Origin of the sequence: Nocardioides sp. NPDC047086 (assembly GCF_040643685.1) — a bacterium.
GTDB lineage: Bacteria > Actinomycetota > Actinomycetes > Propionibacteriales > Nocardioidaceae > Nocardioides.
In genome coordinates this window covers 78332-131528 of the sequence record NZ_JBEYUV010000012.1, presented here as the reverse complement: position 1 = coordinate 131528, position 53197 = coordinate 78332, and the positions used below count along the sequence as shown (strand labels likewise).

Sequence of the window (53197 nt, the reverse complement as noted above, 5' to 3'; positions counted from 1 at the left end):
GTTGGAGCCGTCCAACGGTATTCCGCGTAAGTACCAGCGTCCGCCGGGTGCCTGGTGCCGCGAGAACGGTGTCACCCCGCCGCCGGGATCGTTCCGGCCTGACGCCGCCATGGCTCCCGGCGGCGTGAAAGCAGACCCCACAGAGGCTCCTTACTGATGTCATCACTGACCGCCGCCAGGGTCCTGAAGCCGATCGGGACCGCTGGCTCGCTCTTCGCGTTCGGTCTGGACGTGGGGCGAGCCGTCTTTCGGCGCCCCTTTCAGTTCCGAGAGTTCATCCAGCAGGCGTGGTTCATCGCGTCGGTGACGATCGTCCCGACCGCGCTGGTCGCGATCCCCTTCGGCGCGGTCATCGCGCTGCAGGTCGGTGGACTCGTCGTTCAGTTCGGTGCGCAGTCCTTCGTCGGATCGGCCGCGGTTCTCGCGGTCGTCCAGCAGGCTGCCCCGATCGCGACCGCGCTGCTGGTCGCGGGTGCCGGTGGGTCGGCGATCGCCGCCGACCTCGGTGCCCGGAAGATCCGTGAAGAGCTCGACGCGATGATGGTTCTGGGCATCGACCCGATCCAGCGTCTGGTGGTCCCGCGCGTACTCGCCGCGATGATGATCGCGGTCTTCCTCAACGGCCTGGTCTCGATCGTCGGGGTCATGGGTGGGTACGTCTTCAACGTCATCATCCAGGGCGGCACCCCGGGTGCCTACCTGGCCAGCTTCACCGCACTGGCCCAGATGGCCGATCTCTGGCAGGGCCTGGCGAAGGCGCTCGTATTCGGTCTGATCGCGGCGATCGTGGCTGCGTACAAGGGCATGAACGCGGGTGGCGGCCCGAAGGGCGTCGGTGACGCCGTGAACGAGTCGGTCGTCATCACCTTCCTGTTGCTGTTCATCGTCAACTTCGTGATGTCTGCGATCTTCCTGCAGATCATCCCGAGCAAGACCTGAGGAGGCGAGACGGATGGCGAACATCAAGGCGATCTACGAGAAGCCTGCCAAGAGCCTCGACCACCTCGGTGACGAGCTCGGCTTCTACCTGCGTGCGCTCGCGTGGTCCCCACGCACCCTGACGCGCTACAAGAAGGAGATCCTCCGGATCCTCGCCGAGGTCACCCTCGGCTCCGGCGCGCTGGCCGTCATCGGCGGCACCGTCGGCGTGATCCTGGCGATGACCTTCTTCACCGGGGCCCAGGTCGGGCTCTCCGGCTACACCGCCCTCGACCAGCTCGGCACCTCGGCGTTCTCGGGCTTCGTCTCGGCTTACTTCAACACCCGCGAGATCGCGCCGCTGGTCGCCGGCATCGCGCTGGCCGCGACAGTCGGCTGCGGCTTCACCGCCCAGCTCGGTGCGATGCGGATCTCGGAGGAGGTCGACGCGCTCGAGGTGATGGCGATCCCGTCGCTGCCGTTCCTGGTGACCACCCGGATCATCGGCGGCCTGATCGCGATCGTGCCGCTCTACGTGGTCGGCCTGCTCTCCTCCTACGTCGCCACCCGGTTCACCGTGACGCTCTTCTACGGGCAGAGCGCCGGGACGTACGACCACTACTTCAACACCTTCCTGCCGCCCGGCGACGTGCTGTGGTCCTTCGGCAAGGTGCTGATCTTCTCGGTCGTGGTGATCCTGATCCACTGCTACCACGGCTACAACGCCTCCGGCGGTCCCGCCGGGGTCGGCGTCGCGGTCGGCAAGGCGGTGCGTACGAGCATCGTCGCCGTGTCCGTGCTCGACCTGATGCTCTCGATGGCGATCTGGGGCAGCACCACGACGGTGAGGTTGGCGGGATGACGCAGACACTCACGCGTGACGAGATCCACCACAACCTGCCCGCGCCCCACAAGCGGAGCGCGGTGGCGCTCGCCTGGGGCAGGCAGAAGGGCAAGATCCTCGGGATCGTCTTCCTCGCGCTGGTCCTGGCTGCGCTCGTCCTGACCTGGGCGCAGTTCACCAACAGGTTCGCCCGGTACGAGGAGATCACCCTCAAGGCCGACCGCATCGGTCTGCAGCTCCCCGAGCGCGCCGACGTCAAGGTCCGTGGCCTGATCGTGGGCGAGGTCCTCGACATGAAGCCGACCGATGAGGGCGCCGAGCTGACCCTGGGGCTGTTCCCCGACGAGATCAGCAAGGTCCACCCGGACGTGACCGGCGCGATCCTCCCCAAGACCCTGTTCGGCCAGAAGTACGTCTCGCTGGTCCCGCCCGACACCGACTTCACCGAGCCGATCAAGGCCGGCGCCGTCATCGAGAAGACCAAGATGGCCACCGAGGTCCAGGCGGTGCTGCGTGACCTCTATCCGCTGCTGCGGACGATCCAGCCGGCCGACCTCAACAACACGCTCAACGCCCTCGCCACGGCGCTCGAGGGCCGCGGCGACAAGCTCGGGGAGTCGCTCGACACCCTCGACTCCTACCTGAAGCGGCTGAACCCCGAGATCCCGGCGCTGATCGAGGATCTCGAGCTCGCCACCGAGGTCTCCGGCACCTACCAGGCCGTGCTTCCCGAGATCGGTCAGATCCTGCGCAACACCATCGTCACCGCGACCACGCTCGAGGACCGCGAGGTGGAGCTCAACAAGATGCTGACCGACGTCACCGCGTTCTCCAACACGGCCGACGACTTCCTCGACGACAACGGCGACACGCTGATCCAGGTCGGCGAGGTCGGCCGGCCGGTCACCCAGACGCTGGCCCGCTACTCCCCGATGTTCCCCTGCCTCATCGGCGGCATGGACATCCTGACCGACGAGTTCACCGAAGTGTTCCGCAACTACACCGTCCACATCACCCTGGAGACGCTGCCGCACCAGTCGCGTCCCTACTCGACCAAGGACAAGCCGCGCTTCGGCGAGGACAGCGGCCCTTACTGCGGTGAGATGCCGAATGCGTCCTGGAGCCAGAAGAAGCCGTTCGCGCCGTTCCCGAACAAGGACGACGGTGTCGACGAGCCCACCGGAAAGGGCGTCATGCGCTCCGCCACCGGGACGACCGGATACTCGGCCCTGTCCTACGTCGGTACGTCGGCCGAGGCCGATGTCATCAACGAGCTGTTCGCCCCGGGTATGGGCATGAGCGCCGACGAGGTCCCCGACCTCGGCGCGCTGATGCTCGGTCCGGCCGCGCGTGGAGCGGAGGTGAGCTACGAATGAGCGCCGTGAAGCTCTTCGACGCCAAGACCTTCCAGGACTTCTGGAAGCTGGTGATCTTCGTGATCGTCACGACCCTGGCCACCGGCCTGCTCGCGATCACCATCGGCAACGTCACCTTCGGGCAGAGTGATGAGTACAAGGCGGTCTTCACCGATGTCACCGGTGTGAACAAGGGCGACGACGTACGCATCTCCGGGGTCAAGGTCGGCTCCGTCAAGGGCATCGAGATCTCCGACGACGCCCGCAGCGCGGTGGTCACCTTCACGGTCGACAGTGCGCAGCAGATCGCGACCACGACCGAGGCGACGATCAAGTACCGCAACCTGATCGGCCAGCGCTACCTCGCGCTGACCAACCAGCTGGTGGGCGACGCCTCGGCGATGCAGGAGGGCCAGACCATCCCGGTCGGGCAGACCCACCCGGCGCTCGACCTGACAGTGCTCTTCAACGGGTTCAAGCCGCTCTTCCAGGCGCTGTCGCCCAACGACGTCAACACCCTGTCCTACGAGATCGTCCAGGTCTTCCAGGGCGAGGGCGGCACGCTGGAGAGCCTGCTCTCCCACACGGCCTCGCTGACCTCGACGCTGGCCGAGAAGGACCAGGTCATCAACGCCCTGATCGACAACCTCACCGAGGTGCTCGAGCACGTGGGTGACCGCGAGAAGGAGCTCTCCAGCCTGATCGTGACCTTCCGCGACTTCGTCGGCGGTCTCAACAACGACCGCGAGGCGATCCTCGGCTCCCTGGACCAGATCTCGGCGCTCTCCGTGGAGACCGCCGACCTGGTGCACGAGGCGAAGGACCCGCTGCTCGAGGACCTGCGACAGGCCCGGAGGTTCTCCGACCAGGTGGCCAAGGACAAGCGCCAGCTCGACGACGCCCTCGAGCTCCAGCCGATCAAGCTGGACAAGATCGGTGCGACGGCCAGCTACGGCGGTTGGTTCAACTTCTACCTGTGCGGCCTTCGGGGCACGATCCGGGACCCTGAGGGCAAGGACCTCGAAATTCCGCTCTACCAGCCCGGTCAAGCGAGGTGCAACCTCGGATGATTCCCTTCCGCGAACGTAACCCAGTCAAGATCGGTGCCGTCTCGATCGCCGTCCTCCTCATGATGTTGGTGATGGCGTTCAAGGCCGACAGCCTGCCGCTGATCGGTGGTGGCACCACCTACTACGCCAACTTCTCCGAGGCCGGTGGCCTGAAGACCGGCGACGAGGTCCGGGTAGCCGGCGTCCGGGTCGGCAAGGTCAACACGATCGAGCTGGACGGCAACGAGGTGAAGGTCGGCTTCAAGATCCGCGAGAAGGTCAACTTCGGTGAGAACTCCGGAGCCGGCGTACGCGTGAAGACGCTGCTCGGCGACATGTTCCTGGAGCTGCAGCCGGCCGGCGAGGGCCAGATGAAGGCGGGAGCCACCATCCCGGTGGACCGCACGGAGTCTCCCTACGACGTGGTCGAGGCCTTCGAGGGCCTGGCCGACACCTCCGCCAACATCGACAAGGACCAGCTCGCCGCTGCGCTCACCACCCTCGCCGACCTGACCCGGTCGACGCCGGAGGAGTTCCAGGCCGCCCTCACCGGGGTCTCCGACCTCTCCCGCAACCTGGCCGCCAAGGACGAGCGCATCGACTCGCTGCTCACCCAGCTCGACCGGGTGACCAAGGTGCTCGACGAGCGCGACGGGGACCTGATCACGCTGATGAACGACGCCAACCAGCTCTTCGCGGCGCTGGTCGAGCGGCGCGAGGCTGTGCACAACCTGCTCATCTCCACCCAGCAGCTCGCCAAGGAGCTCTCCCAGCTGGTCGACGACAGCCGCGCCGACCTCAAGCCGGCGCTGGAGAGCCTCGACGTGATCCTCGACGTCTTCACGAAGAACGAGGAGAACCTCGAGAAGTCCCTGCGGCTGATGGCACCGTTCTACAAGGTCTTCAACAACACCCTGGGCAACGGACCCTGGTGGGACACCTACATCCAGAACATGCCTCCCGTTCCTGCGCTTACTGGGAGGACCCCGTGAACAAGTTCATCGTTCCCGTCATCATCGGTGCTCTCGTCCTCGGGGTCGGCGCCTGGGCGCTGGTCCGCGACACCGGTGAGAAGACGCTCGTGGCGCACTTCCCGCGTACGGTCTCGGTCTACGAGGGCAGCGACCTGCGCGTGCTCGGCGTCGCCGTCGGCAAGGTGACCGCGGTCGAGCCCAACGGCACTGACGTCAAGGTCACCCTGGAGTACAAGGGCGACGTCGACCTGCCCGCGGACGCCAAGGCCGTGATCATCTCGCCGTCGATCGTCGGCGACCGCTACGTCCAGGTCACCCCCGCCTACGACGGTGGCAAGAAGCTGGCCGACGGTGCGGTGCTGAGCACCGACAAGACCTCGGTCCCGGTCGAGCTCGACCAGATCTACTCCAGCGTCGACGACCTCGTGGTCGCGATCGGTCCCGACGGAGCCAACAAGAACGGCGCCCTCACCGACCTGCTGCAGCAGACCGCCAAGAACCTCGGCGGCCAGGGCGAGAAGATCAACTCGACGATCGGCGACCTCGGCAAGCTGACCAAGACGCTCGACAACCGCGACGAGCAGTTCTTCGACTCCGCCGAGCAGCTCGAGGGCTTCATCGGCACGCTCGCCGAGAACGACAAGACCGTACGCGACTTCGCCCAAGCGCTCGCCGAGGTCTCCTCGATGCTGGAGGGTGAGCGCGAAGAGCTCGCCGCGTCGATGAAGAACCTCTCCGTGGCGCTGAACAAGGTGACCCAGTTCGTCCGGGACAACAAGGCGATCCTGCGCGAGGACATCCAGAGCCTCAACCGGATCGGCAAGGTCCTCGTGCGGCAGCGCAAGGCCCTCGACGAGAGCCTCCGGACCGCTCCGCTGGCGCTGAACAACCTGGGCCTGGCGTACAACCCGGAGACCGGCACGCTCGACACCAACGCCAACATCACCATGGTTCTCGACGAGATCATCGAGAACCCGGCCTCGTTCCTGTGCAGCCTCGTGGACCAGGCGACCAACGGCAGCAGCGCCGAGATCTGCTCGCAGATCCGGCAGATGCCGGGCCTGAACCGCTCCGCGGCGATCGGCCTCGGCACGGGTTCGTCCTACGGAGTGCCCTATGACATGTCGCTCGGCGGCCTGGTGGAGGTGAAACGATGACCACGATGAAGCGCGCCCTCCAGGCGTTCGTCGGTGTGATCGCCGGCGCTCTGATGCTGACCGGCTGCGGCACCTTCTCCGTCTACGACCTGCCGCTCCCTGGCGGCGTGGATGCCGGTGACGACGCGATCTCGGTCACCGCACAGTTCCAGGACACCCTCGACCTGGTGCCCCAGTCGACCGTGAAGCTCGAGGACATCGACGTCGGCAAGATCGACAAGATCTGGCTCGACGACGGCGTCGCCACGGTCGAGATGCTGCTGAAGAAGGATGTCAGCCTGCCGAGCAACGCCCGGGCGTCGATCCAGCAGACCTCCCTGCTGGGCGAGAAGTTCGTCGCGCTGGAGCGGCCTGCCGAGCCTGAGTCGACCAAGCTCGCCGACGGCTCGACGATCCCGCTGTCGCAGACCGGCCGCAACCCGGAGATCGAAGAGGTCTTCAGCGCGCTGAGCCTGCTGCTCAACGGTGGTGGGGTCGCCCAGCTGAAGACGATCTCGACCGAGCTCAACAAGGCGCTGGCCGGCCGTGAGGACTCCGCCCGCTCCGTACTCCACCAGGTGGAGAAGTTGGCGCGCGACCTCGACAACAACAAGGAGAAGATCGTCGCGGCCATCGAGGCGCTCGATGCGCTGGCGAAGGCCACCAACGCGCAGATGGGCTCCATCGACGCCGCGCTCGACGAGCTGCCCTCGGCGATCTCCAGCATCGACAAGCAGCGCGGCGATCTGGTCAAGATGCTCAAGGCCCTGGAGCGGCTCGGAGACACCGGCGTACGCGTCATCCGGGCGTCCAAGGACAACACCCTCGGCATCGTCAAGGACCTCAAGCCGCTCCTGACGAACCTGGCCGACTCCGGCGACGACTTCGTCAGGGCGATGAACACGATCCTGACCTACCCGTTCGTCGACCAGGCGGTCGGCGGCTCGCCCCAGGCCGCGCGCAACCTGCACATGGGTGACTTCGTCAACCTCGACGTCACCGTCGACCTCAATCTCGACACCTTGCTCCAGAACGCGCCTCGAGTCGGCGACACCGTCTGCTGGGGTCTCGAGGAGATCAACCGGAAGCTCAAGACCTATCCCGACGAGAAGACGGCTCTCGACTGGCTCAACAACCTCACCAACGTCTGCAAGGACGGCGGGCTGGCCAGCGCCATCGACACCTGCCAGGAGGTGCTGACCGGACAGTCCTCCAAGGCGCCCGAGGCCTGCGTGACGGGTGTGCTGGGTTCGATCGGGAAGACCCTCGACGGCCTGCTCGGGCTCGGGGCGCCCTCCACCAGCGGCGGGAGCACCACCGACGACGGCTCCGGGTGCGTGCTGCTCCTGTTCTGTCGTGCCGGCGCGACTCCAGGAACACATGCGGTGACGTACGACGAGCTGAGCAAGGAGCTCGACCCGGGTCTGACCTCGCTGATGATCCCCGCGCTGAGCACCTCGGGCAACACTCACCAGGAGGGCGTCTCATGATCACCCGCCGTACGAAGATGCAGTTGATGATCTTCTTGCTGATCACCCTCGTCGGGGTCAGCTTCGTCGGTGCGCGCTACGCCCGTCTGGGGTCCCTGTTCATCAAGGACCACTACGTCGTGATGGCCCACTTCGCGCAGTCCGGTGGCATCTACGAGGACGCCGAGGTCGACTACCGCGGCGTCAAGATCGGCCAGGTCGGTGAGCTGATCCTCAACCGCAGCGGTGTCGACGTGACCCTGAAGATCGACAAGGACTGGAAGGACAAGATCCCGGCCGACAGCCTCGCCGTGGTCGGCAACCGCTCCGCCGTCGGTGAGCAGTACGTCGAGCTGCAGCCGCAGTCCAAGGGCGGGCCCTACCTCGAGGAGGGCTCCGAGATCGCCCGCGCCGCGACGACCACGCCGCTGCCGACCGAGAAGCTCCTCGAGGACGTCACGACGACGGTGAACTCGGTCGACCAGAAGGCGCTCACGACGACCATCGACGAGCTCGGCAAAGGATTCGCCGGCACCGGTCAGGACCTGCAGACCATCATCGACACCGGCACCGCCTTCGTGGAGACCGCCGACCAGAACTTCGCCCTCACCACCCAGCTGATCCGGGACAGCAACACGGTCCTCCAGGGCCAGCTGGACAGCAGCTCGGCGATCAAGTCGTTCGCGACCGACCTGGAGCTGTTCACCGGCACCCTGGCCGGCTCCAACAAGGACCTGATCAGGTTGATCGAGAGCGGCTCGGCCAGCTCGATCGAGCTGCGGCAGTTCCTGGAGCAGAACGGCGTGGAGATCGGTGAGCTCCTCAACGAGGTGCTGGTGACCGGCAAGGTCGTCCGGAAGAACCTGCCCGGCGTCCGGCACCTGCTCTCGATCTTCCCGGTCGTCGTCGAAGGCAGCTTCGCGGTCGTCGACGTCGGCCACCCCGGCCTGGCGCAGGCCCACTTCGGGTTGGCGCTGACCAGCCAGGCACCGTGCAAGCAGGGCTATGAGAGCACGAAGAAGCGCAGCCCGCTGGACCTGCAGAGCCGTCCGTTCAACACGGAGGTCTCCTGCACCGAGGACCCGAGCAAGTCGAACCCTCGTGGCTCCAGCCAGGTGCCGCGTGCGGCCGTCGGTGACGCCGGCTCGATCGCCAGCTTCGACCCGGACACCGGCGAGCTCACCTGGGGCGAGGCCGAGGACACCACGGTGTCGACCGCGGCTCCCTCCTCCTACGGCGAGGACGCCTGGAAGTGGCTCTACCTCCAGCCGATGGAGACCGAGTAGCCGCACCCTGACCACCATGCAGCCGACCGGGGTCGGGGCCCCGGAGTGCTGCCGCATCGACCGATCCGCCCGCGGCGTACGGTGTTGATGCTTGGAAATGGCTCCTGGAGCCGCTGACCACAGAGAGTGATCCGTCTTGAGCACCACGACCGACCCCGGCCCCGACACGGAGACCGGCTCAGAGACCGACCAGACGACCACGAAGCGGGGCGCGCTGCTCCGCTGGGGCGTCCTGGCCCTGCTGATCGCCGTCATCCTGGCTGCCGTCGGCTACGTCGGCTGGCAGCTGACCCGCGGCGCCGACGAGTCGGTGGTGAGCCAGCGAGAGCAGGTGATGGCCGCGGCCGACAAGTTCGTCGGGCGGGTCAACACCTACGGTCCCGATGACGTCGGCAGCGACAAGAAGACGATGCCGAAGTATCGCGAGCAGGTGGGCGAGCTGCTGACCCCGAAGTTCGAGAAGAGCTTCCTGGGCAACGTCGCCTTCGCCGAGGCCACCGTCGTCCAGCAGGGCGTCGGTCGCACCACGAGCGTGCACAGCACCGGCGTCGCGGGCCTCGACGAGGACAGCGCGACCGTGCTCGTGGTCGCCGAGCTCGCGATCAGCTACCCGAAGGCCGAAGGCTCCGAGGAGCGCGTCGAGGCGGCGCGTCAGCTCGCCCGGACGGAGGTGGAGCTCATCAAGCAGAACGGGAAGTGGCTGGTCGACGACTGGTACCCGGCCGAGGAAGCTCCTACTTCGGAAAGCAGCGAAGGGGTGACACCATGAGTTCCACGATGACTAGTCCGACCTGGTACGACCTGCTCGACGTCGAGCCCGACGCAGCCACCGACGACGTCCGCGCGGCGTGGAAGTCAGCGATCGCCGACCTGGACCCGACCGACCGCCGCTTCCGCACCCTCAACGAAGCCGCCGCGGTTCTGCTGGACGAGGAGAAGCGGGCTGCGTACGACGCGGAGCTGGCCGCTCTGGAGGAGGCTGCGGTCGAGGAGGCCGACGAGGCCGAGGAGTCCGACGTCGAGGTCGAGGCGGCAGCCGAGGCTTCTGACGACGAGGAGCCGGCCGACGAGGAGCCGGCCGACGAGGAGCCGGACGCCGAGGCGACGCCGTCCCCCGGCCGTACGCTGCCGGTGCTCCCGACCTGGGGGCTGGTCGCCGCCGGCGCCCTGGCCCTCGCCGCGGTCGTCGCGGCCGGCGTGGTCTTCTTCGGGCAGGAGAAGGTCGCCACCGTCGCCAACAACAACGTCACGACCAGCACCGTCGAGGGTGCGGTGGGCAAGCAGATCACCCGCAACCACAAGCTCCTCGTCGAGGAACAGGGCGCCGACGCGCTCGAGGCGGCCAAGAAGGCCGTCGTCCCGCTGCTCTCCTACGACTACAGCAAGATGGATGAGTCGAAGAGCAAGGCTCATGAGGTGATGACGAAGGACTACCGCGAGGACTACGACCGGCTCTTCGCGGTGCTCGTCGACAACGTGCCCGAGACGAAGACCGTGGTGAAGACGCTCGCCCCGGTCGACGCCGGCGTCATCCGGGTCTCCGAGGACACCGTCCAGATCCTCGTGCTGGTCGACCGTCAGGTCACCAACGCCCAGCGGAGCACGCCGATCGGCTACCAGGAGTACGCGATGCTCACGATGGCCAAGGTCGACGACGAGTGGCTGGTGGACAAGGTCGAGACCCAGCCCAGCCAGGACTAGGGCCCGGACGAGCCTGCCGCCCAGCCCTTTGCGCTACCTGTCAAGTGATTGGAATAACTTTTCCGTGGGTCGGACCGATTGGCGCGGATGCTTGACCCGGGGTGCCGATGGGGCGCATGATCATCCGCGATGCTCGACATTGGCACTGCACGAACAACGCTGACGGTCGGGCACCGCAGGTGTGAATGAAGGTACGCCGGACTTTAATGAGGCCCGGTGTTGTGAAGTGCGCTTTTGTGCCGTACTATGGCGCTTTGCGCATGCCTTCATATGCCCCTCAGCCTGCCCGGTGGCTGTTCGGTGGTCGGCAGCGCGAATCCACCTGCGAACCTTGTCGAAGGATTCCTCTTGGCCGCGCGCACCTCGTCGGGTGACTCCACCCCTCGCCGCATCTCTTTCGCTAAGATCTCAGAGCCTCTCGAGCTTCCCAAGCTCCTCGCCCTCCAGACCGACAGCTTCGACTGGCTGATCGGTAACGAGCGCTGGCAGGAGCAGGTCGCCGCCCGCGAAGCAGCGGGCGAGGACGTGTCTCACAAGTCCGGTCTACAGGAGATCTTCGAGGAGATCTCCCCGATCGAGGACTTCTCGGAGACGATGTCCCTCTCGTTCGAGAGTCCTGTCTTCTACGACCCCAAGTACACCGTCGAGGAGTGCAAGGAGAAGGACTTCACCTACTCCGCGCCTCTCTATGTCTCGGCGGAGTTCACCAACAACGACACCGGTGAGATCAAGGGCCAGACGGTCTTCATGGGCGACTTCCCGCTCATGACCGACCAGGGCACCTTCGTCATCAACGGCACCGAGCGTGTTGTCGTCTCGCAGCTCGTCCGGTCCCCGGGCGTCTACTTCGAGCGCACCGCCGACAAGACGTCCGACAAGGACATCTACACCGCCAAGCTGATCCCGAGCCGCGGCGCCTGGCTCGAGTTCGAGATCGACAAGCGCGACCTGGTCGGCGTCCGCCTCGACCGCAAGCGCAAGCAGAACGTCACGGTGCTGCTCAAGGCCCTCGGCTGGACCAACGAGCAGATCCGCGAGGAGTTCGGCGAGTACGAGTCGATGATGCTGACCCTCGAGAAGGACAGCACCACCGCTCAGGACGACGCGCTGCTGGACATCTACCGCAAGCTGCGCCCGGGCGAGCCCCCGACGCGTGAGGCCGCGCAGACGCTGCTGAACAACTACTACTTCAACCCGAAGCGCTACGACACCGCCAAGGTCGGTCGCTACAAGGTCAACAAGAAGCTCGGTCTGACCGAGGCCTTCGACCAGCAGACCCTGACCGTCGACGACATCGTCGCGACGATCAAGTACGTCGTGGCGCTCCACGACGGGCGTACGCAGCTCGACATGCCGCAGGGCACGATCGACATCGCCGCCGACGACATCGACCACTTCGGCAACCGCCGGATGCGGACGGTCGGCGAGCTGATCCAGAACCAGCTGCGTACGGGCCTGGCTCGTATGGAGCGCGTGGTGCGCGAGCGGATGACGACCCAGGACGTCGAGGCGATCACGCCGCAGTCCCTGATCAACATCCGTCCCGTGGTCGCTGCGCTGAAGGAGTTCTTCGGCACCTCGCAGCTGTCGCAGTTCATGGACCAGAACAACCCGCTCGCGGGCCTGACGCACAAGCGGCGTCTGTCGGCTCTCGGCCCGGGTGGTCTCTCCCGTGACCGCGCCGGCATGGAGGTCCGAGACGTCCACCCGTCGCACTACGGCCGGATGTGCCCGATCGAGACCCCTGAAGGTCCCAACATCGGCCTGATCGGTTCGCTGGCCTCCTTCGGCCGGATCAACCCGTTCGGCTTCGTCGAGACGCCCTACCGCAAGGTCGAGAACGGTGTCGTCACCGACCGGATCGACTACCTGACCGCCGACGACGAGGACCGTTACGTCATCGCGCAGGCGAACGCGGCCGTCGACGAGAACATGAAGTTCGCGACCGAGCGCGTGCTGGTCCGCCAGCGTGACGGTGAGGTCTCCGAGCTCCTGGCCGACGAGGTCGACTACATCGACGTCTCGCCGCGCCAGATGGTGTCGGTCGCGACCGCGCTGATCCCGTTCCTCGAGCACGACGACGCCAACCGTGCGCTCATGGGCGCCAACATGCAGCGTCAGGCGGTGCCGCTGGTCCGCAGCGACTCGCCGCTGGTCGGCACGGGCATCGAGTACCGCGCGGCGGTCGACGCCGGTGACGTGCTCGTCGCGAAGAAGGCCGGTGTGGTCAAGGAGGTCTCCTCCGACCTGATCGAGACCCTCAACGACGACGGCACCTACACCTCCTACAAGCTCGCCAAGTTCGAGCGCTCCAACCAGGGCAACTGCGTCAACCAGCAGCCGCTGGTCGACGAGGGCGCCCGGGTCGAGGTCGGCTCCCCGCTGGCCGACGGTCCGGCGACCCAGGGTGCCGAGATGGCGCTGGGTGCCAACCTCCTGGTCGCCTTCCAGTCGTGGCAGGGCCACAACTACGAGGACGCGATCATCCTCTCCCAGCGTCTGGTGCAGCAGGACTACCTCACCTCGATCCACATCGAGGAGCACGAGGTCGACGCCCGCGACACCAAGCTGGGTCCGGAGGAGATCACCCGGGACATCCCGAACGTCTCCGAGGAGATGCTGGCCGACCTCGACGAGCGCGGCATCATCCGCATCGGCGCCGAGGTCACCACCGGTGACATCCTGGTCGGCAAGGTCACCCCGAAGGGCGAGACCGAGCTGACCCCGGAGGAGCGCCTGCTCCGCGCGATCTTCGGTGAGAAGGCGCGCGAGGTCCGCGACACCTCGATGAAGGTTCCGCACGGCGAGGAGGGCACCGTCATCGGTGTCCGCGTCTTCGACCGTGAGGAGGGCGACGAGCTGCCCCCGGGCGTGAACCAGCTGGTTCGGGTCTACGTGGCGCAGAAGCGCAAGATCTCCGTGGGTGACAAGCTCGCCGGCCGTCACGGCAACAAGGGCGTCATCGCGAAGATCCTGCCGGTCGAGGACATGCCGTTCATGGAGGACGGCACCCCGGTCGACGTGCTGCTCAACCCGCTCGGTGTTCCGCGTCGTATGAACATCGGACAGGTCCTGGAGCTCCACCTCGGCTGGCTCGCCAAGCAGGGTTGGGACCTCAACCTCTCCGAGGACCCCGAGGACAGCGCCTGGAAGCAGCGCCTCATCAAGATCCACGCCGACAAGGCCGACCCGGGCACCAAGGTGGCCACCCCGGTCTTCGACGGTGCGCGTGAGGACGAGATCACCGGTCTGCTCAGCGCGACCCTCCCCAACCGGGACGGTCGGCGTGTGGTCGGCACCGACGGCAAGGCCCGCCTCTTCGACGGTCGCTCCGGCGAGCCGTTCCCGGAGCCGGTGGCCGTGGGCTACATGTACATCCTCAAGCTGCACCACCTGGTCGACGACAAGATCCACGCGCGTTCGACCGGTCCGTACTCGATGATCACCCAGCAGCCGCTCGGCGGTAAGGCCCAGTTCGGTGGCCAGCGCTTCGGTGAGATGGAGGTCTGGGCGATGGAGGCGTACGGCGCCGCCTACGCCCTGCAGGAGCTCCTGACCATCAAGTCGGACGACGTGCCCGGCCGTGTGAAGGTGTACGAGGCGATCGTCAAGGGCGAGAACATCCCCGACTCGGGTATCCCGGAGTCGTTCAAGGTTCTCGTCAAGGAGATGCAGTCGCTGTGCCTGAACGTCGAGGTGCTGAGCCAGGACGGTTCGGCGATCGAGCTCCGTGACGCGGAGGAAGACGTCTTCCGCGCCGCCGAGGAGCTCGGCATCGACCTCTCCCGTCGCGAGCCCTCTTCCGTAGAGGAAGTCTGACGAGCGGGAGGTACGCCTCCGGGCGTACCTCCCACCCTCAGTCCCCTTTAACTTTCCAAGAACTAACGAAGGAACTGGAAGCCACCGTGCTCGACGTCAACTTCTTCGATCAGCTCAAGATCGGCCTGGCCACCGCGGACGAGATCCGCGCGTGGAGCCACGGCGAGGTCAAGAAGCCTGAGACCATCAACTACCGCACGCTCAAGCCCGAGCGTGACGGCCTCTTCTGCGAGAAGATCTTCGGTCCCACCCGGGACTGGGAGTGCTACTGCGGCAAGTACAAGCGCGTGCGCTTCAAGGGCATCATCTGCGAGCGCTGTGGCGTCGAGGTCACCCGCTCGAAGGTACGCCGCGAGCGCATGGGCCACATCGAGCTCGCCGCTCCGGTGACCCACATCTGGTACTTCAAGGGCGTTCCGTCGCGGCTGGGCTACCTGCTCGACCTCGCTCCGAAGGACCTGGAGAAGGTCATCTACTTCGCTGCGTACATGATCACCTCGGTCGACGAGGACGCGCGTCACCGCGACCTGTCCTCGCTCGAGGCCAAGGTCGACCAGCAGCGCAAGATGCTGACCGGCCGGCTCGACGTGGCGATCAACGACCGCGCCAAGAAGCTCGAGACCGACCTGGCCGCGCTCGAGGCCGAGGGCGCCAAGTCCGACGCCAAGCGCAAGGTCAAGGACGGCGCCGAGCGCGAGATGAAGCAGCTGCGCGACCGCACCGAGCGTGAGGTCAACCGTCTCGACGAGGTCTGGGACACCTTCAAGAACCTGAAGGTCCAGGACCTCATGGGCGACGAGCTGCTCTACCGCGAGATGAAGACCTGGTTCGGCAAGTACTTCGAGGGCCACATGGGCGCCACGGCGATCCAGAAGCGCCTCGAGAACTTCGACATCGAGGCCGAGGTCGAGAACCTGCGCGAGACCATCGCCACCGGCAAGGGTCAGCGCAAGGTCCGCGCGCTCAAGCGCCTCAAGGTCGTCGACGCCTTCCGCAAGACCGGCAACCAGCCGACCGGCATGGTGCTCGACGCCGTCCCGGTCATCCCGCCGGACCTGCGCCCGATGGTGCAGCTCGACGGTGGCCGCTTCGCGACCTCCGACCTCAACGACCTCTACCGTCGCGTGATCAACCGCAACAACCGCCTCAAGCGTCTCCTCGACCTCGGTGCCCCCGAGATCATCGTGAACAACGAGAAGCGGATGCTGCAGGAGGCCGTCGACTCGCTCTTCGACAACGGTCGTCGTGGCCGCCCGGTCACCGGGCCGGGCAACCGTCCGCTGAAGTCGCTCTCCGACATGCTCAAGGGCAAGCAGGGCCGCTTCCGTCAGAACCTGCTCGGTAAGCGCGTCGACTACTCCGGCCGTTCGGTCATCGTGTCGGGTCCGCAGCTCAAGCTGCACCAGTGCGGTCTGCCGAAGCAGATGGCCCTGGAGCTGTTCAAGCCGTTCGTGATGAAGCGCCTGGTGGACCTGAGCCACGCTCAGAACATCAAGTCCGCCAAGCGGATGGTCGAGCGTGCTCGCCCGGTCGTGTGGGACGTCCTCGAAGAGGTCATCACCGAGCACCCGGTTCTGCTGAACCGTGCGCCCACCCTGCACCGCCTCGGCATCCAGGCCTTCGAGCCCCAGCTGATCGAGGGTAAGGCCATCCAGCTGCACCCGCTCGTCTGCACCGCGTTCAACGCGGACTTCGACGGCGACCAGATGGCTGTCCACCTGCCGCTGTCGGCGGAGGCCCAGGCCGAGGCTCGCATCCTGATGCTCTCGACCAACAACATCCTCAAGCCGTCCGACGGTCGTCCGGTCACCATGCCGACCCAGGACATGATCATCGGTCTCTACTTCATCACCTCCGACCGCGAGGGTGAGGTCGGCGAGGGTCGTGCCTTCTCGTCCCCGGCCGAGGCCATCATGGCCTTCGACCACCTCGAGATCACGCTGCAGTCGAAGATCAAGATTCGCCTCGACGACATCGTCCCGCCGATCGGCTACGACGTGCCGGAGGGCTGGACCGAGGGCGAGCCGCTCGTCCTCGAGACCACGCTGGGCCGGGTGATCTTCAACGACACCCTCCCCGCCGACTACCCCTTCGTGAACTACGAGGTCGGTAAGAAGCAGCTCGGCGCGATCATCAACGACCTGGCCGAGCGTTACACCAAGGTCGAGGTCGCGGCGTCGCTGGACGCGCTCAAGGACAACGGCTTCCACTGGGCCACCCGTTCGGGTGTCACGGTCTCGATCGACGACGTCACCACGCCGCCGAACAAGGCCGAGATCCTGGAGACGTTCGAGACCCAGGCTGCCAAGGTGCAGAAGCAGTTCGAGCGTGGTCTGGTCACCGACGAGGAGCGCCGTCAGGAGCTCGTCGAGATCTGGACCGAGGCCGCCAAGGTCGTCGGTGCTGCGATGGAGGCGGCGTTCGACCGCAAGAACCCGATCTTCATGCAGGTCACCTCGGGTGCCTCGGGTAACTTCAACCAGATCCGCCAGGTCGGCGCCATGCGAGGCCTGGTGGCCAACCCGAAGGGCGAGATCATCCCGCGGCCGATCAAGTCGAACTTCCGCGAGGGTCTCTCCGTCCTGGAGTACTTCATCTCCACCCACGGTGCTCGTAAGGGTCTGGCCGACACCGCGCTGCGTACCGCCGACTCGGGTTACCTGACCCGTCGTCTGGTGGACGTCTCGCAGGACGTCATCATCCGTGAGGACGACTGCGGCACCGAGCGCGGCCTGCCGAAGGTCATCGGTGTCGACCAGGGTGGCGTCGTCGTCAAGGACGACAACGCCGAGACCGCTGCGTACGCTCGCACGGCTGCCGTCGACATCGAGCACCCGTCGACCGGCGAGGTTCTCGCGGTCGCCGGTGAGGACCTGGGCGACGTCAAGATCGAGGAGCTGGTTCGCGCCGGCATCACCGAGGTCAAGGTCCGTTCGGTCCTCACCTGTGAGGCCCGCACGGGTACGTGTGCCAAGTGCTACGGCCGCTCGCTGGCCACCGGCAAGCTCGTCGACATCGGTGAGGCGGTCGGCATCATCGCCGCCCAGTCCATCGGTGAGCCCGGCACCCAGCTGACCATGCGTACGTTCCACACCGGTGGTGTGGCCTCGGCCGACGACATCACGCAGGGTCTGCCGCGTGTCGTCGAGCTCTTCGAGGCGCGTACGCCGAAGGGTGTCACGCCGATCTCCGAGGTCGCCGGTCGCGTCGAGATCGAGGAGACCGACAAGGCCCGCAAGGTCCTGGTCACCCCGGACGACGGCTCCGAGGTCAAGGAGTACGTCGTGTCGCGCCGCTCGCGTCTGCGGGTTGCCGACGGCGACCACATCGAGGTCGGCCAGGCGCTGACCATCGGTACGCCGGACCCCAAGGAGGTCCTCCGTATCCTCGGTGTCCGCAAGACGCAGCAGCACCTCGTCGACGAGGTCCAGCAGGTCTACCGGAGCCAGGGTGTGTCGATCCACGACAAGCACATCGAGATCATCGTGCGGCAGATGCTGCGCCGGATCACGGTGCTCGAGTCCGGTGACACCAACCTGCTGCCGTCCGACCTGGCCGACCGTATCGACTTCGAGTCGGAGAACCGGCGCGTGGTCTCCGAGGGCGGCAAGCCGGCCTCGGGTCGTCCGGAGCTGATGGGCATCACCAAGGCCTCGCTGGCCACCGAGTCCTGGCTGTCGGCGGCCTCCTTCCAGGAGACCACCCGCGTCCTCACCGACGCTGCCATCAACGGCCGCTCCGACTCGCTGCGCGGTCTGAAGGAGAACGTCATCATCGGTAAGCTCATCCCGGCCGGCACCGGCCTGGAGCGCTACCGCAACATCAAGGTCGAGCCGACCGATGAGGCTCGTGCCGCGGCGTACTCCGTGACCGGTTACGACAACTACGACTACGAGTTCGGCAACACCGGCGGCCAGGCCGTCGCGCTGGACGACTTCGACTTCGGCTCCTACCAGAGCTGAACCGCGTGGTCCTGAAGGCCCCGTCTCCTCCGGGAGGCGGGGCCTTCGCCTTTGTTTCAGGGGATCAGCAGCCAGCGGCCGTCAGAGCCGGGTGCGGCCGTCGCCTCCTGGTAGGCCTCGGCGGCTTTGCTCAGGGGGCGGGTCGCGGCGATCCGCGTCGGCACCGTGCCATCTGCCGCCAACGGGAGTAGGTCGGCGAGCACCCCGCCGTCGGGCTGGTTCAGCGCGGTCGAGACCTCGATACCGCGCTCAGGCGCTGGCGCGCGGCCTGGCTTGACGCTGACGTAGCGGCCCCCGTCGCGTACGCCGGCCAGGGCCGGTTCGTCGAGCGCCGCCAGATCGAGGACGGCGTCGTGCGCGTGCGGCTCGATCTCGGTGACGGCGTGGTCGGCGCCGGTGGCGAGGTGCTCGGTGCCGGGGCGTACCAGGGCGTCGACCGTCCAACCGTCGGCTTTCGCCAGCCCCAGCGCCCACAGACCGACGCCGCCGGCGGCACCGGTGACGAGGAGGCTGCCGCGCTCGATGCCGAGCAGGTCGAGCGCCTGGCGGGCGGTGAGCGCGTTGAGCGGAGCCGCGGCGGCCGCCTCGAGGGTGAGCCCGTCGGGTACGGCCGCTGCGGCGGAAGCGGGGACCACCACCTCGGTCGCGTGGGCGCGGGCGCCTGCGGCGGGATTGCCGTGGAGACCGGCAACCCGGTCGCCGACGGCGAACCCGGAGACGGCCTCGCCGACCTCGGTGACCACGCCGCTGAAGTCGAAGCCGAGGCCGATCACGTCGGGGAGCCCGATGGCCGCGTGGTCGCCGGCGACGAAGGCGTCGAAGAGGGTGAACCCGGCGGCGGCCACCTCGACACGGACGTCTTCGGGGCCGAGCGGCTGAGCCGGGAGCTCCTCGAGGCGCGGGGTCGGGTCGCCGGCGCGGGAGATGAGTGCGTACATGGTGTTCGTCCTTTGCGGTCGTTGGTTGGTTGCGTGTACTACTTTCGGTGCCCTACTCTCCTTTGGGAAGAAGGCACTTTGAAGTGGCGTACGCACCTGGAGGTTTGCCATGGGGACGACGACGGCCGAGCGGCCCAGCGGATTCGAGCGCGGCGGATTCGAGCGCGGCGGATTCGACGCGTTCTCGGCGCTGTGTCCGAGCCGGCGGCTGCTGGACACGATCGGTGACAAGTGGGTGAGCCTGGCGATCGTGGCCCTGGGACTCCGTGGGCCGCTGAGGTATTCGGAGCTGGCCTCGCAGATCGAGGGGGTGAGCCAGAAGATGCTGACGCAGTCGCTGCGGAAGATGGAGCGCGACGGCCTGCTGATCCGCACGGTGACCCCGTCGGTGCCGGTGCGGACCGACTACGAGCTCACCCCGCTCGGACAGACGCTGCTGCCGGTCATCGGCCACCTCAAGGCCTGGGCCGAGGAGCACATGCCCGAGGTGGACGAGGCGCGGAAGGCGTACGACAGCAGGGTCTGAGATTTCTCGGAGTTCGACGCAACGAAGCGGGCCGGCCGCGCGTCTCAGGGTTGGGACGATGAAACTGGCTGGATGTATCTGGCTGGCATCTGCTACTCGAGGAGCGAAGATGCGGCACCTACGACTGATGGTGGTCGGAATCGGGATCCTCGGCGTGCTCGCGGTGGGAGGTTGTGGGTCGACGACGGACGGGGCGGTCGACTCGTCACCATCTGCCTCCGGGACCGCGGATCCCGCCCAAGCGAGCAGCACACCATCGTCCCCGACTCAGTCCTCACCGGCGGCCACGGGGGGTTCGCCGGTGAGGACTGAGTCCTCTTCTCCTTCGGGTCCTGCGTCGGCGGATCCGAAGACGCCGAAGTGCGCCGACGCCGACCTGAAGGCGGGCTACCGCGCGACCGACGCGGGCGCGGGATCACGGTTCGGCGAGATCACGCTGACCAACGTCTCCGACCGTGCGTGTGCCCTCGGTGGCTTCGGCGGGCTGTCGTACGTCGGGGGTGGCGACGGCACCCAGATCGGCGCCCCGGCGGCCCGCGAGGGCAAGTGGCGCACGGTGATCATGAAGCCGGGCCAGGTGGCGGTGAGCGAGGTCTCCGAGTCGACGGCGGAGAACTATCCGGACTCGGCCTGCAAGCCGACCAAGGTGGACGGGTTCCGGGTCTTCGTTCCGGACTCCTACGACTCCCAGTTCGTACGTCACGAGACCACGGGGTGTGCGGACAAGGACGTGTCGCTCCTGTCCCACCACGCGTTCCACTAGTACGCCGACAACTGCCAGGCATATAGGCCGGTCACCGGCGATAAAGTCGTTTACCCTCTGGGGCATGGCAGCTGATCTGGACAGACACGTCCGCGGGATCGTCGACGGCGTCGCCTACCTGGTGCTGGCGACCACGGATCCCGACGGGCGGCCGCGCACCTCGCCGGTCTACTTCTCCCACGACGGGTACCGGGATCTCTACTGGGTCTCGGCGCCCGACGCGCAGCACTCGCGCAACATCGTCCGGGACCCCCGCGTCGCCGGGGTCATCTTCGACTCCTCGGTGCCGCCGGGGTCGGGTGCGAGCGCTGCGTACGTCACCGGGATGGCGCGTCAGGTGCCCGACTTCGAGCTCGAGAAGCGCTGCGAGGTGGCGTTCCACCGGCTGATCGGGACGGCCCGGGCGTTCAAGCCCGCCGAGCTGCGTGGCGAGGCGTCGCTGCGGCTCTATGTGATGGAGGTCGAGCTCTGGGAAGCGCACCTGCCCGGTGTCGACCCGGACGACGAGGCGGCGCCGGAGACTCGCGTCGAGGCGGCACCGGAGCTCTGAGGCCTGCCTCAGGTCACCGGGCGGAAGAGGAGATGGATCTCCTCGCGCAGCTCGAGCCGCTCGATGCCGATGTCGTAGACCGGCTCCAGGATCTCTGGACGCAGGACCTCGTCGACCGTGCCGCGCGCCGCGACGTGGCGCCGGTCGAGCAGCACCAGGTCGTCGCAGTAGCGGGCCGCCAGGTTGAGGTCGTGGAGCACGATGATCGCGGTCGTCCCGAGCTTCCGCACCAGGGAAAGGATCTCGTGCTGGTAGCGGATGTCGAGGTGGTTGGTCGGCTCGTCGAGGAGCAGGTGGGTCGCCTCCTGCGCCAGCGCCCGGGCGATGAGCACCCGCTGCCGCTCGCCGCCGGAAAGAGCGGCGAAGGAGCGGGGACCGAGGTGGGTGCCACCCACGCGCTCGAGGCAGTCCGCGGCGACCTCCAGGTCGTGCTCGCCGGCCCTGGCGAAGGCGGACAGGTGCGGCGTACGTCCCAGCAACACCATCTCGCCGGCGGTCAGAGACGTGTCCGTGCCGGACTCCTGGACGACGACGGCCAGGCGCCGGGCCACCTGCTTGGCCGGCAGTCCGGCGAGTTCGTCGCCGTCGATCTCGACGGTGCCACTGCCGCGCAGGGCGCCGTACAGCAGCCGGAGCAGGGTCGTCTTGCCGCTGCCGTTCGGGCCGATCAGACCCAGCACCCGGCCCTCGTGGGAGGCGACGTCGACGTCCTCGAGGATGGTCGTCGTGCCGTACGTCCAGGACAGGCCAGCGGCCTCGATCACTGCGCGAACCTGTCGATGATCCGCTCCAGGCCGTCGACGGAGAGCGCCGAGGGCGGCTCGGTGAAGTTGAACAGCTGGGCCATGACGTCGCCGTTCCTGACCGCGGTGAGATCCTCGGCGCCGGCGAGCTGGGTGATCGACTCCTCGACCTTCTTCGGGTCGCCGGCGTTGTGGAGCAGGATGATCACGTCGGGGTCGCGCTCGAGGAGATCCTCGGTCGAGACCTCGAAGACGCGCTCGTCGACGTCGGCGAAGACGTCCTCGAACCCGGCCGCCTCCAGCTGCGGATGGGCCATCGACCTGGTGCCGTAGGCGTAGGTCACACCGCCGCCGATGGTCGGGTAGAGCACCGCCGCCGTACGTCCTTCGCCGACCTTCTTCGTCTCCAGCTCTGTCACGCGTTTGCGCAGGTCAGCGACAGCCTGGGCGGCTTCGTCCTCGCGGTCGAAGACCTGGCCGTAGGTCTCCAGCTGGCTGTAGACGTCGTCGAAGCCGGGGTCGTCGACACCCTCGGGGCACATCGCCGGCTCCTCTAGGAGATCGATGTCGACGGCGTCGAGGGTGTACCGGGAGAGGTTGTCGACCTCGCCGAGGACCAGGTCGGGCTCCTCGGCGATCACGATCTCCTTGGAGATCTGCAGGTGGCCGCTGGTGTCCATCTCGTCGGTGAGCAGCGGGATGTCGTCGAGCTCGGCCTGCGTCTCGGCGTTGTAGTAGTCGGCGGGGTACTCGCCGGCCCTGGCCACGACCTGGTCCATCACGCCGAGGGCGTGCAGGTAGGGCACTGCGGAGCTCTTCAGCATCACCACGCGCTCCGGCGGGGCGTCGAACGTGACCTCTGCCCCGCAGTTCTCGACGGTGACCGGGAAGCCTTCCGCGGTCGCGCCGGTGCCGGCGGCGTCGGTGCCGCAGCCGGTGGTCGTGGCGAGTACGAGGGCGGCGGTGGCGATCGTGGGGCGGATCATTCGTGGCTCCTGAGGGGTCAGACGTCGCGCGCGGAGAAGCGCCGGATGAGGACGATGAGGAACGGGGCGCCGAGGAGCGCGGTGACGATCCCGATCGGGATCTCCTGGGGCTGGAGGAGCACCCGGGCGAGCACGTCGGCCCAGACCAGCAGGATCGCGCCCATGAGGGCGGCGGCCGGGACCGCCACGGAGTGGGCGGAGCCGACGGCCCGCCGGGCCAGGTGTGGCACGACCAGGCCGACGAAGCCGATGCTGCCGGCGGCCGAGACGACCACGCCCACGGTCAGCGCCACGACGATCAGCAGCAGGGTGCGGAAGCGGTCGGGGGAGATGCCGAGGGTGTGGGCGGTCTCGTCGCCGATCGCGAGCGCGTCGAGACCGCGACCGGAGAGGGTCAGCAGGGTGACGGTGGCGAGTACGGCGACGGCGACGACGGCCAGCAGGCCGTCCCACTGGGCCAGGCCGAGCGAGCCGAGCAGCCAGAACATCACCGACCGGGCGCCCTCGGCCGAACCCGAGGCGAAGATCAGGAAGCTGGTCAGGCCGTAGAGCAGGTAGCCGACCGCGACGCCGGAGAGCAGCAGCCGCAGCGAGGTGACCCGACCGCCGCTGCGGGCGAGGGCGAAGACCAGGAACGACGCCGCCAGGGCGCCGAGGAAGGCGGAGCCGGGCAGGGCGTACGCCCCCAGGCCCGTGCCTGCGCCGAAGAGGATCGCTGCCGCCGCGCCGCTGGAGGCGCCGGAGTTGATCCCGAGCAGGTAGGGGTCGGCGAGCATGTTGCGGACCATCGCTTGCAGCGCCATGCCGGTGACGGCCAGGCCCGCGCCGACCAGGGCGCCGAGAAGGACGCGGGGGAGGCGTACCTTCCACACGATCGCCTCCTCGGTGGCCTTCCAGCCGGCCTCGGGCAGGCCGAGGAGGTGGTGGCCGAGGATCTGGGCGACCGTCCCCGGGGTGACGTACGCAGCGCCCAGCCCGACCGCGACGACGACCGTCGCCACGGCGGCCGCGAGGAGGCCCAGGAGCCAGCCGACGGCGCGCCGGCGGCGGCGCCGTACGCCGAGAGGGTCGTGCACGTGGGGGCCTTCCGAGGCTGCAGCGAGACTAATGCGAAGAACTTGCAATAACCTAGCAGAGGCCGGTTTCGGTCGGAGGTGAGGGTTCTTTCGCGGGCCGCTGGCCGGTTCTGGGAAGATATGCGCATGACCTCGTCCCTTCCGCAGTCAGCTGACGTGCTCGTCGTGGGGGCAGGGCCCGCGGGCTCGGCCGCGGCGGCCTGGCTGGCGCGTGCCGGGGTCGATGTCCTGCTGACCGACGCGGCCGTCTTCCCGCGTGACAAGACCTGTGGCGACGGGCTGACCCCGCGCGCGACCCACGAGCTGGTCCGGCTCGGGCTGGAGGACTGGCTGCGCGCGCACCCGGTTTCGAAGGGCCTGCGGGCGCACGGCTTCGGGCAGACGCTGCACCTGCCGTGGCCGGGAGGAACCCTGCCGTCGTGGGGGTCCGCGGTGCCGCGCACCGAGCTCGACGACCATCTGCGCACCGTGGCGATCAAGTCCGGCGCGACGGCCGTCGATGGCGTGCGTGCGGTCGATGTGCGATGGGACGGCGATCGGATCGCCGCGGTCGTCTTCGCGGGCGGCCAGGAGGTCGCCTGCCGGTCGGTCGTGGTGGCCGACGGCGTGCGCTCGCCGCTGGGCAAGGTGCTGGGGCGGGAGTGGCACCGCGACACCGTCTACGGCGTCGCCGGACGGGCCTACATCGCCTCCGACCAGGCCGACGACGAGTGGATCTCCTCCCACCTCGAGCTGCGCGACGAGTCCGGCGAGGCGCTGCCGGGGTATGGCTGGATCTTCCCGCTGGGATCGGGCGAGGTGAACATCGGCGCCGGTGCGCTGGCGACCTCGAAGCGGCCTGCCGACATCGCGATCAAGCCGCTAATGAGGCACTACACCGAGCAGTGCCGTGAGGAGTTCGGCCTCAAGGGTGAGCTGCGGGCGGAGAAGTCCGCCCTGCTGCCGATGGGTGGTGCGGTCTCCGGGGTCGCGGGCGCAAACTGGGCACTGATCGGCGATGCCGCCGGGTGCGTGAACCCGCTCAACGGCGAGGGGATCGACTACGGCTTGGAGACCGGGCGGATGGTCGCCGACGCGCTGGTCGCGGGCGAGGATCTGGCCACGGCATGGCCGGCTACCCTGCGCGAGCACTACGGCGAGGCGTTCTCCGTCGCCCGCCGCCTGGCCGGGATCGCGACCCGCCCCCGTCTGGTATCCACCCTTGGACCTGCGGGAATGCGTTCCGACTGGCTGATGACGCTGGCGCTGCGGTGGATGGGCAACCTGGTCACCGAGGAGGACCGCGACCGGGCCGCCAAGGTGTGGCGCTGGGCCGGTCGCCGCTCGTTGGCTCTCGACTCCCGACCCCCGTTCAGCTGATGGCGACGCGGAATCGGGGCCGCGGCGGGCGGCGACGCAAGCTTCCGAAGGTGCAGCGGGTGGGGGCGTACGCCGTCATCATCCGGGCCGGTGCGGCCGCCGAGCCGGAGATCCTACTCAGCCGGCTCTCGGAGAAGGTCACGCCGGAGGAGCGGTGGACGCTGCCCGGTGGCGGGATCGACCACGGCGAGGACCCGCGCGACGCGGTCGTGCGTGAGGTCTACGAGGAGGCCGGGGTGCCGGTCGAGGTCGGCGTCGAGGCACGGGTCTACTCCGTCCACCAGGCCAAGGCCTGGCGGCTGGGCCGGCGGGTCAACTCCCACGCGATCCGGATCGTCTACGACGGCTGGGTGCCCCACGACGCTCCCGAACCGCAGACGATGGAGGTCGACGGGTCCACCGCGGAGGCGGCCTGGCTGCCTCTGGCCGCGGTGACGAGCGGCGAGATCCCGACGTCTCCGCTGGTCACCGACGCCCTCGAGGTGCACAAGCCGGCGCGGATGCAGCGCTTGGCTGCGTACGCCTTCATCACCCGCCCCTCCGACGACGCGATCCTGCTCACCCGGATCTCGCCGCTCGGCTACCACTCGGGCTCGTGGACGTTGCCCGGTGGCGGGGTCGACTTCGGTGAGCAGCCGCGCGAGGCGCTGGTCCGTGAGGTCGCCGAGGAGTGCGGCCTCACCTGCGAGGTCGGCGCCGTGCTCGACGTGCACGACGTGAACATCACCGGCACGGCCCCCAGCGGTCGTCACGAGGAGTTCCACGGCGTCCATCTCATCTTTGCGGCGACCGTCCCCGACGACGCGGAGCCACGAGTGGTCGAGCAGGACGGCACCACCGACGCCGTACGTTGGGTGACCCGCGACGAGCTGGCGACCCTGCCGCTCCTCGACGTGGTCACCGCGGCCCTCGACGCCGAGAAGAGGGCCGCCTCCTAGTCGGGCGCGCTGCGGCGAACGGCGCCGGGAACGCATGCGGGCGAGCGGCGGTCGCTTCGCGAGCCGCCCGGATCGGGGCGGGGGTGTATCTCTGGCGGGTCAGGTGCGTCCCGGTTGAAGGAATGTTCGTTCGCGTGTCGGGGGTGAAGGAATGTTCGTTCGCGTGTCGGGGGTGAAGGAATGTTCGTTCGCGTGTCGGGGGTGAAGGAATGTTCGTTCACATGTCGGGGGTGAAAGAAGATTCGTTCACGCTCCCAGGGTGAAAGAAGATTTGTTCGCCCAGGGTCGGGGCCCGGCGTGGTCGCCCTCATCACTTCGTGACCTGCCAGCGACAACCAGCCCGCCCCTTGACTTCGGGGCATTGCTCCTAGCCCAGGTCGGCTTGGGCGCCGACGTCGTGCGCCTCGGCCGCGGTCAGGATCACCGCCGCCGCGGCGGCGTCCTGGACACCGACGCCCACGGAAAGGTAGGTGACGACGTCGGAGGTGGCGGTCGAGGGTGGCCACACCGGTCAGGAGGGCGCCGAGGTCGGCGATCTGGTCGGGGTCGACCGAGCCTGAGCCGATGGCTTCGACGACGGGGCCGGAGTCGGTGAGCGCGGAAGCGCGGTAGTCGACCACGACCGTGGAGCGGGCCAGCAGCGACGGCGGCAGCTCGACACGGTCGGGGGCGAAGGAGCCGACGCTGGCGACCGTGGTGCCGTCGGTGACCCAGGCATCCTCGATCACCGGGGTGAGGGACGAGGTGCAGAGGACGATGATGTCGGCGTGGCGTACGGCCTGTTCCAGGTCGGCCTTCGCGGTGGCACCGTGCTCGGCGGCGAGGTCGGTGGCGGCGGCCGGGTTCCGGCCGAAGACCTGGAGCTCGGCGTCGGGGTGGGTCACGGCGAAGGCGTCGAGGTGGGCGCGGGCCTGGGCGCCGGTCCCGACGACGAGCACGGTCCGGGCGTCGGGGGCGAGATGCTGCATGGCGAGCGTGGTCGCTGCCGAGGTGCGCAGACCGGTGACGCTGTCGCCGTTGATGATCGCGCGCGGTGCGCCGGTATCGGCGTCGAGGACCGTGATGACCGAGTGCACGGCGCCGAGACCACGAGCGGCATTCGAAGGGTTCACGCTTCCGAACTTGCTCACCGCGGGAGCGTCGGGGGCGATCCGCGAGGAGTAGCAGAAGGAGACCGATGAGTCAGGCCCCGGAACGAGCAGCCGGGGAGGCTGGACGGCCTCCCCGGCGCCGAGGCGGGTGAACGCCTCGCGTTGGGACTCCAGCGCGAGCTGGGGCGTGAAGATGCTGCGTACGTCGGTGGCGGAGAGAATCCTGACGGTCACTCCGCCACCGTAGACGTTCAGACGGTGGTCGTCTCCGGGGTCTCCTCGAGCGCCACGTCCTTGGTCTCCTTGCCGATCAGCAGCGAGATCAAGGTGATCACGGCCATCACGGAGAGGTAGACGCCGACCAGGACCGGCGAGCCGTCGCCCTGCTTCCACAGCGCGACCGCGATGAACGGCGCCACCGCGGCGCCGAGGATCGAGGAGACGTTGTAGGAGATGCCGGAGCCGGTGTAGCGCACGCTGGTCGGGAACAGCTCCGGCAGCAGCGCACCCATCGGGCCGAAGGTGAGGCCCATCAGGGAGAAGCCGAGAACCAGCCAGAGGATCACACCGACGGTGCCGGCGTTGACCAGCGGCACCCAGGCCAGGCCGAAGACGATGATCCCGAGGGTGACCGCGATCAGCAGCCGCCGGCGGCCGAAGCGCTCAGCCAGCGGCCCGGAGACCATGGTGAAGATGCCGAAGAAGATCACGCCGAAGATCAGCATCAGCACGAAGTTCGTGTAGCCGTAGCCCAGTCCGGGCACGGGGAGGTCCTTGGCGGCGGTGCCGAACGACAGCGAGAACGCGGTCATCAGGTAGAAGAGGACGTAGGTCGCCAGCATGAAGAAGGTGCCGAGGATCAGCTGCTTGCCCTGGTTGCGCACGACCGAGGCCAGCGGGACCTTGCGGACCAGGCCGGCGTCCTGGCTCTTGGTGAACACGTCGCTCTCGACCAGGCGCAGCCGGACCCACAGACCGACGATGACCATGATCGCGGAGAAGAGGAACGGCACCCGCCAGCCCCAGGCCAGGAAGGCGTCGGAGGGCTTGGTCGGGTCGGCGCCCTCGGCGGAGAGCAGCGCCGCGATGGCCAGGAACAGGCCGTTGGAGAGGATGAAGCCCAGCGGCGCGCCGAGCTGCGGGAACGTACCGAAGATCGCGCGCTTGCCCTCGGGGGCGTTCTCGGTCGCGACCAGCGCGGCACCGCTCCACTCGCCGCCGAGCGCGAAGCCCTGGGCCAGGCGCATCAGCACGAGCAGCGCGGTGGCGACCCAGCCAACGGTCTCGTACGTCGGGAGCGCACCGATCAGGAAGGTCGCGATGCCCATGGTGAGCAGCGAGATGACCAGGGTCGTCTTGCGGCCGAGCCGGTCGCCGAGGTGGCCGAAGAAGATCGCGCCGATCGGGCGGGCGACCATCGCGGCGCCGAAGACCGCGAAGCTCGCCAGGAGCGCTGTGGTCGGGTCGCCGGCCGGGAAGAAGAGGGCGGGGAAGACGAGGACGGCTGCGGTCGCGTACGCGTAGAAGTCGTAGAACTCGATCGTCGTCCCGATGAGACTGGCGACGAGCACGCGCGAGCGCGGGTTGGCCGGTGCGGGGGTGGCGGACATGGGTCTCTCTCCGAGGTCTGGAAGGGCCCGCCTCTGGCGGGTCGTCCCATTATATGAGAGTCGCATATCGCTCACTGAGACGGGTTCGCGTTGTGGCCGTCGACGGTGGGCGCTGGCCGGTGACGCCGCCGGGGTCTGTGACAATGAGCGGGTGAATGCGACTGCCTCGGATCTGGTGAATGAGCTGCGCAACCAGGGGATCAGCCGGGTCGACGACTCGCCGCTGGCCCGGGCGCTCTACTCCAGCGACGCCAGCCTCTACCGGGTGGTGCCGTCGGTGGTCGTTCGGGTGCGGTCGCGCGACGAGCTGCTCGCCGTGCACGCGGTGTCCCGTACGACCGGGGTGCCGGTGACGATGCGAGGTGCGGGCACCTCGATCGCCGGCAACGCCGTCGGGTCCGGGATCGTCGTGGACACCCGCGACCTGCGGACCATCTACGAGATCGACCCCGAGGCCCGGACCGCGCGGATCGACCCGGGCGTCGTGCACGCCGACCTGCAGCGCGCGGCCGCTCCCCATGGTCTGCGGTTCGGACCGGACCCGTCCACCCACACCCGCTGCACCATCGGCGGGATGATCGGCAACAACGCCTGCGGCAACCGTGCACTGGGCTACGGCCGCACCGTCGACAACATCGAGGCGCTGAGCGTGCTCTTCGGCAACGGCGAGCAGGCGACCTACACGGACGGCGTCTCGACCGGGGAGACGGCCGAGCGGCTCCAGGCGCTCGTCGGCGCCAACCTCGGCCACGTCCGGACCGAGTTCGGCCGGTTCGGGCGTCAGGTCTCGGGCTATTCGCTCGAGCACCTGCTGCCCGAGAAGGGCGGCCGGGTCGACCGGTTCCTGGCCGGCACCGAGGGCACCCTGGCGACCATCCTGGAGACGACCGTCCGGCTCGTCGAGGACTCGCCCGGGAGGCTGCTGCTGGTGCTCGGCTACCCGACGATGGCGGACGCCGCCGACGCGGTGCCCTCGCTCCTGCAGGTGGCGCCGGGCCGGCTGATCGCGTGCGAGGGAATGGACGCCCGGATCGCCGATCTCGTGCGCGCCAAGGGCCGGGCTGTGCCTGACCTGCCCAAGGGCGCCGGCTGGCTGATGGTCGAGGTCGCCGGCCAGGATGCGCCTGACCTGGTGAAACGTCTTGCCGCCGAGTCGGGGGCGCTCGAGTCGCGGGTGGTCATCGACCCCCTCGAGGCGGCCGCGCTGTGGCGGATCCGCGAGGACGGTGCCGGGCTGGCCGGGGTCTCGTTGCCCACGCCTGCCCACTCCGGCTGGGAGGACGCCGCGGTCCCGCCGGAGCATCTCGGCGCGTGGCTGCGCGACTTCGAGGGGATCCTGGAGTCGTTCGGCCTGCACGGCTATCCCTACGGCCACTTCGGCGACGGCTGCATCCACTGCCGCATCGACTTCCCGTTCGCCCCGGACTCGCCGGAGTCGGCGCAGGTCTTCCGAGAGTTCATGACCGCGTGCGCCACGCAGCTGGTCACCTACGGCGGCTCGCTGTCGGGCGAGCACGGAGACGGGCGGGTGCGCTCGGAGCTGCTGCCGATCATGTACGACTCGACCTCCATCGACCTGTTCGAGCAGGTCAAGGGCATCTGTGACCCGTCCGAGCTGCTGAACCCGGGCAACATCGTGCGGCCCGCCTCGATCACCGACGACCTGCGTCCGGTGCGGCCCCGTGCCCTTCCCCGGACCGGCCTGCGGCTGATCCACGACTCCGGTGACCTGGGTGCCGCCGTGCACCGCTGCACCGGCGTCGGCAAGTGCGTGGCGCCGAAGACCGCGGGAGTCATGTGCCCCTCCTACCTCGCCACTCGCGAGGAGAAGGACGCCACTCGTGGGCGCGCGCGGGTGCTGCAGGAGGCGCTGGACGGCTCGCTCGTCGGTGGGCTCGGTGACCCTGCGGTGGGCGAGGCGCTCGACCTGTGCCTGGCCTGCAAGGGGTGTGCCTCCGACTGCCCCACGGGCATCGACATGGCGACCTACAAGTCCGAGGCGCTCTACCAGAAGCACGACGTCCTCGGGGAGCGCCGGCCGCGTTCGCACGCACTCCTCGGCCAACTGCCGAAGTGGGCACGGCTCGCGGCGCCGTTCACCCAGGTGGCCAACGCGTCGCTGAAGATCTCGCCGCTCGCCAAGATCGCCAAGAAGACCGCGGGCATCGACCAGCGGCGCTCGATCCCCTCTTTCGCGCCGAAGACGCTGAAGCGCTCGGCACCGACCGCGAAGCTCCCCGAGACCCCTGACGTGTGGATCTGGGCCGACTCCTTCACCGACCACTTCTTCGCCCAGTCCGGTCATGGCGCGATCGCGTGGCTCGAGTCGCAGGGCCTGACCGTCCGCGTGATCGGCGAGAAGGCCTGCTGCGGGCTCACCTGGATCACCACCGGCCAGCTCGACGACGCTCGGAAGATCATGGAGAAGACCGTGCGTACGCTGGCGCCCTATGTCGCCTCCGGCGTCCCCGTCATCGGCCTGGAGCCGTCGTGCACCGCGACGCTGCGGTCGGACTCGGTGGAGCTCTCGGCGCTGCCCGAGGCCGAGGTCGTACGTGACGGGGTGCTCACCTTCGCCGAGCTGGTGAAGCGGCTGGTCGGCGAGGGACGGGCCTCGCTGCCGGATCTGACCGGAGTCGAGGTCGTCGCGCAGCCGCACTGTCACCAGCACGCCGTCCTGGGCTGGGTCGACGACGAGGCGCTGCTGACCCAGGCCGGTGCGAAGGTCACCCGGGTCTCGGGTTGCTGCGGCCTGGCCGGCAACTTCGGGGTCGAGGAAGGGCACTACGAGGTGTCGGTCGCGGTCGCGGAGACCCATCTGCTCCCGGCGGTCCGCTCCCACCCCGATGCCGTCATCCTGGCCGACGGGATGTCGTGTCGCGTCCAGCTCGACGACCTCGCCTCGGTGCCCACCATGCACCTCGCCGAGCTCTTCGCCTCGCGCGTCTGATCTGCGGCGGGGTCGCGGATGGGGTCGGGGATGGGTGTTGGGGCCCGGCCCGCGCCTAGACTGAAGCGGTGAACCCGCGTTACCGCCGAATGATCATTCCCGGCGCGCTGGTCGCCCTTCTGCTGGTGGTCGTCATTGCCGGGGTGCTGAGTTGAGCAGGGAGTCCGAGCCGCTGCTGCGGGCGCTGAACCGGATGCGATCGGTGATCCTCGATCCCGAACAGCTGGTCAAGGCGGTTGCCTCCGGCAAGCAGCGTGGCAGCGCACCGAAGTGGCGTCGCGCCGAGATCCGCTACGTCGACCTCAAGGCCGGACGACATCTGCAGATCACGACGTACGACGCGACCCAGGCGTTCACCGCGAACCATCCCGTAGGAGATAGTTCGTCACTGGACGATCTTCTCGACGAACCGTTCGCCAACTGGATCGTCACGACCGCGACCGAGCAGACCCAGATCCAGGCTAAGACGCCCACGACGGCGCTCGTCTCGACCACGGAGCTGACCGCGCCGGTCGAGGTCGAACGTGGCCATGACCAGGCCAAGGAGCGACTGCTGCCGGAGTCCGACCCGGTCTTCCGGGTGCTCGGCCTCTCGGACAAGGACGGGAAGCTGAAGCCGTCGCGCCAGGCGAAGTACCGCCAGGTCGAGGAGTTCCTGCGCCAGCTCGATGCCGCCCTGACCGACGCGATGAAGTCCGGGAAGGTGCGCCGGCCGACCGCCGAGGAGCCGCTGCGGATCATCGACCTGGGGGCCGGCAACGGCTACCTGACCTTCGCCGCCCAGCGCTACCTCACCGAGGTCCGCGAGCTGCCCGTCGTCGTCACCGGTGTCGACGTCAAGGAGCAGTCGCGGGAGCACAACTCGAAGATCGCGGACGAGCTCGCCAAGGAATTCGGATACAGCAAGGCCGAGTTCGTGGCCGGGACGATCGACGGGGTTCAGCTCGACGAGAAGCCCGACGTCGTCCTCGCCCTGCACGCTTGCGACACCGCCACCGACGACGCCCTCGCCCGTGCGATCGAGTGGGAGGCGCCGCTGGTGCTGGCCGCGCCGTGCTGCCACCACGACATCGCCGCCCAGCTGCGCAAGGCCCCGACCCCGGCGCCCTACTCCATGCTCACCCGCCACGGCATCCTCCGTGAGCGCTTCGCCGACACGTTGACAGACGCCCTGCGCGCGTCGCTGCTGCGCCTCGCGGGCTACCGCGTGGAGGTCGTGCAGTTCGTGGAGAGCCAGCACACCCCGCGCAACACCATGCTCCGCGCGATCCGCACCGGCTCGCCGGTCAAGGGCGGTTCGGTGAAGAAGGAGTACGACGAGCTCGTGGCCGAGTGGGGCGTACGTCCGAAGCTCGGCGAGCTGCTCTCCGAGCGATGAAGGCGATCGTCGCCGCCGCGGGCGCACTCGGGCTGGTGTTGATCTCCTCCGTGCCCGCGACCGCCGCCGGCGACGACGTCTTCTTCGCCTTCTCCGACCCGACGATCAGCGAGGCCAGCGCGCTGACGCCGCTCGGCAAGGGTCTGTACGCCACCACCAACGACTCCGGGGACAGCGGACGCGTCTTCACTGTCGACTCCCGCGGTGACACGGTCGGAGTGACCCACTGGGCCGCGGACCCGGTCGACGTCGAGGGCCTCGCGCCGGCAGGCCGCAACCACGTCTGGGTCGGCGACATCGGCGACAACAACGGCGTCTGGGACTCGATCAAGATCGCGAAGGTGCGGGTCGGGCGCGGCGAGCGCACGGTCTCGCCGACCGTCTACGAGCTCGTCTACCCCGACGGGCCGCACAACGCCGAGTCCTTGCTGGCTCATCCCGACGGCCGCATCTTCGTCGCCACGAAGGACTGGGGAGGCGGCCGGCTCTACGCCGTGCCCGAACGCCTCGACCCCGACGGCCCCAACCGGTTGAAGGAGGTCGCCCCGGTCATCCCGATGGCCACCGACGGCGCCTTCTTCCCCGACGGCAAGCACGTGGTCGTGCGCGGCTACTACTCCGCCACGATCTACGACTGGCCGTCCATGGACCGGGTGGGCTCGTTCCGGACCCCCGACCAGGAGCAGGGCGAGGCCATCGGCGTCACCGCGAAGGGTGAGGTCGTCGTGACCAGCGAAGGCATCCGCGCCGAGGTGATCCGCGTCGACCCCGAGCTGGTGACTGAGGTGCTCGGCGAGGAGCCGTCCCCGACCGCCGACCCGACACCGGACGCGACCGAACCGGCGGGCGATGAGACCGGCGCCAAGGACGGTGACTCCGGAAGCGACTCGGACAGCGGTGGGTCGCTGGGCCCGGCCGCGCTGGTGGTGCTCGCCGTCGCTGCGTACTTCCTCTTCCGCAAACGCACCTGACGCCGAGTCGGCTCGTCTTGACCGAGATTCCCGCCGAGTCGGCTCGTCATAACGAGCCGACTCGGCATCGGATTTCGTCAGGACGAGCCGACTCGGCGGGTCAGAGGCGGTCGACGACCCAGTCGATGCAGGCGGTGAGGGCCTCGATGTCGGCGGCGTCGACGGAGGGGTACATCGCGATCCGGAGCTGGTTGGTGCCGATCCCGCGGTAGGCGTCGAGGTCGACGATGCCGTTCTCGGCGAGTACGCGGCGCAGCTCGTCCTTGTCGATGCCGGCGTCGAGCTCGACGGTGCCGACGACGAGGGAGCGGTGGGCGGGGTCCTCGACGAACGGATGGACGTACGGCGCCTTCTCGGCCCACGCGTAGAGCGCGTCGGAGGAGGCGGTGGTGCGGGCGACCATCGCCTCCAGCCCGCCGGAGGAGTTCATCCAGTCGAGCTGCTCGGCCATCAGGAAGAGCGTCGCCACCGACGGGGTGTTGACGGTCTGCGCGCTGCGGGACTGCTTGATCGCCTCGGTCAGCGAGAAGAACGACGGGATGTGCCGGCCGCTCGCCGCGATCTCCTCGGCGCGTGCGACCGCGGCGGGGGAGAGCAGCGCCAGCCACAGGCCGCCGTCGGAGGCGAACGACTTCTGCGGCGCGAAGTAGTAGACGTCGCTCTGGGTCACCTCGAGCGGGAGCCCACCGGCGGCCGAGGTCGCATCGACGATGGTGAGCTGGTCCGCCCCTGCGCCAGCCGGACGGACGACGGGAGCCATCACGCCCGTCGAGGTCTCGTTATGTGTCCAGGCGTAAACATCGACGTCGTCCTCGTGCGCCGGCACCGCCAGCGACCCCGGCTCGGCCGAGATCACCGAGGGGTCGGCCAGCCACGGCGCCGCCTTCGCCGCGGAGAGGAACTTCTTGCCGAACGCACCGAAGACAGCGTGCTGGCTGCGCTCGCGCACCAGGGCGTACGTCACCAGGTCGAAGAACGCCACCGAGCCGCCGTTGCCGATGACGACCTCGTAGCCCTCCGGAAGGGAGAAGAGGTCGGCCAGGCCGGTTTGGACGCGGCGGACGAGATCCTTCACCGGCTGCTGCCGGTGAGAGGTCCCCATCACCGACACCCCGGTCGCGGCGAGCGCCTCCAGGCGGCCGGTGGGCACCTTGGACGGCCCGGAGCCGAAACGTCCGTCGGCGGGCAGGAGGTCGGCGGGGATCTGCAGCGTCATAAACCCATTCTCGCAAGTCGCGGCCATCGGCCAGAATACCGACGTGTCTGTTGAGATTCGCCGGGTCGCGTACGACCACCCGGATGCCCAGAAGCTGGTCGATCGGGTCCAGGAGTTCTACGTCGAGCGCTACGGCGAACCCGACTACGACCCGACGCTGCCGGAGATGTTCGAGCCGCCCACGGGCGCCTACTTCCTGGGTTACCTCGACGACGTCCCGGTCGCCTCCGGCGCCTGGCGACGCTCCGGCGAGCCCGCCCTCGACACCGTGGTGACCGCCGAGATCAAGCGGATGTACGTCGTCCCGGAGGCCCAGGGCCGAGGCCTCGCCAAGCGCATGCTCGCCCACGTCGAGGCCTCGGCGAGCAGTGCCGGGTTCGAGGCCATGGTCCTCACCACCGGCGGTCTCCAGCACGAGGCCATCGGGCTCTACGTAGCCAACGGCTATGTCGACGTCGAGCCGTTCGGCTACTACAAGGACGACGACCTCGTGGTCTGCATGGCCAAGCGCCTCGTCTGAAGGCGTACGCTCCTTGCCATGGCAGATGCTGAGCAGATCGTGATCACACTGTCGGGGCCTGAGCTCGAGACGATCCGTGAGCTCGTCGCCGATGGCGCCGTCCACAGCGTGACTGACTTCGTCCAGCGCGCCGTGGAAGCCTTGGTCAGTGACGTCGAAGCCGGCGGCGAGATGTCCGCTGACGTACTCGAGACCGGCGAGATCTCGGACGAACTGGCGAAAGCGCTCGACGAGATCACCACGCTCTTCCAGCGGAACCGAGGCTGAGTCGAGCCGCTCGGCCGGCCGCCGCAGACGCAGGAACCGACCGGCCAGAGCCGGTCGGTTCCTCGGGTCAGCGGGTGATTACTTCGCCCAGTCGGCGTTCCAGCCCTCGACCGCGTCGGCGGGGCGGGGGGAGGGGCCGGTGTAGATGGCGCTCGGGCGGATCAGCCGCCCGGTCTTCTTCTGCTCCAGGATGTGGGCGGACCAGCCGCCGGTGCGGGCGCAGGTGAACATCGAGGTGAACATGTTGGCCGGGATCTGGGCGAAGTCGAGCACGATGGCGGCCCAGAACTCGACGTTGGTCTCCAGGACGCGGTCGGGACGGCGGGCGCGAAGCTCTGCGAGCGCTGCCTTCTCCAGGGCCTCGGCGACCTCGTAGCGGGGCGCGTTGAGCTCGCGGGCGGTTCGGCGCAGGACGCGCGCACGGGGGTCCTCGGCGCGGTAGACGCGGTGGCCGAAGCCCATCAGCCGCTCGCCGGAGTCGAGCAGCCCCTTCACATAGGCGTCGGCGTCGCCGGTCTTCTCGACGTCCTCGATCATGCCGAGCACGCGCGAGGGTGCGCCGCCGTGCAGCGGGCCGCTCATCGCGCCGATCGCGCCGGAGAACGCCGCGGCCACGTCGGCGCCGGTGGAGGTGATCACCCGGGCGGTGAAGGTGGACGCGTTCATGCCGTGCTCGGCGGCCGAGGACCAGTAGGCGTCGATCGCGTGCGCGTGAGCCGGGTCGGCCTCGCCCCGCCAGCGGATCAGGAACTTCTCGGCCAGGGTGCTGCCCTTGTCGACCTCGCGCTGCGGCACCACCGGGAGGTGGATGGAGCGCGCCGACTGACCGGCGTACGAGAGGACCATGACGGCCACGCGGGCGAGGTCCTCGCGGGCCTGCTCGTCGGAGATGTCATACGTCTGCCCGAACCCGAAGGCGGGGGCGAGCATGGGGATGGCGGCCTGGACGTCGACGCGCACGTCACCGGTGTGCACCGGCAGGTTGTAGGCCTCGGCGGGCGGCAGCCCGGGGCCGTACGAGCCGTCGATCAGCAGACCCCAGACGTTCTCGAACGGCACCCGCCCGACGATGTCCTCGATGTCGACCCCGCGGTAGCGAAGGGCCGAACCCTCTTTGTCTGGCTCTGCGATCTCGGTCTCGAAGGCCACGACGCCCTCGAGGCCGTGCTGTACCTGGCTCACTACCTTCTCCGTTCTCTGTTGTCATGGGCATTGTGCCGCATCCTGGCTCTGACCCGGGCGTGGGGCGCGGTCGTGGTACGGGTCGCGACGCTAGTGTCAGCGACCATGGACCTGGGGAAACTCGTCGGCGGCCTCAATGCCAAGGACATCGACAAGGTGATCACGTTGATCACCGAGAACAAGGACGTGCTGGCATCGGTCGAGCGGCTGCCGAAGCTGTTCGACTCCTTCGGCGAGGGCCTCGAGGCGGCCGGTGGGCGAGCCCGTGAGGCCGGCGCCGTGCTGATCGGGGACGGCACCGCCGGGATCAAGGGAACGCTGGGCGACGTCGCCACCTCGCTGGGCGGTATCTCCGCCGCGATCTCCAAGAGCGTCGACCGGCTCGCCGACGTGGCCGAGGGGCTCGGTCGAGTGCCGATGGCCGACGGTCCGGCCAAGTCGATCGCGAGCGCTGCGAAGGAGATCGGCGGCGCCGGCTCGGCGCTCGACGATCTCTCCGGATCCCTCGAGACGATCGCCGAGCTCCTGGAGAAGGTCGGCTCGGCGCTGGAGCAGCTGGGCGACAAGCTCGACGAGTCGGGCACGCAGGTCAAGGCCTTCATGGGCTGACTCCGCATGGGCTGACCCCGCATGGGCTGAGTCCGGTGGCACCGGCGGCGCCACGAAGTCGTAGGTTGAGAGCATGGATCTCTCAGCTGAGCTGGCGGCCGCGCGCGAGTCCTACACTCGCAGCGGTCTGACCGAGGGTGACCTCGCGGCGGACCCGTTCGAGCAGTTCGAGAAGTGGTACGCCGAGGCCCGTGACGCGGGCATCGTCGAGCCCAACGCGATGGTGGTCTCGACCGTCTCGGCCGACGGCGCACCCTCCTCGCGCACCGTGCTCCTGAAGGGCTTCTCGACCGAGGGCTTCACCTTCTTCACCAACACCGCCTCCCGCAAGGGCTCCGATCTCGAGGGCAACCCGCGCTGCGCGGTGCTCTTCCCGTGGCACCCGCTGGAGCGGCAGGTACGCATCGACGGCGTCGCGCACGAGCTTCCCCCCGAAGACGTCGAGGCCTACTTCTCCCAGCGTCCGCGCGGTTCCCAGCTCGGCGCCCACGCCTCCCACCAGAGCCGCGTCGTCGCCGGCCGCGAGGAGCTGGAAGAGGCGTACGCAAGGGTCGAGGCGCAGTTCGAGGGGCAACCGGTCCCGGTGCCCGAGGAGTGGGGCGGCTACCGGGTCGAGCCGGAGCGGGTGGAGTTCTGGCAGGGGCGGCCGGGGCGGATGCACGACCGGCTCGTCTACCGCCGTGAGGGCGAGCGGTGGTGCACGGAGAGGCTGGCCCCTTGAGGGGGATGGAGCAGGTCACCCGGGCGCTGGGCGGGCGGATCGCCTACGGCGCCGACTACAACCCGGAGCAGTGGCCGCAGGAGGTCTGGGACGAGGACGTACGCCTCATGCGGGAGGCCGGGGTCAACCTGGTCAGCGTGGGGATCTTCTCCTGGGCGCTGCTGGAGCCTGAGCCGGGGACCTACGACTTCGGCTGGCTCGACCGGGTGCTCGACAAGCTGCACGAGGGTGGGATCGCCGTGGATCTGGCGACCGCGACCGCGAGCCCGCCGCCCTGGTTCCTCGAGCGTCACCCGGAGGCGACGCTCGTCGACCAGATCGGCCATCCGCGCGCGTTCGGTGCGCGCCAGGCGTACTGTCCCTCGTCGTTCGCCTACCGCGATGCCGCCACGACCCTCATCACCGAGCTGGTCAAGCGCTACGACGACCACCCGGCGGTCGTGATGTGGCACGTCAACAACGAGTACGGCTGCCACAACGACCACTGCTTCTGTGATGCCAGCGCGGTGGCCTTCCGGCGCTGGCTGCAGGAGCGTCATGGCTCGGTCGAGAGGCTCAACGAGGCGTGGGCGACGGCCTTCTGGAGCCAGTGCTACACCAGCTGGGACCAGATCGGGCCGCCGCGGCAGGTCTCCTACGGCAACTTCGCCAACCCCGGTCAGCAGCTGGACTGGTGGCGGTTCTGCTCCGACGAGATCCGCGACATCTTCCGGGTCGAGGCGGCGGCGGTGCGGGCGCACTCCGACAAGCCGCTGACCACCAACTTCATGGGCTTTCGCAAGTCCCTCGACTACCGGAGCTGGGTCGAGGTCGAGGACCTCGTCTCCAACGACCACTACCTCACCGCCGCCGACGAGGACCGCACCCCGCAGCTCGCGATGACGGCCGACCTGACCCGGTCCTGGGCCCACGGTGAGCCGTGGCTGCTGATGGAGCACTCCACGTCCGCGGTCAACTGGCAGCCGCGCAACATCGCCAAGACCGCCGGCGAGATGCGCCGCAATTCCTTCCAGCACGTCGCGCGCGGCGCGGACGGCGCCCTGTTCTTCCAGTGGCGTGCCTCGCGCGGGGGCGCGGAGAAGTTCCACTCGGCGATGGTCCCGCACGCCGGCACCGAGAGCCGGCTTTGGCGGGATGTCGTACGCCTCGGGGCGGATCTCTCCGCGATCGCCGAGGTCGCCGGCACCCGGGTGGAGCAGGCCGGCGTCGCGATCTGTTTCGACTGGGACTCGTGGTGGGCGGCGACCTTCGACTCGCACCCGTCGCTCGACGTCGACCCGATGGCGACCGCCCGGGCATGGCACAAGGCCTGCTGGGCCCGCAACCTCGGCGTCGACGTCATTGGTGTCACCGACCCGCTCGACGGCTACGACGTCGTCGTGCTGCCCGTGCAATACCTGCTCTCGGATGAGACCGTCGACCGGCTCGCCACCTTCGTCGAGGCCGGCGGCACCCTGGTCGCCACCTACTTCACCGGGATCGTCGACGAGCATGACCACATCCGGCTGGGCGCCTACCCGGGGGCGCTGTCCGACCTTCTCGGGGTGAGGATCGAGGAGTTCTGCCCGCTTCCCGAGGGCGAGGAGATCCCGCTGACCGCCTACGGCTCCGGCACGATCTGGAGCGAGCGCGGCCGCGCCGTCGGGGCCGATGTGGTCGCTGCGTACGCCACCGGCGACTGCGCCGGCGACCCGGCCGTGACGCGCAGGCGCGTCGGCAAGGGCACCGCCTGGTACGTCGGCACCGAGCTCACGCCCGAGGCCATGGACACCCTGGCCACCCAGATCTTCACCACGACCAAGCCTGTCGTCGGGGGCCTCCCTGAGGGCGTCGAGGCGATCCGCCGGGTCGGTGAGCAGGGGACGTACGTCTTCGTCATCAACCACACCCACGAGGCGGTCATCGTCCCCGTCCACGGCACCGACCTGCTCTCCGACAGCGAGGGCGGCCCTCATCTGGTCCGCGCGGGGCAGGTCGCGGTCATCCGGGAGGGGTGAGGGTGACCCTTGGTTCCTTTCCCTACGTACCTAGACGAAGGGACCGGTAGCGGCGGGGCTTGCCGTCGCCCAGGTCGGCGAGGGTCGCGACCCGGCGGACGGTGACGTCGCGGGCGAGCATGGCGCCGAGGCGGGCGCCGACCGCGGCGGCGTCGCCACCGGCGATCGTCGCGACGACGCTGCCGTCGGTGGCCTGCTCGACGGACCAGCCGCGCGCGCCCGCGTCCTGGAGGTGCTGGGTGAGGTCGACGCAGGGGACGAGGGCGCCGGTGGGCGTGGTGAAGACCGTCGCCTCACGTCCCTCGAGGGCATCGATCGCGGGGCGACCATCGACGCGAACCAAGCGACCGGTGTCGCCGGTGCGGTAGCGGACCAGCGGCAGGAAGCCGTTCTCACCTGCGGTGACGACGATCTCGCCGATCTCGCCGTCGGGGAGCGCGGAGCCGTCGGGCCCGAGGATCTCGACGTGCACCCGGCGGTCGGCGACGACGAACGGACCGCCGTCGGTGCTGACCGCCACCGGACGGGTCTCGTGCAGCCCGTAGACGTCGATCACCGGGCACTCGAAGGTCCGCTCCAGCTCCGCGCGCAGCGTCGTGCTCAACGCCATCGCGGAGGAGATGATCGCGATCGGGCGTACGACGTCCCGGAGGCCGAGGAGATGCTCCAGCGACGTGGGATGGCCGGAGACCACCTGCGGGTCGGCGTCCCGCAGGAACGCCCGCTGGTCCTGCGTCGCCCACTCGCCGGGGTGCAGGTTCACCCGGGCGACGAGGCTCTCGCCGAAGCCGGGAGCGACCGAGACGTACGTGAACGCCTGACGCTGCCACACGACCTGCACCACGGCGAAGCGAGCCGGATCGGGCGTCCAGTCGCCGGTCAGGCCGGCGACCAGGTCGCGGAGCCAGTGGAACCCGCGGGCCAGCTCGTCGGGGTCGTCCGGCATGACCAGCGCCGCCCCGGTGCTCCCCGAGGAGGTGCCGTGCAGCATCCGCCTGTAGTCGGCGTCCAGCGGCACGAACCCGCCGATGTCGTCGACCAGGTTCTGCCGGCTGATCAGCGGAAACTCGCCGATCGTGGCCAGCTTTCCCCGATGACGGCGGTACGCCGGGAGCGCCCTCGCCACGGCCAGGTGCTGCTCCAGCCAGCCGTCGACCGGGAGCTGTGAACGGGCCGCCTCCTGCTCGGCGCGGGTGAGTCGGTGGCCGACCCGGTGTCGCCAGACGGGCGCCGCGGGATGGCCGTCCGCCGCGGCGAGCCGAGCTTCGCCGTCCTCCGACAGACCGGGCCAGCGCTCGGCGTCGGTGAGGGCGGCCGAGGCCATCGGGGTGTATTCGGCCAGGTCAAGCGGGTCCTTCGGAGAATCGCTCAACGATCACTCCGGGCTGTAGCGGCTGGCGGCCTCACGCGCTCGCGCGTCCTCCAGGCGCCGCCGGATCTCGGAGCGGTGCTCCCGGTCGCGCCGGGCCCGCTCGAGCGCCTCGGCACGAGCCGCGGAGTCGAGGCGGGACAGCAGGGCCCGGGCGTTGCGTTCGTCCTCACGCGCCGGCAGCTGCCCGTTCCACAGCAGGAAGGTCCGCGCTGCCTCCTCGCGCCGCTCGGCCTCCTCGACCCAGAGGGACGGGTCGACGACCGCGGGCAGGCGCATCGACAGGGTCACGAGCGCTCGGTCGAGCCGGTCCTCGCGCAGCGCCGTCGAGAACGGTCCAGCCAGCTCCTGCGAGGCGACCAGCCACAGGACGACCCCGGCTCCCTGGCGCGCCGCCGCCTTCCCGGTCGCGGCCACCCTCCGGGCGGCCGCGAGGAAGCGTCCGTCGGAGGCGTCGAGCACGTCGCCGGCCAGCGCCACGATGTCGACGGCGTGGTCGAGGAACCACGAGGGGGTGGTCGAGATCCGGGCCATCACCTCGTCGACAGACGGCCCGGGCGTCAGTCCGCTCCAGGCGTCGTCGAGCTCCTCGTCGAGCCAGGCCTCGAACAGCTCCTCGTCAGCCACGGGTTGCTCCTTCCGGGGTGTAGGCCGCGATCCGGGCGGCGAGCGCCGCGCACGCCGCGGGCGCCTGCGTCACGTCCGGGATCTCGGCGACGTCGTAGCCGAGCCGCTCGGCCTCCTCGCGTGACTGCCCGCGCCAGTGTCCGATGATCATCAGAGAGCCGGTGTCGATCACGCGCCGCACGGCGGGGGCGACGCCGGCGTACTCCTCCTGGCCTCGGCCCAGGAACGTGTCGAGCCCGGCGTCGGAGAGGACGACGAGGTGGCGCTGCCCGTCGTTCGGCCGTGGGAGATCGGGGTAGCGGGCACGCAGGAGGTCCAGGGGAAAGGTCGTGCCGCCGCCGAAGAAGGTGGTCAGCTGGCGCATGATCTCGACCCGGTCGCGGGTGTAGGCGCTGTCGCCGGCGACCTGGCCGGCAGAGCTCCACGAGGTGACCCGCACCCGTCCGCCGCCGCGCAGCACCGAGAGCGACAGGATCGTCCCGGCGACGATCGCGGCCGAGCCGCGCTGCGGGTGCGTCATCGACCCCGAGGAGTCGAGGTAGAGGTCGAGCAGCACCGGCTCGCTGTCGATCTCGGGCTCGTCCGCGATGAACGTACGCCGCCGGGTGGTCACCCCGGGGACGAACACCGCACCCGTGGTCAGCGTGGCCGGCCAGTCCAGCTCGGCCAGGTCGTCGCCGAGCTCCCACTCCTCCAGGGGCCCGGGGATCGTGGGCCCGACGGGAGCGAGCCCGCGCTGCACCAGGGGTGCGACGTGCGGGCGGGCCTCGGCCTCGTACCAGGCCGCCATCACCGCGTCAGGGTCGGCGCCGGCCATCAGTTCCAGCGTCCGAGCCAACCCGAGCGCCTGCCCGCCGCCGTCGGCGGAGGCCGCGGCGCCGTCGGCGAGGACGACCTCGGTGTCGTCGGGGTGCACCAAGGGCTGCTGCAGGCGTGGGTCGCCGATCGCTCCGGCGAGCTCGGCCGCGCTGGGTGCGCCCGGCGAGTCCTCGTGGCAACCGGTGCTCCTGAATCCCAACAAGAGGTAGGGCGCCATCACCATCGCCCAGGGCACCGCGCCGCTGACCGGGTCGGCGGCGAGCGTACGCACGACATCGGCCACCGTCGTCGCGTCGTGAGCCGGGTCGAGGCCTGCACGCGGGTCGTACTCGAGCTCGTCGACCTCCCGTTGGGCCAGGTAGGTCTCGTGCCGCTGCTTCGACTTCGAGCCGCGCAGGCGGCGCCGGGCACTGCGGAACTGTTGCTCGTAGTCCGTTCGCCAGCGCGTCGGCGGCTCGGGCCAGGCGAGGGATCCCTCGGGGAGCCGCCAGAGGAGCTCGTAGGCCCGCTGCACCACCCACCACAGCTCGTTGTCGTCGGCGCCGCGCGGCCCCTTGGCGAGCGCGGGCGCGGCGAGGGCCCGGCTGAGCTGCACCATCTCGGGGGTCTCGTCCGGGGCGATCCGGGAGCGCTGCAGCTGCATCACCCGGTCGTTGATGATCATGTCGGACCACAGGTTGGCGCAGAACCCGCTCGCCGCGGCCAGGTCGAGGCGGTGCTGCCGGTCGTAGAGGTCGATCACCCGCGCCATCTGCTGACGGATCTTCAGCGAGTCGACCCGCGTGCTCGGGGAGAGCACGTGATGGCCGATCTCGTGAGCGAAGACGCTGGTCAGGTGGCCCTCTCCGCCATGGCGGGCGAGCTCGCCGGGATCGACGTTGACCTCCGGCGGGAACCCGAACCAGGCGAAGCTGGCCTCGTCGGAACGGGTGTGCACGACCGGGTCGTGGAGGTCGACGCCCCACAGGTCCAGGGCCGTGTCCCACGCCTCGCGCTCAGCCGCGGTCGGTGCCCTCATGCGGCTTCCCGCACGACCTCGAGCAGGTAGGACGTGGGCACGCTGACCACCCGGACCCCGGTGGTTCCAGCGGCGTCGGACGTGTCCGAGGGCTCCTCGCCCGCCAGGGAGACCGAATGTCCGAACAGGTCGGCGTCGACCTGCCACAGCTCCTCGCCGACCTCCACCAGCCACCGGCCCTCGCCCGCCGCGATGACGTCTCCGGGGTGCGCCAGCCAGGGCCCGCCGAGCCCCGCGAACCCACCGATCCTCGCCAGGAGATAGGCGCGGTCGAGGTTCCGCCAGGCCGGCCAGAAGAACCGGTCCGTACGCTGCCCCTCGGCGAATCCGGCCACGTCGGTGCCGAGCATCCCGAGCATCGCGCCGACGGCGTCTGCCAGCCCGGCATCCGACAGCACGGAGACTGCGCGGAGCGCGTCCGTGCGCAGCCCGATGACGCCGGCCCGCCAGGCAGCGACCGCGGCGAGATCCTGGACGAGCGCTGGATCGCTCACCGAGTTACCCTTCGACAAGCTCAGGACATCGCCTCGGTGAGCATTCGCCGACGGGACCGCCAGCGCCGCGCTCAGGAACGCGACGTACAGAGCCCGATCTCCGCCCCAGCGGAAGACATTGTCGGCGGCGAGATCGAGGTCGAGACCAGCCACCGCAGGCAACGACGCCGCACCGAGCCGGAGCGAGGCGTTCACCGAGTGCCCGGGACGCCGGATCATGACCCCTCCAGCCAGTGGAGGTAGTTGGAGTAGCGCTGGTGGAGATACTTCAGTGCGACCAGGTCGTCGTAGTCGCGGCCGTAGATCTTGCCGACCTTCGAGATCCTGCCGACCTCCGACTCGATCCGGGTCAGCCGCTGCGAGACGGTCAGCCGGTCGAGCCCGTCCAGGCCGCCGCCGAGCTCGGCGAGCAGGTCGCCGACCGGGTCGTTGCCTTCGAGGCCGAGCGCGACGAACTGCTTCATCGCGGTGTCGAAGAGGTCGACGAGCCAGGAGGCCGGGTCGTGGGCGAGCTCCTTGTCGCCGGCCTCGAAGCGAGGATGCTGCGGGTTGGGCAGCAGCTTGCCGCGGAGCACGAACGGCACCATGGCACGCACGTCGTCGAGCCCGACGGAGGCAGCACCGCGGAACCACGCCGACGCCTTGGCGTACAGGATCAGGGTCTGCAGCGCCCGCACGGAGAGGCCGTTGAGGGTCTGGGCGCCCAGGTCGACGACCAGGTCGGCGCCGGAGTTGGCGTCGATGACCGCGCTCACGTCACCACCGGCGGTCGCGACGACGTCCTTGGTGCGGTACTCGAAGCGTCGCCCACCGTGCTGGACGAACTCGAACTGCCCCGTGAAGTACTCCAGCCTCCGGCGTACGTCCGCGGGCAGCGGCACCGCCCGGATCGCGGCCAGCATCGTGGTCTGCTCGTCGGCGGAGAAGACCAGCGAGGCCGGCACGTGCTCCTCCGGCCGCTCGCCGGCCTCGACCCGGGTGACCAGCTCGTCGAAGAAGCGGCCGTTGAAGCCGAACGCCTGCACGGTGACGTCGAGCCGGTCCTTGAGGGCCTGGATGACCTGGAAGGTGCCGCCGCCGGAGTCGTCGTTGGCGGTGAAGAACCAGCTCTCGACGCCCTGCTCGGGAGCCGTCCGGCGCAGCTGGTCGTGACTCTCCACATAGCCCTCGGCGACCATCGTGAGCAGGGCCGACTGGGTCTTGGTGGGGATGCGGTTGTACTCGTCGACGATCTTGACGCCTCGGGTCAGCCAGGACTTCCAGGCGATCGTGATCTCCGCCAGCGAGCCCGCGGCGACGAGGTCGCGCGGCAGCGGCAGCCCGACCAGGTCCGACACGGTCAGCTGCGGCTGCCCCTGCTGCAGGTGGCGGCGTACGTCCTGCGGGGTCTCCCCGGACAGCACCCCCATCAGCACCGCGAGCGTGGTCTTGCCGCGGCCCGGCCCGCCGACCATCAGGCACTTCCCGCCGACCGCGAAGGTGAGCAGCGGCAGCAGCACGTTGGAGGAGTAGGCCGGCTGGGTCGGCAGGGTGATCTCCGCGCCGGCGTCGCCGAGCGGGAACCGGTTGGCCTTCGCGGCGTCGAACTCGACGTCGTAGAACGGCGAGATCACCGCCTTGTTGACCAGCCAGAAGTACGTACGCCGCAGCTTCTCGTCCAGCTCCACGGTCTCGTCCGGGGACCGGAAGAGGTCGGCGGCGGTCAACCCGTCGCGCGGCCCGCCGTGCTGGACGTGGGGGACGGTCGGCGAGGCCGAGGTCTTCTGCCATCTGTCGCTCATCTACCCAGCTCCTCCAACGACGGGCCGATCCGGTTGCTTCGCCCGAGCAGCGGCTCGAGGAACTCCTTGGTCGCGGCGAGCCGCTCCGCCACGCTGCCGCGGACCTCGACCCACGGCACCGGCTGCTCGGCCAGCACCTCGCGGAACCGCTCCTGCATCCCGTGTCGGACGTGCTCGCCGTCGCGCATCCCATCCTGCACGAACGGGATCTCGTCGCCGGTCAGGACATACGCGACCGGCCGATGCTGCGCGGCGTGGTCGATCAGGTGGGCCGGCGTCGGGCCGACGTAGCGCTCGTGCCACAGCGTCGTCGCCAGCACGTCGGTGTCGCAGACCAGGACGGGCCTCGGCACCCGGCGCCGGGCGGCGTCCTCCCAACCGATCTGCCGGTCCACGATCAGGTCGAACTCGTCGCTGCGCCAGGGGGTGAACAGGCCGCCAAGGCGGACCTCCGACCAGAGTCGGCCGTACTCCGGGACGCAGTGCGTGCCCAGGTCGAGCGCCAGCTCCGTGGCGAGCGTCGTGGTGCCGGTCGACTCCGCGCCGAGCACCACGACCCGCTCGGTGAGCCAGGCGCGGACCGGAGCGGGCAGCTCGGCCCAGTGCGCGGTCGGGTCGAGCCGGATCGCGGTGCCGGAGACGGGGTTGACCACCCGCCCGGGATCGACCTGGACCCAGGTCGCGTCCAGCCGCCGGGCGAGCTCCTCGCCGTAGGCGTCGGAGGAGAAGACCGCGTCGACCGGGGCTGTCAGCAGCTCGGAGATGACGACCATGTGCTCGTCCCAGGCCGCAGGGTCGTCGAAGTCGACCCTGGCCTCGTCCATCGCGGCGACCACGTGGGCGGTCGGGTGCTCCTCGCGCAGCCACTCCGCACGCACCTCGAGCGGGATGGTCTCCACCTGCGAGCCGAGGAGCTCGACCGTGACCCGGTCGCAGGCCCGCAGGGCCGCGCGGATGAGCGCCTGGTGGCCGGCGTGGAACGGGTAGAACTTCCCGAGCACCAGCCCGTGCCCGTAGTCAGACACTCGCGACCTCCGGCTCGCGCGGGGCGACCAGCACCCGGCGCCAGTCCCGCAGCGCGACCAGGACGATCCCGCAGAAGCCCAGGTAGAGCACCGCGGTCGGCCACAGCCCCTTGTAGGCGTACAGGCCGACCGAGACGACGTCGACGGCCAGCCAGACCAGCCAGCACTGCCACCAGCGCCGGTTGAGCATGATCTGCGCGATCACGCTCCCCGCGGTCACCGAGGCATCGGGGAGCTCGGTCGTGGAGTCGGTGAAGGCGTGCAGGACGTACGCGATCGCCGCCAGCGCCACCACGAACCCCAGCGCCAGGAGCAGCAGCGTACGGGCCGAGGCGGTCCCGACGAACGCCTCGTCACGGCGCAGAAGTGCCTCCGACTCCCGTCGCCGGGCCAGCGACCAGTCGACCCAGCCGGTCACCGAGAGCACCATGAACATGATCTGCAGCGCCGCGTCGGCGTAGAGCGCGCTCTCGGCGAAGACGACCAGATAGAGCGCGGTGTTGGCGATCCCGACCGGATAGGTCCACATGCTCCGCCGCGCGGCCAGGATCACGCACGCCGCCCCGGTGACGACCCCGGCGATCTCGACCCAGTGCGCCACCCACCAACTCTGCATGGCCGAACCTTAAAGGACGGGAAGGGCCCGGATGCTCGGGTTGAGCATCCGGGCCCTTCGCAGGTGGGACGAGGTCAGCGACCGACCGCCGCCTTGGCGTTCACGATGCCGCTGCCGTAGAAGCCGTTCGGCGCCTCGCCACCCTCACAGGTGTGGGTCGAGGTGGCCGTCGTGCCGTTGGGCAGGTGGCGTACGTAGGTGAAGTCGGCCGGCACCGGGCAGGCCTTGTCGGTGGCCGACTTGCGCAGGATCTTCTCGACCGTGGCGGGCGAGAGGGTCTTGCCGGAGCGGTCGTGCTTGCCGTACTCGCCGACGATCAGCGCGGCCACACCGGCAGCGTGCGGGGAGGCCATCGAGGTGCCCTGCAGGTACTGGTAGTACGAGCACTCACCGCTGGAGCAGTCCGCGACCGCCCACGGCACCAGGACCTCGCCGGTCGCCGGGTCGATCGCACCCTCGGCCACGCCCAGGTCGTAGGGGTAGGCGGCCAGGATGGTGGCGGCGTAGTCGCGGGTCCCGTCGGCCGTGTCGTACGCATCCCCACCAGGCGCCGCGACGTCGACGAAGCCGTTGCCGTAGCTGGAGTAGTAGGACTTGCGCTCGGACGGGCCGGTGGCGCTGACCGCGATGACCCCGTTGCCCTCGGTGGGCATCGAGACGCACGACTCCGGGTCGAGCAGGTCGCGGACGTAGGCGGCCTCGCCGGGCTCGCTGGCGTAGTCGGGGCTGCTCGCGTCGGTCTGCGGCTTGGTGTAGTCGATCGCCTGGTTGCCGGCGGCCGCGACGAGGGTGACGCCACGGGCGCGGGCGTAGTCGAGGGCACGCTGCATCGCGGTGATGATCGTGACCTGCTCGGCCTGGTCCGCGGGGGAGTCGGCCGGGTGGTTGGTGCAGTTGAACAGCCACGGGTCGACGTAGTAGCTCATGTTGACCACGTCGATGCCGTTGCGGCCGGCGTAGGTCAGCGCGTCGACCGAGGGCTGCAGGAAGAAGTAGCCGGAGTCCTGGCCGGCGCGCAGGTTGACGATGTCGGCCTGGGGGGCGACCCCGGAGATGCCGATGCCGTTGACCGGAGAGGCGATCGTCGAGGCGACATGGGTGCCGTGGCCGTTCTCGTCGACGTCGGCCGCGTCCTCACAGGAGGCGTCGGGCTCGTCCTCGCACGGACCGTCGACCGTGGCGCCGTTGGCATCGACCGGGATGTCGGTGGTGAAGTTGCGGCTCAGCTTCGCGTCGAAGTTGGGCGCGATGTCGGGGTGCGACCCGTCGACACCGGTGTCCAGGATGCCGACGCGGACACCCTTGCCGCGCTCGGTCTTGTTGGCCGCCGCAGCGTCGATCTGGGCCATGTCCCACTGCAGACCGGAGAGCGGCTCGGTCTTGCCCTGGGGCTTCGGCTTCTTGGGTGCGGTGCCCTTGCCGCCGCGGAACTCGGTCTCGACCTTCGACACCTCCTGCTTGCGGGCCTTGCTCGCCGCGTCCGGGGTCGTGGCGCCCACGATCCTGTCCTGGGCCGCGCCGACGAGGGCGCTCGAGGCGTTGGCCGCCTCGGCGAAGCCCTCACCCGCGGTGACCGTGGCGACTCCGATGGCACTGTTCTCCGAGACGATCTCGCCCCCCGCGGCCTTCACCGCGGCACGGGCGCTGGCGGCCGAGGATCCCTCGGCGTATGCCACGACATAGCGGACCTCCTGGTCGGAGGTGGCGTTTCCCGAGTTCGCCATGACGAGGGTGCCGGTGACCCCCAGCGCGACGGCGGCCGCGCCTGTCAACAACCTACGCATGCTGTCTCCATTCCCGATTCGGTGGTCGAGATTGTCGGGACCACCCCTGCCGTGGCCCTTGTCGGCTCGACAGTGCGCCCCAGCATGCCCTAGTCGGCATCTGGTCGAACAGGGTTTGGGAACAGCATCCACCCATAATTAGGTTGTGAGTGAGTGCTCACTCACTTAGACTCATCGACGTGGACGAACGACGTACCCGGGCCAAGCCGATTCCCGCAGCCGACCGGCGCGCCGCGATCATCGCGGCGACCGAGACGCTGCTGATCGAGCACGGCACGGCGACGACGACCAGGCTCATCGCCGAGGCGGCCGGAGTCGCCGAAGGCACGATCTTCCGGCACTTCCGCGACAAGCGGGAGCTCTACCGTGCCGTGGCCGAGAACGTCTTCGACCCGGCCAGGGGTGGCAACTCGATGGCGGAGGTGGTCGAGGGCAAGGCCGACATCGAGGACAAGCTCCGTGCCGTCATCGACCTGCTCGCCGCGACGTCGCAGCGCGGCCTCCTCGTCATGATGGCAGTGCGCTCGGCCGTGACGGAGGAGCCGGATCCCGAGGGCGTACGTCATCCGCCCGGTCCACCGAAGTTCCTCATCGAGGCCAACAAGGCCCTCATCGACAACCTGACGACGCTCGTCTTCGAGCCGCACGCGGACGAGCTGCGGCTGCCGCCACGAAAGGCCGCGCAGGTGCTGCGCAGCCTCACGATCGGGGCTTGGCTCCCCGGTCTGAACCGAACGAACCAGCCGTTGAGCAGCGAGGACGTCATCGACGTGCTGCTCGGTGGCATCCTGACCAGAGGGAATGACTGATGCTTCTCAGACTGCTGCGGGACTACCTGCTCCCGTACAAGAGGTTCCTGGTCGTCATCGCGATCCTGCAGCTCTTCTCGACCTCGGCCTTCATGCTGCTGCCCAGCCTGAACGCCGACATCATCGACAAGGGCGTGGCCGAGGGCGACACGGGTTACATCCTCCGGATCGGTGCGATCATGCTCGGCGTCGCGCTGGTGCAGATCCTCGCCTCGATCGTCAGTGTGTACTTCGCCGCCCGCAGCTCGATGAGCTTCGGCCGCGACCTGCGGGCGGCGATCTTCGCGAAGGTCGGCTCCTTCAGCGCTCGCGAGGTCGGCCGCTTCGGCGCCCCTTCGCTGATCACCCGGACCACGAACGACGTCCAGCAGGTCCAGATGCTCGCCGTGCTCACCTGCACCCTCGCGGTGATGGTGCCGATGATGATGGTCGGCGGCGTCGTGATGGCCATCCAGGTGGATGCCGGGCTCTCCTGGCTGCTCGCGGTCGTCATCCCCGCGCTGCTCATCTCCATGACCGTCGTCGTGCGCGGCATGGTCCCCAACTTCCGAAAGGCGCAGGAGCGCATCGACGCGGTCAACCGCATCCTGCGCGAGCAGATCACCGGCATCCGGGTGATCCGCGCGTTCGTCCGTGAGCGTCAGGAGACCGAGCGCTTCGCGCAGGCCAACGACGAGCTCACCGACGTCGCGCTGCGGGCCGGGCGTTGGATGTCGACGATGTTCCCGTTGATGATGTTGGTCATCAACGTCGCCAGCGTCGCGGTGATCTGGTTCGGCGGCATCCGGGTCGACGACGGGTTGATGCAGGTCGGCCCGCTGACCGCCTTCCTGCAGTACCTGATGCAGATCCTGATGTCGATCATGATGGGCACCTTCATGCTCATGCAGGTGCCGCGCGCGGCTGTCTGCGCCGACCGGATCGCCGAGGTCCTCGACACCGAGACCAGCGTGACCCCGCCGACAGCGGGGGTCACCGCGATCTCCCGGCACGGGTACGTCGACCTGACCGGAGCCGGCTTCACCTACCCCGGTGCGGACCACCCGGTCCTCCACGACCTCACCTTCGAGGCCCGGCCCGGGCAGACCGTCGCGATCATCGGTTCCACCGGCGCCGGCAAGACGACCCTCCTGGGCCTCGTCCCGCGGCTCTTCGACGCGACAGCGGGCGTCGTCCGCGTGGGTGGGATCGACGTACGCGACCTCGACCCCGCCACCCTGCGCAGCTCCCTCGGGCTGGTCCCGCAGAAGGCCTTCCTCTTCACCGGCACCATCCGCTCCAACCTGCTCCACGGCAAGCCGGACGCCACCGACGAGGAGCTCTGGCACGCGCTGGACGTCGCCCAGGCGAGGGACTTCGTGGAGCGGATGGCCCCCGAGGACGGCACCGGCCTCGACGCCGAGATCGACCAGGGCGGCACCAACGTCTCCGGTGGCCAGCGGCAACGCCTGGCGATCGCCCGCGCGCTGGTGCGTCGTCCCGACATCTACCTGTTCGACGACTCCTTCTCGGCGCTCGACGTCGCCACCGACGCCCGGCTCCGTGCCGCGCTCGCCCCCGAGACCCGCAACGCCACGGTCATCGTGGTCGCCCAGCGGGTCTCCACCATCCGCGACGCCGACAAGATCCTCGTGCTCGAGGACGGCGCCATCGTCGGCGAGGGCACTCACGAGGAGCTCCTCGCCGGCAACGCCACCTACCAGGAGATCGTCTCCTCCCAGCTCAGTGCAGAGGAGGCCGCGGCATGAGCGAGTTGCGGAATGCTCACCGAGGTAACTCGGTCGGCGGTCACCTCCTTCGTGGAACTCCGCGAGGGAACTGCATCCACACCGAGGTAACTCGGTCAGCGCCACCCGAGGAGGCCGCGGCATGAGCGAGTTGCGGAATGCTCACCGAGGTAACTCGGTCGGCGGTCACCTCCTTCGTGGAACTCCGCGAGGGAACTGCATCC

General features: G+C 69.1%; 43 protein-coding genes. 27 read left to right on the top strand and 16 right to left on the bottom strand.

Annotated features, from left to right (window positions below; all coding sequences use genetic code 11):
* The first annotated feature begins 156 nt into the window (after nucleotides 1-156).
* From ABZ796_RS11645 to ABZ796_RS11590, 12 genes are all read left to right on the top strand, one after another.
* Complete coding sequence (locus tag ABZ796_RS11645; RefSeq protein ID WP_357337041.1) at nucleotides 157-939, top strand: ABC transporter permease; 783 nt, start codon at nucleotides 157-159, stop codon at nucleotides 937-939.
* 13 nt (nucleotides 940-952) lie between these two features.
* Nucleotides 953-1780: an ABC transporter permease gene (locus ABZ796_RS11640; protein ID WP_357337040.1), complete on the top strand. Its 828-nt coding sequence runs from the start codon at nucleotides 953-955 to the stop codon at nucleotides 1778-1780.
* Nucleotides 1777-3138: an MCE family protein gene (locus ABZ796_RS11635; protein ID WP_357337039.1), complete on the top strand. Its 1362-nt coding sequence runs from the start codon at nucleotides 1777-1779 to the stop codon at nucleotides 3136-3138. Before ABZ796_RS11640 ends, ABZ796_RS11635 begins: the two co-directional genes overlap by 4 nt.
* Nucleotides 3135-4187, top strand: a complete 1053-nt coding sequence (locus tag ABZ796_RS11630) for an MlaD family protein (RefSeq protein WP_357337037.1) — start codon at nucleotides 3135-3137, stop codon at nucleotides 4185-4187. Before ABZ796_RS11635 ends, ABZ796_RS11630 begins: the two co-directional genes overlap by 4 nt.
* Nucleotides 4184-5158: an MCE family protein gene (locus ABZ796_RS11625; protein ID WP_357337036.1), complete on the top strand. Its 975-nt coding sequence runs from the start codon at nucleotides 4184-4186 to the stop codon at nucleotides 5156-5158. The genes ABZ796_RS11630 and ABZ796_RS11625 overlap by 4 nt, the downstream gene beginning before the upstream one ends.
* Entirely contained in the window at nucleotides 5155-6297 is a 1143-nt protein-coding gene (locus ABZ796_RS11620; protein ID WP_357337035.1) for an MCE family protein, read from the top strand. Before ABZ796_RS11625 ends, ABZ796_RS11620 begins: the two co-directional genes overlap by 4 nt.
* Nucleotides 6294-7766: an MCE family protein gene (locus ABZ796_RS11615; protein WP_357337034.1), complete on the top strand. Its 1473-nt coding sequence runs from the start codon at nucleotides 6294-6296 to the stop codon at nucleotides 7764-7766. Before ABZ796_RS11620 ends, ABZ796_RS11615 begins: the two co-directional genes overlap by 4 nt.
* Nucleotides 7763-9031 (top strand): MlaD family protein, encoded by a 1269-nt coding sequence (locus tag ABZ796_RS11610; RefSeq protein ID WP_357337032.1) that lies wholly within the window; start codon nucleotides 7763-7765, stop codon nucleotides 9029-9031. The genes ABZ796_RS11615 and ABZ796_RS11610 overlap by 4 nt, the downstream gene beginning before the upstream one ends.
* 136 nt (nucleotides 9032-9167) lie before the next feature.
* Complete coding sequence (locus tag ABZ796_RS11605) at nucleotides 9168-9800, top strand: hypothetical protein (protein WP_357337031.1); 633 nt, start codon at nucleotides 9168-9170, stop codon at nucleotides 9798-9800.
* Nucleotides 9797-10732 carry a DnaJ domain-containing protein gene (locus tag ABZ796_RS11600; protein ID WP_357337030.1) on the top strand — a complete coding sequence of 312 codons (936 nt, stop codon included), beginning with the start codon at nucleotides 9797-9799 and terminating at the stop codon, nucleotides 10730-10732. The genes ABZ796_RS11605 and ABZ796_RS11600 overlap by 4 nt, the downstream gene beginning before the upstream one ends.
* Before the next feature lie 348 nt (nucleotides 10733-11080).
* Nucleotides 11081-14551 carry a DNA-directed RNA polymerase subunit beta gene (rpoB, locus tag ABZ796_RS11595; RefSeq protein ID WP_357337029.1) on the top strand — a complete coding sequence of 1157 codons (3471 nt, stop codon included), beginning with the start codon at nucleotides 11081-11083 and terminating at the stop codon, nucleotides 14549-14551.
* Nucleotides 14552-14637: 86 nt separating this feature from the next.
* The gene (locus ABZ796_RS11590; protein ID WP_357337027.1) at nucleotides 14638-18513 is read left to right on the top strand and encodes a DNA-directed RNA polymerase subunit beta'; all 3876 of its coding nucleotides are present in this window, start codon (nucleotides 14638-14640) and stop codon (nucleotides 18511-18513) included.
* A gap of 56 nt (nucleotides 18514-18569) precedes the next feature.
* Here ABZ796_RS11590 and ABZ796_RS11585 read toward each other — a convergent pair whose 3' ends face one another.
* Nucleotides 18570-19451, bottom strand: a complete 882-nt coding sequence (locus ABZ796_RS11585) for an alcohol dehydrogenase catalytic domain-containing protein (RefSeq protein ID WP_357337026.1) — start codon at nucleotides 19449-19451, stop codon at nucleotides 18570-18572.
* A 109-nt stretch (nucleotides 19452-19560) separates the two neighbouring features.
* Between ABZ796_RS11585 and ABZ796_RS11580 the strand changes: the two genes are divergently transcribed.
* The 3 genes from ABZ796_RS11580 (at nucleotide 19561) to ABZ796_RS11570 (ending at nucleotide 21290) form a co-directional block, all read left to right on the top strand.
* On the top strand, nucleotides 19561-19977 hold the full coding sequence (locus ABZ796_RS11580; protein WP_357337024.1) for a helix-turn-helix domain-containing protein: 417 nt from the start codon (nucleotides 19561-19563) through the stop codon (nucleotides 19975-19977).
* A gap of 301 nt (nucleotides 19978-20278) precedes the next feature.
* Nucleotides 20279-20740, top strand: coding sequence for a DUF4232 domain-containing protein (locus ABZ796_RS11575; protein WP_357337023.1), 462 nt, complete (start codon nucleotides 20279-20281; stop codon nucleotides 20738-20740).
* Between the two features lie 64 nt (nucleotides 20741-20804).
* Nucleotides 20805-21290 (top strand): pyridoxamine 5'-phosphate oxidase family protein, encoded by a 486-nt coding sequence (locus ABZ796_RS11570; protein ID WP_357337022.1) that lies wholly within the window; start codon nucleotides 20805-20807, stop codon nucleotides 21288-21290.
* A gap of 8 nt (nucleotides 21291-21298) precedes the next feature.
* Here ABZ796_RS11570 and ABZ796_RS11565 read toward each other — a convergent pair whose 3' ends face one another.
* The 3 genes from ABZ796_RS11565 to ABZ796_RS11555 are packed head-to-tail and all read right to left on the bottom strand — an operon-like array spanning nucleotide 21299 to nucleotide 24095.
* Nucleotides 21299-22054 (bottom strand): ABC transporter ATP-binding protein, encoded by a 756-nt coding sequence (locus ABZ796_RS11565; RefSeq protein ID WP_357337021.1) that lies wholly within the window; start codon nucleotides 22052-22054, stop codon nucleotides 21299-21301.
* The gene (locus ABZ796_RS11560) at nucleotides 22051-23019 is read right to left on the bottom strand and encodes an ABC transporter substrate-binding protein (protein WP_357337019.1); all 969 of its coding nucleotides are present in this window, start codon (nucleotides 23017-23019) and stop codon (nucleotides 22051-22053) included. Before ABZ796_RS11560 ends, ABZ796_RS11565 begins: the two co-directional genes overlap by 4 nt.
* Before the next feature lie 17 nt (nucleotides 23020-23036).
* Entirely contained in the window at nucleotides 23037-24095 is a 1059-nt protein-coding gene (locus ABZ796_RS11555) for an iron ABC transporter permease (protein ID WP_357337017.1), read from the bottom strand.
* 126 nt (nucleotides 24096-24221) lie between these two features.
* Here ABZ796_RS11555 and ABZ796_RS11550 point away from each other — a divergent pair, with 126 nt between their 5' ends.
* Nucleotides 24222-25454: a geranylgeranyl reductase family protein gene (locus tag ABZ796_RS11550; RefSeq protein ID WP_357337016.1), complete on the top strand. Its 1233-nt coding sequence runs from the start codon at nucleotides 24222-24224 to the stop codon at nucleotides 25452-25454.
* Nucleotides 25454-26392 carry an NUDIX domain-containing protein gene (locus tag ABZ796_RS11545; protein WP_357337015.1) on the top strand — a complete coding sequence of 313 codons (939 nt, stop codon included), beginning with the start codon at nucleotides 25454-25456 and terminating at the stop codon, nucleotides 26390-26392. Before ABZ796_RS11550 ends, ABZ796_RS11545 begins: the two co-directional genes overlap by 1 nt.
* Here the strand turns inward: ABZ796_RS11545 and ABZ796_RS11540 are convergent.
* The gene (locus tag ABZ796_RS11540) at nucleotides 26389-27717 is read right to left on the bottom strand and encodes an ornithine cyclodeaminase family protein (protein ID WP_357337014.1); all 1329 of its coding nucleotides are present in this window, start codon (nucleotides 27715-27717) and stop codon (nucleotides 26389-26391) included. The genes ABZ796_RS11545 and ABZ796_RS11540 overlap by 4 nt on opposite strands.
* A 17-nt stretch (nucleotides 27718-27734) precedes the next feature.
* On the bottom strand, nucleotides 27735-29093 hold the full coding sequence (locus ABZ796_RS11535; protein WP_357337013.1) for an MFS transporter: 1359 nt from the start codon (nucleotides 29091-29093) through the stop codon (nucleotides 27735-27737).
* Nucleotides 29094-29244: 151 nt separating this feature from the next.
* On the opposite strand from ABZ796_RS11535, the gene ABZ796_RS11530 reads away from it, so the two are divergent.
* From ABZ796_RS11530 to ABZ796_RS11520, 3 genes are all read left to right on the top strand, one after another.
* A complete protein-coding gene (locus ABZ796_RS11530) occupies nucleotides 29245-32043 on the top strand; it encodes an FAD-binding and (Fe-S)-binding domain-containing protein (protein ID WP_357337012.1) in 2799 nt (932 codons plus the stop codon).
* Nucleotides 32044-32194: 151 nt separating this feature from the next.
* Complete coding sequence (locus ABZ796_RS11525) at nucleotides 32195-33421, top strand: SAM-dependent methyltransferase (protein WP_357337011.1); 1227 nt, start codon at nucleotides 32195-32197, stop codon at nucleotides 33419-33421.
* Nucleotides 33418-34392 carry a hypothetical protein gene (locus tag ABZ796_RS11520; RefSeq protein WP_357337010.1) on the top strand — a complete coding sequence of 325 codons (975 nt, stop codon included), beginning with the start codon at nucleotides 33418-33420 and terminating at the stop codon, nucleotides 34390-34392. Before ABZ796_RS11525 ends, ABZ796_RS11520 begins: the two co-directional genes overlap by 4 nt.
* Nucleotides 34393-34492: 100 nt before the next feature.
* Here the strand turns inward: ABZ796_RS11520 and serC are convergent, their stop codons facing one another.
* Entirely contained in the window at nucleotides 34493-35608 is a 1116-nt protein-coding gene (gene serC / locus ABZ796_RS11515; RefSeq protein ID WP_357337009.1) for a phosphoserine transaminase, read from the bottom strand.
* A 43-nt stretch (nucleotides 35609-35651) separates the two neighbouring features.
* Here serC and ABZ796_RS11510 point away from each other — a divergent pair, with 43 nt between their 5' ends.
* Together ABZ796_RS11510 and ABZ796_RS11505 are read left to right on the top strand one after the other, a co-directional pair.
* Complete coding sequence (locus ABZ796_RS11510) at nucleotides 35652-36128, top strand: GNAT family N-acetyltransferase (protein ID WP_357337008.1); 477 nt, start codon at nucleotides 35652-35654, stop codon at nucleotides 36126-36128.
* 18 nt (nucleotides 36129-36146) lie between these two features.
* Nucleotides 36147-36395: a hypothetical protein gene (locus ABZ796_RS11505; RefSeq protein ID WP_357337007.1), complete on the top strand. Its 249-nt coding sequence runs from the start codon at nucleotides 36147-36149 to the stop codon at nucleotides 36393-36395.
* 78 nt (nucleotides 36396-36473) lie between these two features.
* Here ABZ796_RS11505 and ABZ796_RS11500 read toward each other — a convergent pair whose 3' ends face one another.
* The gene (locus tag ABZ796_RS11500) at nucleotides 36474-37577 is read right to left on the bottom strand and encodes a citrate synthase 2 (protein ID WP_357337006.1); all 1104 of its coding nucleotides are present in this window, start codon (nucleotides 37575-37577) and stop codon (nucleotides 36474-36476) included.
* A gap of 105 nt (nucleotides 37578-37682) precedes the next feature.
* On the opposite strand from ABZ796_RS11500, the gene ABZ796_RS11495 reads away from it, so the two are divergent.
* The 3 genes from ABZ796_RS11495 to ABZ796_RS11485 all read left to right on the top strand — a co-directional run bounded on the left by ABZ796_RS11495 (nucleotide 37683) and on the right by ABZ796_RS11485 (nucleotide 40904).
* Entirely contained in the window at nucleotides 37683-38186 is a 504-nt protein-coding gene (locus tag ABZ796_RS11495; protein ID WP_357337005.1) for a hypothetical protein, read from the top strand.
* A 73-nt stretch (nucleotides 38187-38259) separates the two neighbouring features.
* Nucleotides 38260-38907 carry a pyridoxamine 5'-phosphate oxidase gene (gene pdxH, locus ABZ796_RS11490; RefSeq protein WP_357337004.1) on the top strand — a complete coding sequence of 216 codons (648 nt, stop codon included), beginning with the start codon at nucleotides 38260-38262 and terminating at the stop codon, nucleotides 38905-38907.
* Between the two features lie 5 nt (nucleotides 38908-38912).
* A complete protein-coding gene (locus tag ABZ796_RS11485) occupies nucleotides 38913-40904 on the top strand; it encodes a beta-galactosidase (protein ID WP_357337047.1) in 1992 nt (663 codons plus the stop codon).
* 22 nt (nucleotides 40905-40926) lie between these two features.
* Here ABZ796_RS11485 and ABZ796_RS11480 read toward each other — a convergent pair whose 3' ends face one another.
* From ABZ796_RS11480 to ABZ796_RS11445, 8 genes are all read right to left on the bottom strand, one after another.
* Nucleotides 40927-42276, bottom strand: coding sequence for a hypothetical protein (locus ABZ796_RS11480; RefSeq protein ID WP_357337003.1), 1350 nt, complete (start codon nucleotides 42274-42276; stop codon nucleotides 40927-40929).
* Nucleotides 42277-42279: 3 nt separating this feature from the next.
* Nucleotides 42280-42900, bottom strand: a complete 621-nt coding sequence (locus tag ABZ796_RS11475) for a hypothetical protein (protein ID WP_357337002.1) — start codon at nucleotides 42898-42900, stop codon at nucleotides 42280-42282.
* Nucleotides 42893-44737 (bottom strand): hypothetical protein, encoded by a 1845-nt coding sequence (locus ABZ796_RS11470; RefSeq protein ID WP_357337001.1) that lies wholly within the window; start codon nucleotides 44735-44737, stop codon nucleotides 42893-42895. The genes ABZ796_RS11475 and ABZ796_RS11470 overlap by 8 nt, the downstream gene beginning before the upstream one ends.
* Nucleotides 44734-45450, bottom strand: a complete 717-nt coding sequence (locus ABZ796_RS11465) for a hypothetical protein (RefSeq protein WP_357337000.1) — start codon at nucleotides 45448-45450, stop codon at nucleotides 44734-44736. Before ABZ796_RS11465 ends, ABZ796_RS11470 begins: the two co-directional genes overlap by 4 nt.
* Nucleotides 45447-47012, bottom strand: a complete 1566-nt coding sequence (locus tag ABZ796_RS11460; protein WP_357336998.1) for a MoxR family ATPase — start codon at nucleotides 47010-47012, stop codon at nucleotides 45447-45449. The genes ABZ796_RS11465 and ABZ796_RS11460 overlap by 4 nt, the downstream gene beginning before the upstream one ends.
* On the bottom strand, nucleotides 47009-48037 hold the full coding sequence (locus ABZ796_RS11455; RefSeq protein WP_357336996.1) for an AAA family ATPase: 1029 nt from the start codon (nucleotides 48035-48037) through the stop codon (nucleotides 47009-47011). The genes ABZ796_RS11460 and ABZ796_RS11455 overlap by 4 nt, the downstream gene beginning before the upstream one ends.
* Complete coding sequence (gene pnuC / locus ABZ796_RS11450) at nucleotides 48030-48653, bottom strand: nicotinamide riboside transporter PnuC (RefSeq protein WP_357336994.1); 624 nt, start codon at nucleotides 48651-48653, stop codon at nucleotides 48030-48032. The genes ABZ796_RS11455 and pnuC overlap by 8 nt, the downstream gene beginning before the upstream one ends.
* Nucleotides 48654-48727: 74 nt before the next feature.
* Nucleotides 48728-50437, bottom strand: a complete 1710-nt coding sequence (locus ABZ796_RS11445; RefSeq protein ID WP_357336992.1) for a S8 family serine peptidase — start codon at nucleotides 50435-50437, stop codon at nucleotides 48728-48730.
* A 179-nt stretch (nucleotides 50438-50616) separates the two neighbouring features.
* Between ABZ796_RS11445 and ABZ796_RS11440 the strand changes: the two genes are divergently transcribed.
* Together ABZ796_RS11440 and ABZ796_RS11435 are read left to right on the top strand one after the other, a co-directional pair.
* Nucleotides 50617-51246 carry a helix-turn-helix domain-containing protein gene (locus tag ABZ796_RS11440; protein ID WP_357336991.1) on the top strand — a complete coding sequence of 210 codons (630 nt, stop codon included), beginning with the start codon at nucleotides 50617-50619 and terminating at the stop codon, nucleotides 51244-51246.
* A complete protein-coding gene (locus ABZ796_RS11435; RefSeq protein WP_357336990.1) occupies nucleotides 51246-52994 on the top strand; it encodes an ABC transporter ATP-binding protein in 1749 nt (582 codons plus the stop codon). Before ABZ796_RS11440 ends, ABZ796_RS11435 begins: the two co-directional genes overlap by 1 nt.
* Nucleotides 52995-53197 lie beyond the last annotated feature (203 nt).

Coding starts and splice junctions, on each gene's coding strand:
- ABZ796_RS11585 (WP_357337026.1), bottom strand. CDS start 19,451: ATGTACGCACTCATCTCCCGCGCCGGCGACCCGACCCCGCGCCTCGAG.
- ABZ796_RS11635 (WP_357337039.1), top strand. CDS start 1,777: ATGACGCAGACACTCACGCGTGACGAGATCCACCACAACCTGCCCGCG.
- ABZ796_RS11465 (WP_357337000.1), bottom strand. CDS start 45,450: ATGATCCGGCGTCCCGGGCACTCGGTGAACGCCTCGCTCCGGCTCGGT.
- ABZ796_RS11570 (WP_357337022.1), top strand. CDS start 20,805: ATGGCAGCTGATCTGGACAGACACGTCCGCGGGATCGTCGACGGCGTC.
- ABZ796_RS11630 (WP_357337037.1), top strand. CDS start 3,135: ATGAGCGCCGTGAAGCTCTTCGACGCCAAGACCTTCCAGGACTTCTGG.
- ABZ796_RS11615 (WP_357337034.1), top strand. CDS start 6,294: ATGACCACGATGAAGCGCGCCCTCCAGGCGTTCGTCGGTGTGATCGCC.
- pdxH (WP_357337004.1), top strand. CDS start 38,260: ATGGATCTCTCAGCTGAGCTGGCGGCCGCGCGCGAGTCCTACACTCGC.
- ABZ796_RS11520 (WP_357337010.1), top strand. CDS start 33,418: ATGAAGGCGATCGTCGCCGCCGCGGGCGCACTCGGGCTGGTGTTGATC.
- ABZ796_RS11550 (WP_357337016.1), top strand. CDS start 24,222: ATGACCTCGTCCCTTCCGCAGTCAGCTGACGTGCTCGTCGTGGGGGCA.
- ABZ796_RS11600 (WP_357337030.1), top strand. CDS start 9,797: ATGAGTTCCACGATGACTAGTCCGACCTGGTACGACCTGCTCGACGTC.
- ABZ796_RS11610 (WP_357337032.1), top strand. CDS start 7,763: ATGATCACCCGCCGTACGAAGATGCAGTTGATGATCTTCTTGCTGATC.
- ABZ796_RS11445 (WP_357336992.1), bottom strand. CDS start 50,437: ATGCGTAGGTTGTTGACAGGCGCGGCCGCCGTCGCGCTGGGGGTCACC.
- ABZ796_RS11495 (WP_357337005.1), top strand. CDS start 37,683: ATGGACCTGGGGAAACTCGTCGGCGGCCTCAATGCCAAGGACATCGAC.
- ABZ796_RS11470 (WP_357337001.1), bottom strand. CDS start 44,737: ATGAGGGCACCGACCGCGGCTGAGCGCGAGGCGTGGGACACGGCCCTG.
- serC (WP_357337009.1), bottom strand. CDS start 35,608: ATGACGCTGCAGATCCCCGCCGACCTCCTGCCCGCCGACGGACGTTTC.
- ABZ796_RS11505 (WP_357337007.1), top strand. CDS start 36,147: ATGGCAGATGCTGAGCAGATCGTGATCACACTGTCGGGGCCTGAGCTC.
- ABZ796_RS11535 (WP_357337013.1), bottom strand. CDS start 29,093: ATGTCCGCCACCCCCGCACCGGCCAACCCGCGCTCGCGCGTGCTCGTC.
- ABZ796_RS11460 (WP_357336998.1), bottom strand. CDS start 47,012: ATGAGCGACAGATGGCAGAAGACCTCGGCCTCGCCGACCGTCCCCCAC.
- ABZ796_RS11485 (WP_357337047.1), top strand. CDS start 38,913: ATGGAGCAGGTCACCCGGGCGCTGGGCGGGCGGATCGCCTACGGCGCC.
- ABZ796_RS11640 (WP_357337040.1), top strand. CDS start 953: ATGGCGAACATCAAGGCGATCTACGAGAAGCCTGCCAAGAGCCTCGAC.
- ABZ796_RS11645 (WP_357337041.1), top strand. CDS start 157: ATGTCATCACTGACCGCCGCCAGGGTCCTGAAGCCGATCGGGACCGCT.
- ABZ796_RS11560 (WP_357337019.1), bottom strand. CDS start 23,019: ATGATCCGCCCCACGATCGCCACCGCCGCCCTCGTACTCGCCACGACC.
- pnuC (WP_357336994.1), bottom strand. CDS start 48,653: ATGCAGAGTTGGTGGGTGGCGCACTGGGTCGAGATCGCCGGGGTCGTC.
- ABZ796_RS11625 (WP_357337036.1), top strand. CDS start 4,184: ATGATTCCCTTCCGCGAACGTAACCCAGTCAAGATCGGTGCCGTCTCG.
- ABZ796_RS11580 (WP_357337024.1), top strand. CDS start 19,561: ATGGGGACGACGACGGCCGAGCGGCCCAGCGGATTCGAGCGCGGCGGA.
- ABZ796_RS11435 (WP_357336990.1), top strand. CDS start 51,246: ATGCTTCTCAGACTGCTGCGGGACTACCTGCTCCCGTACAAGAGGTTC.
- ABZ796_RS11545 (WP_357337015.1), top strand. CDS start 25,454: ATGGCGACGCGGAATCGGGGCCGCGGCGGGCGGCGACGCAAGCTTCCG.